Genomic DNA, 57,671 nt, shown 5'->3' with positions numbered 1-57,671 from the left:
AGCTCCTCCGGCGTGCCGATTTGTACGACCTTGCCGGAATGCATGATGGCAATGCGATCGGCCAGCCGCACCGCCTCTTCAAAATCATGTGTGACAAAGACGATAGATTTACGAAGCATACCCTGAATCCGTAGGAATTCGTTCTGCATCTCTGCCCGGATCAAGGGGTCAAGCGCCGAGAAAGGCTCGTCAAGAAACCAGATTTCAGGCTCCGTCATCAGGCTCCGGGCAATACCGACGCGCTGCTGCTGACCGCCCGACAACTCGTGCGGTAGATAGCTCTCACGTCCCGCCAGACCCACAAGCTCGACCAACTCCCTCGCCTTTCGGTGCCGTTCGGCACGCGGCACACCCTGCATGCGCAGTGGAAACGCCACATTGTCAAGCACTGTTAGATGCGGCAACAGCGCGAAATCCTGGAACACCATACTCACAGCATGGCGGCGCATCTCGATCAACCTCTGCGCGCTTGCGCGACCAAGTTCATACCCGGCGACTTCGAGCTCGCCCATCGTCAGCTCGACCAGCCCCGTCATGCATCGCAGCAAACTTGACTTGCCCGAGCCCGACAGCCCCATGATCACGAAAATCTCGTCCCGCCTCACCTCGAGGTTGACATCGCGCACGGCGGCGATGACGTCCATTTCCGCAAGCACCTCGTCGGTGATGGACCCGGCCCCGTCCCGCGCAAGCCCGCTTGCGGCATCGCCGTAAAGCTTCCATACGGCATTGCACCGGATAACGACGTTTTCCGAATTGTCCTTAATCATTGAACTCTGCAAGTCCTTCATGTGACCCCGCACCTCATCCTATACCGGTTCGAGGAAATCCGAACCTGTCTATCCCTTGCCGTGAACTCGCGCGAGCAGGCCGTGCGGATGTTAGACCGATGTTACTGCAGCCAGGCTTGCCAGATGGCCTCGTTTTCGTTCATCCACTGTTCGGTGACAGTTTCGATCGGTACGCCCTCGACGTCGACCTTGCGGTAGCCATCAGTCACTTGACTGTCTTCCAACTCAAACTTCTCGATGATCTCGGCGGCCTCCGGTTCGGCATCGATGAATTTCTTGTTGGCAAAGAGCCACAGCACGCCCGTTTCTACGTTGCAATCATAGGTCGCATCTGGGTTCGCCCCCCACGACGGGTCGTCGTGACACCCTTCTTGGTATTCCGGGAACTCGACGAACTCACCTTCGTCGCTCATGAAGTACCAGTGCGGTGTATAGCCCCACGCGACCACCGGCTCACCCCGGCGCGCGGCGGTCGAGACCGTGGCGACAAGTGCGGCGGCACTGCCCGATGCGATCGGCTCGACGTCGATGTCGAAGGCACGGGCCATTTCCTCGACCGGCATGACCCAGTCGGCCGGTCCTTCCACAAAACGCGCCTTGGGTGCAGTCTCGGCAGTGGCAAGCGCCTCGATACAGGCAGGTTCCGTGAGGGCTTTCCAGTTGGGCAGACCCGGGCAATTTTCCTTCAGTGACATCGGATACCACCAACCCTCTGCTGTGCGGATACCCGTCGATCCGGCGTTGATGGCCTTGCCGTTTTCGGTCGAGCCTTCGCAAAGCTCCATCGTCGACTGCCAGCAGACGGTGAAATGCAGGTCGCCGGTCTGAATGCCCGAGAAGCTCGCCGCATAATCTGCATCGACATACTCGATGTTGTACCCCGCCTTTTCCAATGTCGCGCCCAGAATGGTCGAGATCAGGTCGGTCGAGGTGTCGCTCACGATGGGAATGACCACCGGTTCCGTCCGGTCGGTGGCAAGCGCGGGCCCTGCGGTGGCAAGACATGCCGCTCCAGCCAGTGTCCGGATTGAAGTTTTCGTGAAAGTCATAAGTTTCTCCCTGCTGATTTGGCGTTGTTTGTCCGGTCACTGTGGCTGAGCCGTGCGACGTGAATGTTGCCGCACCACAGGCCGGGCCCGGCCTTCACGCATCACTATGCGCTAGACTGGGGCGAATCAAAGTCGTGCTCTGTAGTGGGAAAAGCTACATGTCGCGACAGTATGTCAGGATGTGAAAATATCCCAAGGCCGGCCTGTGAATACTTGGTCCTCGGGGTCGGAATCGTTACGGGTCGCTGCAAGGATATCCGACGGAATTGACGGATCATCGAGGCTGATCAAACCACATTTCCGGATCTCTGAGCGGACATCAACCCTAGGCCCCAGCGCCTCCCACACCACCCGGTAACATGCTATATCCCGCGACATCGCACTGCTGACCCCAAGGCTCAGTCCCGTCATAAGCGAGGCCTGATCCATCCTCGACGGGTAAAGGATCGAGGTCCACATCATCTGCCCGGACCGCTTTTCGCGCTCATGCACCATGATACGCTCACCGTTATGGAAGGCGATTCCGGTATAGAACAGAAGGTTCCGCGCCCGCCGCTTCGATGCCCCGTAATTCTCGATATTCCATATATAGACAAACCCCCGGTCGGCGAACATCCGCATCAGAGAACACTGCATCATTCCGGGAAACTCCACCTGCCGGAAATAGCATCTATAATAGCCGATATACTCTGCCATATCACGGCGCGCGTTCGGGTTTACCCTGTGCAATTTGGCGATGAAATTGCCGAACGGATCGATCTCGGGTCCACGAGGGCTGCGCAGAGAAATCAACGTGCTGAAATTTCCCTTTTCCATGAAAATCTCGTGCAATTCGACCCCGAAAAAGTCGCAGATATTCCTCAAGTTCCTGTGCGAGGGTCGGCTTTTTCCGTTCAGGTACCTATGAAACTGCTGTCGGTTGATCGACAGCTTCTCACACACTTCGGTGATCGAATGAGCGTAGCTGCAAAGCAGCCGAAGATTCTCTGGAAAGCTGTCTTCCACCATCTCGAGTGCTCCTAGACTGAAACCGGTGCCACTATGGGCGGCATGGCAAGCAGTGTCCATTCCGTGGCTACTTCCGCCACTGAAAGTATGCCACCGGTGCCGCATGCTGGATCATAAACCCGGCGGATGATCCCCGCACCCGAGATTGCCTCCTCATCGTTCGCCAGGAGAAGAACCACGATAAGACGGACAACTTAGCGCGGGGCAAAATGTTAACCGGCGGTCTTATTGGAGGTTTCCCAGAAATGGCGAATTAGTTCTTCGAAAAGACACCCCATCTCGAGATTGGAAACCTTGTCATGATGGATCTCCTCAGGGTCGGACGGAGGGCATGTGAACTGGCCCCCATTTCGACCGGACACCTTGGACTGACCAAGGAGGCTTAAGGATAGCCTTAAGCACGTGCTTATGTCTGAGATGGAAATCATTACTGATGGTGGGCGCCGTCGACGCTGGTCTGCGGCTGAAAAGCTGCGGATCGTTGAAGAGACCCTCTACGACGGGGATAGCGTTTCCGCCGTTGCTCGTCGTAATGGCGTGGCGCCTAATCTGTTGTATCGTTGGCGTAGATTGATGCTTGAGGGAGGGAGTGTCGCTGTGACAGGGGATGACAGCGTGACCAGCAATAAGGCTGTTCGAGAGATGGAAGCCCGCGTTCGGGAGCTTGAGCGCCAGCTGGGACGCAAAACGCTGGAAGTGGAGATCTTGAAGGAAGCGCTCGACAAGTCCCGCTCAAAAAAACCGACCTTGCTTGCGCAGTCGCTCAAACCGGGCGGTTCCCGGTGAAGGCGGTGGCACAGACGTTAGGCGTATCCCGTTCGAACCTACATGAACGGCAGAGGGGAAACACGGAGCCGCGTCGGAGCTATTATAAAGCTCAGGACGCGGCGCTCTTGCCACGTATCGAGCGTTTGGTGGCGGAGCGCCCAACCTATGGCTACCGCCGGATCTGTGCAGTGCTGAACCGGGAACTCAAGGCAGAAAGCCTTGCCCCGGCAAATCATAAACGCGTCTATCGCATTATGAAGGCCAATCACCTGCTGCTGGAGCGATCCGGCTTCGACCGGCCCGAACGCGCCCATGATGGCAAGGTCATCATGATGCGGTCGAACTTGCGCTGGTGCTCTGACGGGCTGGAGTTCACCTGCTGGAATGGCGACATTATCCGCGCGGCGTTTCTGCTCGATGCTCATGATCGTGAGATCATTGCCTGGCGGGCCGTCGCCAATGCCGGGATTAGCGGCTCGGACGTGCGTGACATGCTTCTGGAGGCGGTCGAGAAACGCTTCGGCAGCTATCGTGCGCCAGAGGTGGTCGAGGTCTTATCCGACAATGGAAGCGCTTACACAGCAAAGGAAACCCGCATCTTCGCTCGCCAGCTCGGCCTGAAGTCATGTTTCACCCCAGTCGCCAGCCCGCAATCCAACGGCATGTCCGAAGCCTTCGTAAAGACGCTCAAACGCGACTACGTGCGCGTCAATCCACTACCCAATGCCGAAACCGTTTTGAATTTGATAGGAGAATGGATCGAGGACTATAACGACAACCACCCACACAGCGGCCTAAAATGGCGCTCGCCTCGCGAGTTCATCAAGGCCAAAACCGAAACCGCTTAGGTGTCCGGTGAAACGGGGGCCGGTCCAGCATGCTCATCAGTTCCATCATGCGAGCGGTGTCGATAGCGCGGCAAATGCCCTTCGCTGGGCGGGCAAGGGGAATGTCGTAACCAAGCCATTGGCACCGCGGATTATGCGGCCTGACTGCTTGCTTCTGGGTTTGACGCTTTCCAGTTCCACGGCAGCAGCTCATCCAGCTGGTTGATCTTGTGGTCGTGGATGCGGTCGAGAACGTCCGCGAGATATGCCTGTGGGTCGGCCCGTTTAGCTTTGCCGTCTCGATAATAGTCATAGCGCGGGCCAAGGTTTCCGCACCTGTGTCGGCCCCTGCAAAGAGCCAGATGAGATGACCGTTTTCCGTGACTGCAGTGCATAATTGTGCGGCGAGGAAAGGAGAACTGTTATGGATAATTTTGATGCCTATGTGGGTCTCGATGTACACAAGGATACAATCGCTGTGGCTTTTGCTGAAGGCGAACGATCCGGCGAGGTTTGCTCTTTGGGTTCAATCCCGCACGAGACGACCGCCATCAATCGAATGGTCAAGAAATTGTCGGTCAGGTTTGAAGCGATATCTTTTGCCTATGAAGCAGGTCCGTGCGGCTATGGCTTGCACCGCCATCTTCTCGGACTCGGACATGTCTGCGACGTCGTTGCACCCTCCAGAACCCCTGTTCAGCCGGGAAAGCGGCGCATGAAGAACGGCTACTGCGAGAGCTTCAATGCCCGTTTCCGGGATGAGCTGCTCAACGGCGAGGTCTTCACAACATTACGCGAAGCCCAGATCCTGATCGAACGCTGGCGGCGTCACTACAATACGGTCAGGCCCCACAGCGCCTTAGGATACCGGCCGTCAGCGCCCAAGAGCATTGTCCCGATAGACCAAAGACCGACTATGCACTAACATTCAAACTGGACCACCCGATGGGGGCACACCACAGGAACAGTTGGATGAGGTCGCAAACCAACTCAACAATCGGCCACGGAAAACCTTAGGGTTTCTCATACCAGCGTGTAAGTTAGAGCAGGTGTTGCAGTGACCGCCTGAATCCATCACCACTAATTTTAGGGGGGATTACCTTATCAATCGGAATTTTTTAAGTAATTCTGCAAAGAAAGTTCCATGTCGGCATTGGCCTCAAATTAGCGGCCTTTATCCCCTTAACCGCAGCACTGCTTTGATCAAGGCGCCACTCCATATGAGAAGAGTTAAGATTCCGAGGATTGCAGAGCCAGGTCGATCAAAGAAGGCTAGGAGATCACCTTGCGTGCTAATGAGTGACTGCATCAGATTTTCTTCAACAATTTGCCCCATGACGATTCCGAGAACCACCGGAGCAAGCGGCAGATCAGATGCATTCATGATCGTCGCCAGCACCCCTAAGCAGAGCATTACAAGTAAGCCGGTCACGTCGTTGTCGATCGCAAAAGCGCCTAGGCAGGCGAGGATCAACAGCGTTGGCGCGATGACGCTCGGCGGCACGCGCAGAACCAGCCCCGCCAAGCGGATGCCGAGCCAGCCGAAAGGAAGCAGCAACAGGTTGGCAAGGAAGAACACCAAAAACACGGCATAGACCATCTGGCCGCTTTCGATGAACACCATTGGACCTGGATTCACGCCTTTTAGATACAATACGCCAATCGCGATAGCGGTGATCGTGTCGCCCGGGATGGCGAAGACAAGCGCGGGAATCCAAGCCCCCGCAAGCGCCGCGTTATTGGCCGATCCACCAGCGACAATGGGTTCGATATGGCCCTTGCCCCAAAGCTGGGGCTCTTTCGTCGACCGCCGTGTCACCGCAACGGCGATCCAGGCGGCAATATCTGCGCCAGCGCCCGGCAATGATCCGAGCCCGGTTCCCATCACGGCGCTGCGCAGCGACGTCCACCAATAGCGTCGCCCGGCTTTGGAAATCTTCGACGGGGCAGAACCCGGCGCCGCGTCCGGCAGCGTCCGGGGCCCGCTTTTGCTGGACAGGAGGCGCAGGATCTCGGGAAGCGCGAACATGCCGATCAACGCCGGGATGAAGGAAATGCCTTCGAGCAGCACCCAAGTTCCGAAGGTAAAACGAGGATAGCCCGTAGTGTAATCCATCCCTACGCTTGCGATCAGAAGTCCGATCATCAGTGCGGCTATTCCCTTAAGCAGGTCGTCCCCCGCCACAAGTACCGCGCAACTCAGGCCAAGACATCCCAGCCAGAAGAATTCGAAGCTCGAGAAGCTCAGCGCGAAATCTGCCAGTAGGGGCGAGGCGGCGACTAGGATGATTGTCCCGATGGTGCCGCCGACCAGTCCAAACACGGCAGAGGCACCGATCACGTAACCTGCCTCGCCCTTCAGGACCAGCGCGTGAGCATCCTCCATATAGGCAGCCGAGGCGGGGGTTCCGGGGATGCGCAGTAGCGCGCCGGGAATATCTCCAGCAAAGATGGACATCGCGGCGGCAGACACGATCGACGCGATGGCCGCGATGGGCGACAGCAGGAAGGTGATCGGGATCAGGAGAGCCACGGCCATCGTCGCAGTCAATCCGGGAAGCGCTCCTACGACAAAGCCGAAGAACGACGCGATCACGATGGACAAGAGCGTGTCCGGGCTTGTCACCAGTGCGGCTGCGGACAGGAAATCTTGAAACATCTTCAAAGCATTCCTTCAAGCAGGCCCGAGGGTAGAGGCACCCGAAGCAGCAGTCGAAAAATGGCGTCGAAGGCCACCGTCAGGCCCAATGCCAGCACCAACGCGGCGAGTGGGCGGCGCCAGGCCGCCAACAGCCCACTTAACACGATGACGAAAACGAGGATCTGAAGCCCCACCGGTTCGGCAAGAACCACGATGCTCAGCACCGAGGCGACAATATAGACCGCAGCGATGATGCCGCGCCGCGTGTCGGTTCCTGGGATAAGCGTCACGATCCCGTTCCTGGCGCGGACCCCGCGCAGCACAAGCCCGCTTCCACAAAAAAGCAGGCCGATCCCCGCAAGGCGGGGGAACAGGTCCGGGCCATAGTTCTGGCCCGCGACCATTGGAAAGCTGCCCACATGCCAGATCACCGTCACCCCGAGCACGGAAAGAAGCAGCCCGATGGCCGTGTCCTGGATCTGCATTGGACGCCCCCTGTCCTGCGGTCAGTTGCCGCTGTTCAGATTATCGAAAATGGTTTGCATCTTGCCCAGATCTTCGGCCATGAAGGCCTCGAACTCGACTCCGGGACGCCACACATGCTTGAAGCCGCGCTCTTCAAGAGTGCTGACGAAAGCGTCGCTGTTGGCTGCAGCTTCGACGGCGCGGCTCAGCACGTCAAGCGCTTCGGGGTCAAGATCTTTCGGCCCGGTCACGCCGTGCCAAAGCCCGTAGCTATAATCGATACCGTGTTCGATCAGGGTCGGCACTTCGGGGAACAGATCGATCCGTTCGGATGCCATGGTTGCCAGCGGGCGCAGCTTGCCACCTTCAACCAGGGCGCGGGCTTCAACCAACGAGGCTGTCGAGAAATCGCTGTTGCCCGCCGCCACGTCGAGATGACCTTTGGTGCCGCCTTGGGTCGGGACCCAGATGACATCCTTCGGATCGAAGCCAAGTGTGAACATCAGCCCAAGGAAGCCTGCGTGCCAGCTTGCCCCCGGAGCGGCGCCAGTGCCCTTGACGGTGCCGGGATTCTCGCGGATCGCCGCGACCAGCTCTTCCATGGTTTGGTAAGGACTGTCGACACTGACGGTGACACTGCCAGGCAGTTCGTTGGTCTGGCCGATGGCGGTCATGTCCGCGTAAGTGAGCGGCGAAAGCTCCTGCGGGCTGTAAAGCGAAATATCAGAAGCAATCAGGCCGATCGTATAGCCATCAGGGCGCGCGCGCGCGATGGCGGTCTGGCCCGGAATGCCGCCACCGCCTGCGCGGTTGATTACGGTGACTGGCTGGCCGAGTTCATTTTCAAGCTCGTTGGCCAAAGTGCGCGCGACGATGTCCGTGCCCCCTCCGGCGGGATAGGGCACGATCAGCTGGATCGGACGATCGGGGTATTCGGCTGCAGCGGCGCCAGCAGCAAACGTCAGTCCTGCGATCAGCGCGGCGGCGCCGCGGCGGGTGATAGTGGTCATGTGGGTCTCCTCCCTAGTGTAAATTCGTTTAGGGCAAATCCAGCCCGTACACCTTCGCCGCGGTCCCGGCGAAGAAAGAGCGGCGGGCCTGTTCAGGCAGCTGCGCCGTAGTCTCGAAAGCCTCCGCGATCAGGTCGGGGAAGTTGAAGAACAGCCCGTCGATTGGCATGTTGCTGGCGAACATGGCGCGTTCTGCGCCAAACAATTCGATGCAGGTCAGCACAATTTCGCGCCGGGCATCGCGGGGCAGTGCGCCGCCGTGCATCCCAAGCCCGCCCACCTTGATGCAAACGTTCGGTTCCGCGGCCGCCTGCGCCAAGGCCACGCGCCAAGCATCCAGCGTGGCGCGGTCAAATCCGCCAGGCACTCCGGCGTGGTTAATAACGATCAGAGTATTCGGGAAATCCTTTGCCAGCGCCGCTGCGTCCGGGAGGTGCCAGAAGGGTGTCTGAAGCTCAAAATGCAGTCCGTATTCTGCAAGAGCGGCATAGCCATTGCGGAAATTCGGGCTATTCATCGAACCGTCCAGGCGATGATCCGGTGCCCAATCCGACGCCTTCGCGAAGGCTTTCGGCTTTTGGCGGACCGAGCGGACAAGCGGAAAGGCCGCCTGTTGCGCGATTAGATCGGCGGAATCTGCTTTCTCAAACCAAACCTGTGCCGTCATTGCCGCAGGAAAACCTGTATGCTTGCTTAACTCGGAAATCCACCGAGCCTCTCCCAATGGGTCATCCGGGGTCCACTCGGCTTCCATGTGAACGGCGGCGGTGATGACCCAGGGCGCTGCTGCGGCGCGATAATCGGTCGGCAAAAAATTGGCTTTCGCGGCACTGTAATCCCCGTAGCGATGCGGATGCAACGCACTTGGCGCCAGCCAAGGATGCTTTCCTAGGGTCAAATCCCAAACATGACAGTGGGCATCTACGATTGGAAGCGCGTGGATGTTTGGTGGTGTCGACACGTCCCCTCCTAATCCCGAACGATCGATGTGTTCGCGCACATTGCATGCAATGCAAGGTTAATGTCAAAGATTCTTTTTGAAAAGTGCGCCTCAGTTGCCCATTTTGAATGCATTTACGTAGGATTGTCTGGGGCGGGCAGGGCTTTGCGCGCAACCTTCCAGCCTGCGCGGTGGTGTGCTCGCAATAGTTCGCGGAGGAGGGGGCCTTCGCGCCGCCTTAGAGCATCCAGGATTTGGGCATGCTCACTGACCGCCTGTGCCCAACGGGCATGATCTCGATTGCCGACGAACCTAAAGCGCCGAATGCGGGCCGACTCGCTGGCATAGACACGCGATAGCGCGTCGTTCTGAGCTGCATTAATGATTTTCTGGTGAATCAGCTGGTTCAAATTGAAATAGTCCATTAGGGCGCGGCGCCCGAAAGCCTCAACCATCCGGGCATCTAGTTCAGATATTTCTTCGATCATGGAGGAAGTTGCGCGCTCAACGGCCCGCTGTGCGCCAATGCTTTCAAGGCCGATCAAGATCTCGAGAGCGTCTTCCACATCCCTTGCGGACAGTTGAACCACCGTCGCTCCTGCATTGGGACGGATCGACACCAGCCCCTCGCCCTCTAGGATCTTGAACGCTTCGCGAAGTGGCGTTCGAGAGATTCCGAGTCGTTCGGTCAATGTGCGTTCGTTGATGCGCTCACCTGGCGGGATGTCGCCGCTGACGATCAGGTCGCGTAAGAAGTTCGTCACTAAAATTGACCGCTGCCCGCGCGGCCATGCCGAGACTTCTTCTGCAAGCGCATGCCACCTGTTCTCTCCCATGGGTCCTCTCCATTGCATGCAATCAGAGTAGATTCTGGGGCGGCGATCCGCAAGGCTGTTGACTGAAGTTGTTTTGAATGCAATATAGCCGAAAAGGCAGATTTAATCGAGCTTTTGTCAAGGTAAACATCGGCATTGCGTGCAATGAGGGCCCAAAGCGCCGCTCTTCGATGCAATCTCGACACTTTTGAGGACGGTTGATGAACCACCATACCTATTTCGCCGGGGCTGATCGCGCTGTCGGCACCTGCATCATCGGCACCGGCGGCTTCGGCCGCAGCTTCCTATCGCAGGGCCTCCGGGTGCCTCTCATGGAGGTACGCATCGGCGTCGACGTGGACGCGGAGACTGCCGCGGCCGCGATGCGCGACGTCGGCATTCCCGAAAACAGGATCAAGGTTTGCAGCGATGCCGAAACGGCTCGCGCTGCTTGGGAGGCTGGGTGCTTCATCGCGGCGGCAGATTTTGCTCATGTCGCTGACCTTCCCTTCGATGTCGCCGTCGAGGCGACTGGTCACCCGGTACATGGTGCGCGTCACGCCGAGCTTGCAATAATGGCCGGCAAACATGTCGCTATGGTCTCCAAAGAGGTCGACAGCGTTGTTGGCCCCGGCCTCGCCGCCATGGCGGCGGAGAAGGGACTGATAGTCACGCCGGTGGACGGCGATCAGCCGAGTCTACTCATTGGATTGATCACTTGGGCGCAAGTCATGGGTTTCGAGATCGTCGCTGCCGGCAAGTCAAGCGAATACGATTTTGTGCATGACCCCAGTACCGACACCATCTTATGCAATAACGTCCGCTTCGATGTGCCCAACTTCGCCCCTTTCGCTCAGATGGGGTCTCTCAGCGCCGAAGAGATCGTAGCGGCCCGCGCCGAAGCAGCCCGGGAACTGCCCCAGCGCGCCGTCCCGGACCTGTGTGAAATGACAGTAGTTGCCAATGCCTGTGGCATGGGACCGGATCGCGCAGACCTGCATTGCCCGATCGCTCGCATCGACGAGGTGCCGGATATTCTTTGCCCTGTAGAGGATGGCGGTATTTTGAACAGCAAAGGTATGCTCGACGTCTTCCACTGTTTGCGGGCGCCAGGCGAGATTAGCTTTGCAGGCGGCGTCTTTGTCGTCCTTCGTTGCGACCATAGCGACACCTGGGAAATGCTGCGCAGCAAGGGGCATGTGGTCAGCCGCAGTGGGCGAACTGCGATGATTTTCATTCCGCGCCACCTGCTTGGCCTAGAAGCGGCCACCTCGATCCTCGAGGTCGGGCTGCGCGGCGTGTCGAGCGGCGCAGCTGTCCCCGGCCATCATTTCGATCTCGTCGCCTTTGCCGATACTGCGCTGTCTGTCGGGCACGAGCTGCGAATGGGCGGCCACCACCATTCCATTTCGGGCGTATCGGCCCGAATGGTACCAGCGAGTGCGCTCGATGCTGACAGTCCAGCGCCGTTCTACCTTGCCTCCAACTGCCGCCTCGCGCGCAATGTCGAGGCAGGTGCTATGATCCGTATGTGCGACCTGGAGATACCGCAGGACAGCCCGTTGGCGCGGCTGCGCGCGGCTCAAGATGCCCGCTTTTTCAATGCTTACAAGAACGCCTGAACGACATACCAAGGGAGGAATACCAATGACTTTTAATAGACGTAGCTTTCTCGCGGCCGGTGCCGCAACGCTTGCAAGCCCTGCAATCCTGAGTGCGCAAAGCACCCTCGCTTTGCGCATGGGCCATCCACACCCCGAATCCGACAGTTGGCAGGACACTGCCCTGTGGATGGCCGAGACGCTGAAAGAGAAATCCAGTGGCGAGATCACACTACAGGTTTTCCCTAATGGCCTGCTTGGAAATGATCCGACGATGATCAACTCGGTGCGTGCTGGATCGCTCGACATTATGGTCACGGGCAATCCGTTTTTTACCAGCCTTGCGCCGCAACTTAACGTACTAGACTTACCCTATCTCTTCCGAAACCGTGACCACATCGCTCGTGTCCTCGACGGCGAGATCGGCGACGAGCTACGAGCTGATTTCGAAGGCACCGGACTTTTTGCACTGTCTCTTTGGGAAACTGGCTGGCGCCACCTGACCAACAGCCGCCGTCCGGTCGAGACGCCCGAGGACATTCGCGGCCTCAAGATCCGCACCACGCCGAACCCGGCTCATATCGAGGCGTTCCGCCTGCTTGGTGCGGTGCCCACGCCGATGGCCTTTACAGAGCTGTTTACGGCACTCGAGATGGGCGCAGTCGACGGCCAGGAAAACCCCACCACGCTGATCTTGAATTCGCGGTTCCACGAGGCGCAGAAGTACCTGACACTGACGCAGCATGCCTTTACCGCGTCGCCGCTGGTGACTAACGCCGCCAAGCTTGATGCGATGGGCGAGGACCGCAGCGCCTTGCTGATTGAAACCGCGCAAGAGGGCGCCCGCCGTCAGCGCGCGATGAACGTCGAACGCGAAGGCAGCAGCCTTGCCACGCTCAAGGAAGAGGGCATGGAGGTGGTCGAGACCCCCGACCGCGACCTTTTCCGCGCCATCGTGTCGGAACCGGTGCAGGCAACCTTTGCCGATGAGTTCGGAAGCGATTTGATCGACCGGATCAATGCCGCCGCCGCCTGACCTCACACAACACGAGAGAAGACCATGGATATCGTCGATCTGAGCATGACGGTCGGGCCGCATTTCCGCTGGGCCCCCGAAATTTCCGTCAAAGGGGACAAGCAGGCCGGAGATCAGTTCCGCGTCACGCGGCTGTCGACAACCTGTCATGGCTTCTCGCATGTGGATGCGCAGGCGCATTTCATCGAAGCCGGTCCCACCATAGAGGCAACGCCTCTGAACCGGGTGGTGGGGCCGGCCCGTATCTTTGACATCTCTGCTGTCGCGCCAGACGAAGAGATCGGGGCCGAGACCCTGGAGGCCGCCGATCCGGGTGGTGCGCCGGGCGAGATCCTGCTGCTTGCTACGCAATGGGATCGCAAGCGCGATCACCAGACCCGTGAATTCTGGACCGAGGCGCCGTGGCTGAACCGCGCCGCTGCCGACTACCTTCTGTCGCTGGCACCCAGCGCCGTGGCCGTGGATTTCCCGCAGGATTACCCCATTCGCCTTCTTCTCGACGGTATCCGCGTCCCGGACGAAGAGCATGTGACCCATGACGTGCTGCTACGTGCCGGGGTGACGCTGATCGAATACGTGGTAAACACTGCCGCGCTGAAGGGGCCGCGCACTTTTCTATGCGCCGCGCCGCTCAAGATCTGCAATGCCGACGGCGCGCCCGCGCGCATCTTTGCCATCGAGGGGCTCGCATGACCCGTCCCCCCGCCTTTGTGACGGGCGTGATCCGCGCCGCCGATCAAGCGCTTGTGGCGCTCGAAGCGCTGTTGGTGCTGGTGCTGGCGGCGATGATAGTGCTGGTCTTCAGCAATGTGGTCCTGCGCTACGGGTTCGACAGCGGCATCACCGTGACCGACGAAATTAGCCGCATGATGTTCGTCTGGCTCGCCTTTGTCGGTGCAATCGCGGTGTCGCGGCGACACCAGCAGCTTGGCGTCGATTTCGTGGTCGAGGCATTACCCAAGGGGCCGCAGCGCCTAGTGCGGGTGATTGGAAATCTAGCCATCCTGTTCAGCGCGCTGGTTCTGGTGATCGGCGCATGGGGGCAGATGCAGCTCAATTGGATCAACACCGCGCCGGTGTCTGGCCTGCCGACGGCGATCACCTATGCCGCGCCCTGGTTGGGCGGGATCGGCATTGCGGTGATCGCGCTTTGCAACGCGCTTGGCGCGGCCTTTGGGCTGCCCCCAGCGGCGCATCATGAAGAAAGCGCCGGCGCATGAGTGTCATCTTGATCTTTCTCGGCGTCCTTCTGGTCGCCATCGCCGCAGGCGTGCCCATCGCCTTTGGCCTGATGCTCGCTGGCATCGCAATGCTGTGGCAGATTGGCTTTCTTGACTGGCAATCCATTGCGCTGCAGATGACCAACAGCGCCGACAGCTTTCCGCTGTTGGCGATCCCCTTCTTCCTTCTCGCAGGCGAAATTATGAATGCTGGCGGGCTGTCAAAGCGGTTGGTGAACCTTGGCCTAGCACTCGTAGGGCACCTGCGAGGCGGTCTTGGCTACGTCGCCATTGTCACTGCCGTTCTGCTAGCCAGCCTATCGGGTTCCGCCATCGCAGACACGGCCGTCCTTGCCGGGATGCTAGTGCCGATCATGCGCAAATCGGGTTATCCCATGGGACGGGCTTCGGGGTTGATTGCTTCTGGTGGCATCATTGCTCCCGTCATCCCACCGTCCATCGGTTACATCGTGTTCGGCGTCGCAGGCAATGTGTCGATTACACGACTGTTCCTATCGGGCATCGTACCCGGCCTCGCCATGGCGCTGGCGCTCACCTTGACGTGGTGGCTGATGTGCCGCCGCGAGGACATGGAGAAGCTCCCTCGCCAGTCCGGACCTGAGATCTGGTCCGCATTTTTATCCGCGTTAGTTGCGCTGATGCTGCCAGTGATCATAGTCGGCGGGCTCAAGTTTGGTGTATTCACCCCAACCGAGGCGGGGGTAGTCGCCTGCGTATACGCTATCTTTGCCGGTGCTGTTATCTATCGGGAAATAACCCTGAAGGCGCTCTATGCCTGCATGATCAACGCCGTACGCACCACCGCCGCGGTGATGCTGTTGATCGCTGCTGCCGGGATCACCGCCTATGCGATCACCATCGCGGGCGTGCCACAACAACTTGCTGGTTTGCTCGGGCCATTGGGCGACAACCAAGTCCTGTTAATGCTTGCAATGGTAGTTATCGTAATCGCTGTGGGAACTGCACTAGACTTCATTCCGACGATCTTAGTGCTGACCCCGGTGTTGCTACCCATCGCGAAACAGGCGGGCATTGACCCAGTTTATTTCGGCGTCGTCTTCATGATGTCAGCAGCCATCGGCTTGCTTACCCCGCCGGTGGGCGCTGTGCTCAACGTGGTCTGTGCGGTCGCCAAGCAACGCTATTCCGACGTGGTGCGGGGGGTTGCGCCTTTCATTCTGGTCCAGATCGCGCTGCTGCTACTACTGGTGCTTTTCCCGCAAATCGTAATTATTCCTGGCCAGTGGCTGCACTGAGCAAACCTTACGGAGAGCCCCCATGATCCTCGGAGCTATCGCGGACGACCTCACCGGCGCAACCGACCTTGCGCTGATTCTGTCCCGGAACGGGATGCGTGTAGTGCAAGTTATAGGCGTACCGGCCAGCCTTGATGCTATCGCACAGAAGGCCGATGCTGTCGTCGTCGCCTTGAAATCACGCACTATTCCCGCTGACCAGGCTATTGCGACAAGCCTCGCCGCTGCCCGGGCCCTAAAGGCAGCCGGCGCGCGGCAATTGTTTTTCAAATACTGCTCTACTTTCGATTCGACTGATTCAGGCAATATCGGCCCAGTGGCGGCAGCCTTAATGGAAGAAGTTGGCACGGACACCACCATCGTCTGCCCGTCTTTTCCCGAAAACGGGCGGACGGTCTACAAAGGTCATCTGTTTGTATTCGATCAACTGATCTCGGACAGCCCCATGAAGGACCATCCCCTGACCCCAATGCGCGATTCCGACTTGGTCCAGGTTCTGTCACGGCAGACCGACAAGCCCGTGCATCTAATCCCGCACGAGACGGTCCAGCAGGGCCATGAAGCAATCGTCGGAGCTCTTCGGCCAGGCCTTTCCATCATTGACGCGATCACCGACCACGACCTGCAAACCATCGGGCGGGCGGTGGCGGATTTGCCGCTAATCACGGGCGGCTCGGCTGCCGCCATGGGCCTGCCAAAGGTCTATCGCGAGCGCGGGTTAGTTGGTGCCCTCTCGCCTGGCGCGGGTTTTACCGCGCCGCACGGGCGCGGCGTGATCCTTGCCGGCTCATGCTCTGCCATGACCCGGCGCCAGATTATCGCTGCGAAAAAAGCCGGCGTTTCAACGCTGCACCTTGATGCACTAAAGATCGCCAGTGGCGAGACCACGCGCGAAACGGTAGTGGATTTCGTCGAAGCACAGAGCGCCGCCACGCCACCTTTGGTCTATTCTAGCGCCGATCCTGCCGTAGTGGCTCAGGCTCAGGCGGAACTAGGCCAGATGCGCGCAGGCGAGATTGTAGAGGATCTGTTGGCGGGCGTGGCCACGCGCCTTGCCGCGCAGGGCTTTACACGCATCATCTCGGCTGGGGGCGAGACCTCGGGTGCGGTGGTCGCTGCGCTTGGAATATCGGCGCTGCAGATCGGCCCAGAGATCGACCCAGGCGTGCCTTGGGTTGCCGCGCTGGATTCAGAGCGACCTTTGTGCCTCGCGCTCAAATCGGGCAATTTCGGAAGCGAAGATTTCTTCATCAAAGCTTGGGGCATGTTGGCATGAGCGGAACCATTTCTGAGGCCACCAAGTCGCGCGACCGTATCTGCGCCGTAGGCAAGTCGATATTCGACAGGGGCTTGACCTTTGGCTCGACTGGAAACATCAGCGTCAGACTGTCTGACGGATCGATGCTCATGACGCCGACTAATGCGTCTCTGGGCGCGCTTGATCCTGCTAGGCTGTCGCGATTCGACGCGTCGGGCGCCTTTTTGGATGGCGACAAACCTACCAAGGAATCGTTCTTGCACATGTGCATGTACTGTCAGCGGCCTCATTCGAACGCGGTGGTTCACCTGCATTCGACCCACTCAGTCGCCGTGAGTACGTTGTCCGATGTCGATCCAGCCGATGTCTTGCCTCCGCTTACCGCTTATTACGTCATGCGTGTCGGACGCCTGCCGCTGATCCCATATTTTGCGCCAGGTGACGAAATGCTTGCCCGCGCCGTCGAAGAAGAGGCGGGCGAAAACCACGCGGTGCTGCTGGCCAATCACGGCCCAGTGGTTGCCGGTCGCTCCCTTGAGGAAGCTCAATATGCGACCGAAGAACTGGAGGAAACAGCACGTCTTTTCTTATTGTTGCAAGGGCACCGGACGCGGCCTCTCACATCGGCCCAAGTTGCAGTCCTGCGCAAAAAGTAGTTAGGCCAATTTGCTATCGAAATTTGAGCTTTTGTAAGAAACCTCATCTGTGAGTTCCCAGCGTCTCGCCCCCCCCACTTAGGCGCTTGTTGCAATTTAAGGCACAGGTCGACCAAGATTATTCGTGTTGATTGTCACTGAGAACTGACCCAGTGGGGGTGCGGACGAAAAGTTGGACTATTGTGGAGATAGTCCATGTACAGCTACGACGAACGACTGAGCGCGGTTGGGTGTTCAGTCCCGGCATCAGGTGGATCGGGTTTAGGATGAAATGTAAGCGATGTGCCGCCCCCACCTTCCTTGTGAGCCTCTGATCTGAGATTCAGCCCTGACGGATGGATTATCAGGGAGTTTCTCCATGGAGCGCTCAACGGAGTTTCTCAGTAACATTGATTTGGTTGTGGGCCCGCGTGGTCACCGCCGGTGGCCGGATGCGGTGAAGGCGCAAATTGTGGCCGAGACGCTGGTGGAGGGTGCCTCGGTGGACGCAGTTGCGCGGCGGTATGACATGCGGGCCAATCATTTGTCGGAATGGCGGCGCATGGCCCGGGAGGGCAAGCTGGTTCTGCCTGCTTTGGCTGAAGAACCGAGCTTTGCAGCGCTGATTGTGCGCGAGGATGTCGATGTGGCACCTGAACCTGCGCAGCTGTCGCCGTTGGATCTGATATGTGGTGCTGTCACCGTGCGATTGGATGCAAGAACATCAGCGGCGCGCATTGCCGAGATTGCTCGCGCCTTGAATGCGCCCTCATGATGTTCCCTTCAAACCGGGTGCGGATCGTTGTGGCGACCAAGCCGGTAGACTTCCGCAAAGGTCATGACGGTCTGGCAGCGCTTGTCAAAAACGAGTTACGCAAAGACCCCTTTACGGGGACCGTATTTGTGTTCCGCTCGAAACGGGCAGATCGGCTGAAGCTGTTGTATTGGGACGGCACCGGGCTGGTCATGGCTTACAAGAGGCTGGAGGAGCATATCTTCACCTGGCCTGCCATCAAAGATGGCTTGATGGCGCTGAACCACGCCCAGTTTGAAGCGCTATTCTCAGGATTGGACTGGCGGAAAGTAAGGGCTTTGTCCGCGCGTCCGCCGACTGCGGCAGAATGAATCAGGCCGTCTTTTGCAGAGGTATTGAGGTGCAGGAAATGGTAGTCATTCCCCATGTCAAAACCTGCCGATCTCCCTAATGATATTGAGGCCCTGAAGGCGCTGCTTGCCGCCTCAGAGGACCGCAATCTGCGCAAGCAGGATCGTATCGATCAGTTGGAGAAACTGGTTGCTGACTTCAAGCGTGCGCTGTTTGGCGCACGCTCTGAGAAGGCCGATCCCGAGCAGTTTGAGCTGGCGCTGGAAGACATCGAAACGGCGATGGCGGCGGTCCACGCTGAAGATGACGCGGTGGATCCACCTGCATCGCGCCCGACAAAACCGCGCAATACCAACCGTGGCTCATTCCCCAAACATTTACTGCGTATTGAAGAAGTGATTACGCCCGATAGCATGACCTGCGGCTGCGGTGCTGAACGCCATATGATTGGTGAGGATACGTCTGAACGATTGGACATCATCCCCGCCCAGTTCCGTGTGATCGTTACCCGCCGCCCAAAGTATGCATGTCGGTCCTGCACCAATGGGGTTGTTCAGGCACCCGCACCCGCCCGGCTTATCCCTGGTGGTATGCCGACAGAGGCAACGGTGGCGCATGTTGTTGTCAGCAAATACGCGGATCACTTGCCGTTGTATCGCCAAGCACAGATTTACAGCCGCCAAGGCATCGATCTGGATCGCTCCACCCTTGCAGGATGGGTCGGCAAGGCAGCCTATGAACTCCGTCCTGTCTTCGATGCGTTAATGGCTGATCTGAAAAGCTCAACCAAATTGTTCATGGATGAAACAAGAGCACCAGTGCTTGATCCTGGCAAACGTAAAACCAAAACTGGTTACTTCTGGGCACTGGCCCGCGATGACAGGGCTTGGTGTGGAGCGGCTCCACCGGGCGTTGCCTTTACATATGCGCCCGGGCGTTCCGGCCAATATGCAGATGACATTTTGAAAGGCTTCTCTGGCATCCTCCAAGTGGACGGATATGCCGGGTATAACCGCTTACTCAAACGCGCCGATGACAATGTCGTCTTGGCCTACTGCTGGGCCCACGCACGTCGCAAACTGCACGAAGTTGCACAATCTGGCACTGCCCCCATCGCCGAAGACGGGCTGAAACAGATCGCTGCGCTCTACCTGATCGAAAAGGATATCCGGGGTCTGGCACCCGAGGTGCGATTGGCAGCACGGCAAGACCAATCGGCACCGTTGATCGTCGCGTTTGAGGAGTGGCTCACGACCAACCGCGCGCGGCTGTCTGCTAAAGCCCCTTTGGGTGAAGCGCTCAAATACATCGCAAAATACTGGGACGGGCTGTGCCTGTTTTTGACCGACGGCCGCATCGAAATGGACAGCAACGCAGTGGAGCGCACGATCCGTCCCATAGCTCTGAACCGCAAAAACGCACTCTTCGCTGGCCACGACGACGGGGCCACAAACTGGGGCGTCATCGCTTCCTTGATCGAGACCTGCAAATTGAACAGTGTCGATCCGCATGCCTATCTGACAGATACGGTCACTGCCATCGTCGCAGGCCACAAACAAAGCCAGATCAACGATCTGCTACCATGGAATTACGCTAAATAGGTGGGATCGGCGCACCGCTTACGATGAAATTGTCTGGCTCGGATGTCCAGATCTTGCAGATGTATTCGTAGGGCGTGAGACCGCCGAGGGTCTTGAGCCTGCGCGCGAAGTTGTAGGCTGCCATGAAGTCCGCCAAGTGGGTGCGCAGTTGGTCGTGGTCATCGTAGTGGAAATGCTTGACCGTCGCGTCTTTGATCGTGCGGTTCATGCGCTCCACCTGACCGTTGGTCCACGGATGGTTTGGCTTGGTAAGGCGATGCTCGATACCATTGGCCTCACAGATCATGTCGAAACGCATTGGCCTTAAATATGCGGTGTTGCGATTGCGCGGTTGCTCAGCGAACTGGATGCCGTTGTCGGTCAAAATGGTGTGGACGCGATAAGGCACTGCTTCGAGCATGATCTGCAAGAACTCCCAGGCGGTCTTAATTTTAGGGGGATTACTCTATGGACATGCAGTTAACGCGCGGGGGAGTGGAAGAATTTTATTCGCTATTGATCCAGAGCTACGAAACGTATCCGGCACCCAAGTTTAGGTACCAGCCGCACCGATAGGCAGACAAGCGTGAGGTCAAGCCTTTGGCAGCAGATTTTCAGTTGTCACTTCAGCAGTTCTTGGCGTCGTTGAGTTATCTATATAAAATATGGCATCTGAATTGGATTTTGGGGACCTACTTAAAATTGCGAGGGTGAAATGAATGATACGTCGACACGCAGGAGGAGCCTGTAGGAAGAGGGGTGAAGTAACTAACGCGGAAAAATGTGACTGGCAGGATTTTTCGCAAGTCATTGATTTTGAATCAGTAATTGACGAATCGTGAGGGGTGGTGTCCAGATGTTTCTAGGAAGCCGGGCTGATCCTCTGATTTGTCGTAAACATGAGAAGGGCAGGGTGCAGGCTGAACAGAACCGATCTTTTGTCTAAACGCCGTTCTGGCACATCCCTAAGCATCCTCGGTCTGAGATTGCATCAACACAATGATGTCCTTGTGTCATCGTAACAAACAAAACAAGGAGGCTTTAACGTTCAGGTGTGGTGATATCCGCCAACAAATAAATACCCGTATCGCCAATGCGTTGTGTTTCCAGAGGTCGCCACTCGGATATGGCACGCACTTTCGATTACACACCTAGGCATGCTGACATTCTAATACTGATCCCGTCAGCCCGGCCAAATGACCACCGAGGTCTGTTCCGAGTCCGAAACCCAACATCACGCGTCATCTAACGATGGTCGCGAACGAGAAAGTTATGCCATGATTCATACTTCCACCGAAATTTCTACCGACATTGATGGTGGAGACGCCATTGTTAGTGCCGCGCCTTACACGGCTGACCACCTTTACGTCACACAGTTTAGCCCGGAATCAATTGCCGACTTTAATGAGAGCGTTGAGCTGGCAGATCGTCTTGTGCGTCTGGAAGATCACTTCGAGAAGACGGAGACATACCACCGCTTTCGGGAGCGTGTTTTTGGCGTTCTTGCCATGCGTGAGTCCCGTCTGAGGGTTGGAAAGACCGAGCTCAAGGGGGCGGTGCTTATCGGCCCTGCAGGGGCGGGCAAGTCCCGGATTGCGGAAGAGGTCATCGCGGAACACCAAGGGCTGACGAAACTGTCTGGAAATTGGCGTTTCGGTACGAGGATTTTGAGTGTTGTCGTTCCTGGTCGCTCCACCGTTAAGGAAAGTCTCACCGCCATTTTGCATGCTCTGGGGCACCCGGCGAAGGGGCGGCGGGATGAAACTTATCTGACAAACCTGGTCATGGAGTACCTGAAGGAATGCCGTATTGCGGCTGTTCATCTTGATGAGGTTCAGGACAGCGGGCGCTACAAGACCAAGGACAGCGTGGAGGCTTTCCTCAAGGTTTTTCGCAACATGATGCAGCACAAAGAATGGCCGGTCTGCCTCATTATGACGGCAACGCCAGAGGCCCAGCATTTGGTCAATATGGACGAACCCCTGAAGCGCAGGCTGCGGCCCATGGAGATGCGCCCAATGACATTTGATGCGGACGGGCAGATGCTCCGCAATGCTCTTAAGCGGCTGTTCAAAGATGCGGGTATCTCTGATCCTGGCATTCTCTCTCACGATGAATTCGTCAGAATTCTTATCCACGCGTCCGCCGGTCGGCTCGGTGTTGCCATTGAAATGGCGATTGAGGCAATTGGAGGATGCTTGGGAGAGGGAGGCGACGTCATTGACATGGGGCACTTTGCGGACGCCTACGAGATCCGTATGGACTGCGATGAAGAATTGAATCCTTTCGTTGCCGAGCACTGGTCGACGATTGATACCATGAAAGCATTGCAGCGATACGAAGAGGAACGGCAGGTCAACAGGCGCCGCCCTAAGTAAACTTCCAGATCCGATCTCCTGTCAGAACAATGGCCGCCCTCTGGGCGGCTTTTTCGTTTTCGCTACTATAGAAGGGGGAATTGGTTCTGGTTTGAGACGGTTTTTAGGCGTCGTAGCACGTTTTTTTCGTGTCGTAAGTCGGGGTCCTAAATGTCGCTTTAAGGCTTAAGTCATTGATTTATAGCGATATAAATTTAAGAGAAGACGTAATACCTATGTCGGACGTCAGTTGTCGGACACAGGAAATAATGGCCATTGCTGCTGTTTTTTGACCTTTCGACCCATATCAAATGGCCATTATAAATTTTCTGAACGCTTAAGTATTTGAAATAGATTAATTTCCTGAATGCCGATCCGAAAGGGTCGGCATTTCGCGTTGCAGTCTAGGAGGCTGGGCGCGGCCGTTGACGGAAGGCATTAGATGTTCGCATAAAGTTCTCTAGGATCCGGATCCTCTCGATTAACCCCAGGCAGCCATTCGCTGTCGAATGCTGGTCACCAAGTTGCTGGTGAACCGGCCAAAAGAGGACGTTAAATGCCACGCATCAAATTTGCCGACGTGAGTTTCCCGGACCCGAATGCCCCGTCGGTCTTTGACATTGAACATAGGTTGAAACAGCACCTGATCAATTTCCGAGAGAAGATGGGCAAATGCAAATCGGACAATCAAATCTCTGACCGAGATCGGCGCAATATTCAGCGGAAGATAGCAGCCTACAGAGACGCGGTTTCACGTAGATCAGGCATGGGCCATCTTGCAGACAAAGACCGCCAGAGGCTGGAGATGTTTCGCAATGGCGCCACGCTGGTTCATGTCGAATCCGAACACCGCGCCGATGAGATTGCCTCTGCCATCCATTGCGAGATGCCCTGGATGGCAGAGGCAACGGAGAGAATCTGGCAGGACATGCGCGCCTCTGTGCGCAACGGTGATGCGGCACCACGGTTGAAGCCTCTGCTTTTGGTCGGGCCACCTGGCATCGGGAAAACCTATTGGGCGCGCGCCTTGGCGCAGCATTTGATGGTACCGACGTCAGTGATCGAAGCTACTGGCGAACCCGCTTCATTCTCCGTCACCGGATCCCAACGTGGATGGGGATCCGCCGGGCCGGGAAAGCCCTTGGAATCGATCATGGCCAGTGGTGTTGCGAACCCGGTTGTCGTGGTTGATGAGATCGAGAAAGCCGGCACGGTCGAGTCCCGCAGCGGGCAACGGTTTAATTTATCTGAAGGCCTTTTGCCATTGCTCGAGCGCTCGACGGCCACGCAATGGTCTTGCCCCTATTTCCGCGTATCTTTCGATATGTCTTGGATCACATGGATCATGACCGCAAACAGCGTGGATGGATTGTCCGCACCGTTTCTCAGCCGTTGCCCGCCTTTAACAATCCCTCCGTTATCTATGGAGCATCTGCTTGGATTTGCAGATCGTTTGGGTGCAGAAAGGAACCTCCCGCCCGAAGCCGTTTATGCCGTTAACGAGGTCATTAAGGCCATCAAGGCTCCGCAACTCATAAGCCTACGTTCAGTCGCGAAAATGCTGGATTCTGTCGAGCAGGTGATCAACCGACCGAACTTACATTGACAGAGAGAAACCGGGCGCGAGCCCAGAGAGCTTGTGACTCAATCTAACGAAATAGGTTCTATAGGAGGTATTGATGCCTTTCAACGTTCATCGCGGGATGCGTTCGCGGACCCAACCCCTCACTTCAGCCGAAGCTGAACCATGTCCATGCAAGGTAGTTGAATCATCGCCGCGCCGCGTTGTGAAAGCTCTGAAGGGTATTCCCATCCTCTTGGGGGGATACCAAATTTCCCACTTGGAGCCGGTAGCCCGATTAGCACCTCGCAAGAGGTTGAGGTTGGCATCAGGCGGCTTCAAAAGTTCTTCTGAGTTTGCGGGCAGTGGTTCGGAGGATCATAGACCAAGGAAGCTCAAATACGATGTCCGCAGTCGAGCTGGTGGCGGGCCGCCTGCGCGCCTGAAACTGTATGCTAAGCATTCGGTGCTGCGAAAGATCTCAAAGACCCTAAGAGTCCGTATTAACCCGAGCATGGATACACTTGGACCGTACATTGTCATCGACGATGTGACATCAGCGGAAATTTTGACGATTGCGCAGATATTTGAGAATTGAGGGCCAGGGTTTCCGACAGAGAGGTGCGGGAAGCAGTCGTTCGCTACGGTCTGGGCCAAAGTCCGCTATGCGGACAAAGCAGACATCTTCTGACTTGCTGTGACTAGCAGGACATTTACCTTCGCAAACACAGGTATGGGAGAATGAAACTGTGCAGAAAATAGCGACATCCAATCCGAATTTCATGATCCAACACGCTTCTCCGGATGATGCGGGGCTTGTTGTCGAATACATGAAAAAACTGGGCGCCTATCAAAAGATGTCGGACAAGATCACGGCAACTGAGCCTCAGATCAAACGGCTTCTGAATGAAAAACTGGGCGAAGCGCTGTTTGGATACTACAAGGGCGAAATTGCGGGCTTTGCCTATTTTTGCCAGAAGTCATCTGCATTTACTGGACGGTCAGGAATCTATATCGATGGATTCTTCGTGGATACGAAAGTCCGCCATCAGGGTCTTGGCAAGATCATTATGGGGTATCTTTGCTCTCTTGCCCTCAAGAGAAACTGCGAGATGATGGAATGGGGGGTTCTGGACTGGAACAAACCCACCATCGAATTCTACAGAAGCCTTGGCGCCTATAGCGTAGACGAGATGACGATTTTCAGGTTTACGCCGGACGATCTGAAATCAAATGCTCTGGCATTCGAGGGCAAGCCATAACCATCTGTGATAGACGGTTTGGGCTCACTGCGGACCTCGGAGGCAGCGCAGCATCATGTGATAAGATGTCATGTCAACGTCGGGTTGTCGATGTGGGAGGGCGTGGTGGATCGGAGGATCTATCATGGAAACATCAAACTTACCCGCCATCCGCGCACTACGTCCGGTCTGGAACAAAGGCCGGATCGTCGGCCAGAAGCGGCCTCTCAAACCCAAACATGTCTGGGCGATCAGAGTGCGGCTGGAATTGGCTGGAAACCATCGTGATCTGGCCCTGTTCAATCTTGCCATCGACAGCAAGCTGCGCGGCTGCGATCTGGTCAAGATGAAGGTGGTCGATGTCATGGCTTCAGGCCAAATCAAAGAACGCGCGTCGGTTCTTCAGAGCAAGACCCAGAAACCTGTGCGCTTCGAAATCTCCGAAGGCACCCGTGCATCGCTGGCAAGATGGATGCGGGAGCCGCTGATGGTCGGATCCGAATACCTCTGGCCTGGGCGTTTTCACGAACGGCTTCACATCTCTACCCGCCAGTACGCGCGCATTGTGCGTGACTGGGTGACATCCATTGGTCTGGAGGCAAGCGCCTATGGCACGTACTCGATGCGGCGAACGAAAGTCACGCAGATTTACAAGAAAACAGGCAACCTAAGGGCGGTCCAACTGCTGTTAGGTCACACCAAGATGGACAGCACTGTCAGGTACCTCGGCGTCGAGCTTGAAGATGCGCTGGTGATCGCCGAAGCTATCGAAATTTAAACCGCTGGGCCGTCGTTACAGACGGCCCAAGGCCGACATTCAAACTCGAATTTAATGCCGTACGGTGGCTTCGCCAAACCCGCCATTCATGTATCACGCAGGATGTCCACCCAGAGAGAGTTGGCTGTGCGGGATATCCAATGTGGAAGCACTTTTTCCGGCGCATTTTGATGAATGGCTGAACCAAGATAAAGCCTAAGACGCAAATCTTAGGCAAAATCACTTTTCGGACGCGCTCCCTTGCCGATTGACTGACAAGTCCGGACCGCCAAACGGTCAGCGTGCGCTAACGACTTACCAGCAGGAAAGATCGAAGCTATAGCCGGACCAAACCAGTTCTTAAGCGTCGATATAAAAACAAAACTATTTTTCGTTGACCCTGTGGAGGGCCTATGACGAAGGAAATTCGTATATCAGGTTTGAAGTTTGGTAAGTTGCTGGATTACAACCGATACCAATTCCGCGGGGGGCGAGGGCTTCTCGCAAAAGCCCGCTCCAGGATACCTCGCCCCGTAATCATGGGCCTCGGCATGTCCCGAGTGAAACACCAAGGGAACGGACTTTTCCAAAAGCCAGCTGGCAAGCGGGTCAACCACACCATCCGCCAATCGGACATCCAGAAAACCGAGGTTGGGCGTTGCGGTTTTGGCGACAGTGAGCGCTTCGGCGACTGTCGGGTATGGCCCGTCTACCTCAAAGCCTTCGTCTTCCAATGTCATTTTGATATCCATCCCGACAAGCAGCTCGTCCTCGACCAATAGGATCTTGACCATAAGTTAGGTTCCTTTCTTTCCGGGGCGCTTCAGGCTCCATTCGAACATCTTGTCCGCGGCATGATTTTCCAGTTTAGCGTTCAATTGCTGCGCGGCGATCCGCAACATATTCGAGCCAAAGCCCGACGGGTCGACATCTGCCTTAAGACGATCTTCGCGCATTTCCTGCCAATAGAGCGCCCAACCATCATCCTCGTTGGTTTCGCAGGTGATCCGGAGTTCACCACTGTCTGCGCCCAGAACGCCGTATTTCGCAGCATTAGTCGACCATTCGTGAAAGATCAGCGCCAGTGGCGTGACTTCGGATTGCTCAAGCACGATGTCACAGCCCGTGAGGGTAACATCGAAATGCGGCAAAAACGGTTTCAGAACTGCTTTGACAAGGCTTTCCAGCGTGACGCCCTGCACCTTGTCCGGTCGGTTGGTCAGTGCATGGGCACGGCCCAGCCCGGCGATCTTTTCGCGAAGATCGCGGACGAATTGTTCAGTGCTCACGGCATCGCGCGCCATTGTAGCGACGAGCGCGTTGATCACGGCGAACAGGTTTTTCACGCGGTGGTTCATCTCACCGATCATCAATTCGCGGTTTTCGGCAAGATGGCGGTCAGACGTCATGTCGAAGCTAACGCCCAATACGCGGTTCTGGTTTTCGGCGGCCAGCGGGCGCGCGAGGCACCGCAGCCAGCGGGGACGGTCTTCGCCCGGAACGGGTACGCGGAATTCGGTCGAGACCTCCTCGGCCCCTTCCGCGCATTTCCTAAGGGTCTCACGCAAACCGGTCCGATCCTCATCCAGTACCTGCTCGAAAAACTCCGGCGCCGGGTGCCCGCCAGCCTTGGGCAATTCCAGAAGCGCCGCCTGACATTCGTCGACGACAATCCGGTCGGCCTTTGGGTTGTATTCCCAGATGCCGATCCCGGCGAGTTGAACGGCAAGTTCAAGCTGCTCCCGCTCGCGGTCCAATTCGGCCCGTAGGTCGGTCATTTCGGTCACATCGGTGAAAATCAGCGTGACCCCGTCCTGTTTGTCATCGCGCAAGTAGTAGGGGTAGACCATCAGGATCCATTGGCGCGAACCATCGGCATGCATCATTGACTGCCGCAGCGCCTTTTCTCCGTCGTTCACCCGCGCGGCGGCGGTCAGATGCGCATCGCTCGACAGCAGGCTGGTCAACTGTTGCAGAGGACGGCCCAGATCACCGGGCTGGAGAGGGAAGATTTCAAGCGCCGCATCCGTATGGCTGCGCAGGCACATATTGCTATCCAATACGACCATCGGCAATTGCGTGGATTCAAAGAAGTTCCGCAGATCGTCATTCGCAACGCTGAGTTGGTCGACCTTCTCCTTCAGCTCATCGTTCACGGTGGAGAGTTCTTCGTTCGTCGACTGAAGCTCTTCGTTCATCGACATCATTTCTTCGTTCGAGCTTTTCAGCTCTTCATTCGCGGTTTCCAGTTCCTCGGTCTTATCGCGCAACTGGCGCCGGATATGCTGCAACTCACCTTCGAGCATCTCGATCTGCCCGTCCGCGGGCCCCAGTTCAAGCAGGTCGTCATCCGGCTCGACCTCGAAAGCGGCGAGATCGCGGAACACCATGAGCACAGTGTCATCAGCCAGCGGGTCGGCCACGACGTCGATCTTCTGGCGGCCAAATTCGGCGCGCACTTCGATATTCCGCGCTACCATTCTTTGCCGATCCGCATTGGCTCGGCGCATCAGGGGCAACAGCACTTCCCGCAGCCCCGGGCGCGCGGTCTGGGAGGCCGAGAGATTGGCGCCAGCGGAGAATTCAAAATAGCGCCCAAGCCGCCCATGGCTTTCGATGATCATCCCGTTGCTGTCGAGCACGACACAGGGCCGCGCATAGCGGCTGGCCAGACGCTCCAGCGCCAGACTGCGCCCCGTCGTGGCCCCGCCGCGCTCGCCCGAGAATTTGCCATGCAATTGCCGCGTCCTGCGGTCGGTCGAGAAGGGCAACTGCACGGAATAGCGCGCCTCCCCCTCGTTGCGCGAAAACACCCGCGCCTTGTGGTCGATGGCCGTAAACAGCTCTTCCGAACGGCCAATGGTCTCAGACGGTCCCAAAAAGAGAAACCCGTCAGGCCGCAGCGCGTAGTGAAAGGTCGGCAGCACCTGCGATTGCAGCTCTTCGCCGAAATAGATCAGCAGGTTGCGACAGCAGACCAGCGACAGGCGCGAGAACGGCGGGTCCTTGATCACACTGTGGGGAGAAATGCGCACCATATCCCGGATGGCCGGCGCGATGCGGAAGTGATCGCCATGCTGGATGGTGTAACGCTCCCGGAATTCTTCGGGAATGTCGTTAAGCGCGGACGCGAGGTAGCGCGCCTCTCGCGCAATCTCCAGCATCTGTTCGTCGATATCGGTCGCAAAGATGCTGACCCGGGGGGGCGCGTCCTGCCGCAGCGCCTCATCGTCGAAGAGCATCGCAAGCGTATAGGCTTCTTCGCCACTGGAGCAACCGGGCACCCAGACGCGGATCTCCTGATGCGCCGCGGCGCGTTTGACCAGCGGGGCGATCACATGTTTGCGCAGCGTCTCGAAATGTTCGGGATCGCGGAAAAACCGTGTCACATTGATCAGCAGATCACGCAGCAGTGCCGCGGCCTCTGTGTCGTCGTCGCGCACCTTTTTGCGGTAGTCGACCGGGTCGGAAAGCTGCAACACCTGCATCCGCCGCTGGATGCGGCGGGCCAAGGTGGTGTGTTTGTAGCCGGAAAAATCATGCCCGGTCTGGCTGCGCAGCGTCTGGCAAATGGCGTCGATCTGGTCACTGTCACCAACTACCGCCCCCATCTCGCCGATGGCGCGGCTAAAGTAATCCCTGAGACGGTCAAGCATATCCTCGGGCCGCAAAACGAAATCGACCATTCCGGTAGAGACCGCCGAGAGGGGCATCCCGTCATAGCGCGCCGAGCGCGGCGTTTGCACCAGCGCCAGCCCGCCATGTTCCTTGATCGCGCGCAGCCCCAATGTGCCGTCCGCCCCGGTCCCCGACAGGATCACACAGGCAGACAGACGGCCCGCATCCTCGGACAGCGACATGAAGAAATCGTCGATCGGCCGGCGCAGGCCGCGCGGCTCCTCAAAAGCTTTGAGCGACAGTTTCCCGTCATGGATCGACAGGCCATGACCGGGCGGAATGATATAGACATTGTCCGCCATGACCATCTCGCCCTCTTCAGCCTGACGCACCGACAGCGTGGTTTGGCGGCCCAACAGTTCGGCCAGAAGGCTTTCGTGATGCGGGTCGAGATGTTGCACCACGACATAGGCCATCCCGGTCGGCAGTTTCGCCGGGGCCAGCATGTCGCGCAGCGCCTCAAGCCCGCCCGCGGATGCGCCGATGCCGATGACCGGCGGCCCATCTTCTTGCGACAATGGCTTTTGCGCAGTATCGGCCTTCGCTCCCTTATCCATCGTAGCGGATGTTTGCGATGGTGGTTGCGGATTGCGACAAAAGCTCTGCCGATTGGCGCATCATCAAACCGTAGTTGGCGCTGAGATCCGCCATATCGTCGATATTTTTGCCCAACCGCGCGTCATAATCCTTCAGCTCGGCCATGCCCTTGGACGCTTTGAGATCGAACTGCGAGGCGAAAATCAGGCTGCCAGTTCCTGACCGTTTCTTGAGCCGGGACATGAAAACCAAATTGACGAAGGGCGTGCCATCAGAGCGCAGGTTCGGCACCTCGAACCGACCGGCCTCGGCCTCAGGGTCGTTCAAGAAATTCCGCATCTTCAATCGTGCGTCCCGAACCTCATCGGTCCGAGGTTGCAAGAACCGGCAGTTCCACCCCAATACCGACCTACGGGTATAGCCCGTCAGCGTACAAAAAGCCTCGTTAACCTCGACCAGCGGCTCATCAGGCTCATCCAAAGCACCAAGCGCGAGGGGAATACCTGCTTTTTGTATGTATTCGAGAAGAGAGGCTGGCACTTTAGATGGCAATCTTGAATTCCTTAACGCGGTTTGAAGCACCCCAAGGCGCACCGCAGCCAAAAACCGCACAGATAGCCCAAAGAGGCCCGGCTTTGAGCCAGACTGAGGCCCATACGTAACGCGGGTTCAGAATGGATCAACACAAAATTTTTGAAGACGGTATGGGCCCAAAAAGTGGGGTAACTTACAGGTGGTCCAACTGATGTTGTGTTGCGCTAAGATGGACAAAGGCGTCAGATACCTTCTATCACAAAAGCTTCGAGACCCCTGTGAAAAATCATGGGGTGCGTTGGATGGGAGAAAGTGATTTTTAGCAAGCCCAGATACGGACTTTCCACTGGACGAACTGCCTCTTACTTCAATCGACGTCAATTCCACTCCCATGTTCCGCCTTCGTGCTGGCAGGCACTGTCGCTTTTGTGAAGCAGAACAATCGGCGAAGTGATGAGTGGGTCTGCAAGTTCGATGATCTCGGGTTGCGTAGCTTCGCGAAGGGAGAGAGGAAGAAGCATACCGTCGCCGCCGAGCGCAGTGCTCTGCGCCATCACTGCGTGCATCCGCGTATTTCTGGCCGTTGACAGCATCATGCAACGTTTGAGGAACGTGTATCCTAACCTCTCGCCTTCAAACGTCACCGTCTCAGCAATGACTGAAGCGGACAATAAAACAAGAGCAACTCGCTGATTTCTTGAGATTGCACGACTCAAGCCCGCTCAGGTCGTTCTGATTGACATTGCGGTCGTTCTCGAATTGGATCAGATCGCTGTTCAATTCTAATCTGTTCTGACCTCCAATAGGACACGGGTACTGCTCCTCGATGGATGCCCGCTTCCGGTTCCCTGTTGGGGTGGCTGCGCGAGCGTGGCGAACGTTGCTTTCGCCCTTCATTCCAAAGGCCCTCGCAATCGCGGTGGAAACTTAGCGGTCGCAGCGAACGGCAGGAAAGTCCGCACTGCCGACCTTCAGTCTCCGAAAATGCTGCAAGTGGCACGAATGGCCGCTTAGACGGGCCGCAACGCAGCGTACCGAATGACTGACGAACGGCAGCTAAGGGCCGTTCGCGTTGGCGCTCCCTCATGTAGGAAGGGCGGAAACCAGACACTCGCTGCAAATTGCACAAAGGTCAGCTTTGCCGAAAGCAGGCTCAGCAGCCCTGACACCAGCTACAGCGGCAACCTCTTGCAACTCTCAGACCGGGAAACACCCTAATGTATTTGCCAATGCCGCAAGCGGATAGAGGGGGGGCAGCGGGCATCAGGCGGTGGGCCCGTGATCGGCAAGACATTCCTCATGGTCGCGCAGCACCTCAAGAATGCGACAATCAGCCACCCGATCCGCATTGCAGGCACCGATCATGCGTAGCAATTCAACGCGGAGGGCCTCGAGCCGCACTAGCCGCGCCTCGACGTCGCGAAGTTGCCTTTGGGCGATGGCATCGACCTGCGCACAGGACCGGTCTGGCGTGTCTGAGAGGTCCAACAACTCTCGGATCGCCTCGAGCGAAAAGCCGAGCTGGCGGGAATGGCGGATGAAGGAGAGGCGGTCCAACTCAGCATCGCCGTAACGCCGCTGGCCGCCTTCGGTCCGGCCCGGCTCGGGCATCAGACCGATCTGTTCGTAATACCGGATCGTCTGCACTTTGGTGCCGGTCCGTTTTGCGAGTGTGCCGATCGCGAGCATATCTGACGCCTTTCATTCTACAGTCTCTGTAGGTTTTTTGAAGGGTGTCGCACAAGCCGGCAGTTCGTGAACTGGATGACACTCAACGCTGAGATTTCTGCAAATCGTTGTATCACGTTCCGCCACGCGGCCATTCTCGCAGCCTATTGCAAAGAAGGATGATCGGGAGAAGAAAAGTTAAACAAACCACTTGAAGCTACAGTTGCTGTAGGTCGTATCTCTGTGTCTGACGGTGAATCGGATTGGAAGCAGACATGACGGACGGGAGCATAGCACAACGGGAATGGCGCGTCACGGGGATGGACTGCGGCGCCTGCGCGGCCAAGGTGCGCGGCGCGGTGGAGCGCTTGCCCGGGGTCGCGGATGTCGATGTCGCGCTGATGTCAGAACGGCTGTGCCTGACGCTGGATAAGAATGAGACCTCGCCCGAGCGGATCGAGAAGGCCGTGCGCGGCATCGGTTTTGGCATCTCTCCGAAGGGGGCACAGGCAGAGAGGCCGAAGGGCGGTTTCATCCTGCCGGACGATGCGGTGATCGGTGGGACAGCGGCATCACCTCAAGCGCATGCGCCCGAAGAGATGCCAGACCCCGCTTGGTATCAAACCGCGAAAGGCCGCTTGGTCCTCGGCAGCGGCGCTCTGCTCGCAATGGCATGGGCCTCGCGGCTTGTCCTGCCTGCTGAGGTTTCGCATTGGGCTTTTGTCGTAGCCACGTTGATCGGGCTTATTCCCGTCGCGCGCCGGGCCTTTGCCATGGCGCGGGTGGGCATGCCCTTTACAATCGAAATGCTCATGACCATCGCCGCCAGTGGCGCGCTTGTGATCGGAGAGCCGGAAGAAGCCGCGCTGGTGGTCTTTCTCTTTGCCGTGGGCGAATTGTTGGAAGGTGTCTCTGCCGGGAAGGCCCGCAACAGCATCCGTGCGCTGACCAAGCTGGTGCCGAAAACGGCGCGGCTTGAGGTGGGCAACAAGACGCGGGAGGTGGCGGCAGAGGCGCTCAGCGTCGGCCAGATTGTGCAGGTGCGCCCCGGGGACCGGGTGCCCTGTGACGGCGAGGTGGTCAGCGGCACTTCGGGCGTAGACGAAAGCCCCGTTACCGGCGAAAGCGTGCCGCGCCTTAAGGAGCCGGGTGCGGATGTCTTTGCCGGATCGATCAACACAGAAGCGTTGCTGCGCATCCGAGTCACAAAGGTTGCGGCGGACAACACCATCGCGCGTATTGTGCGGCTGGTGGAAGAGGCCGAGAGCGCCCGCGCGCCGACCGAGCGCTTCATCGATCGGTTCAGCCGCGTCTACATGCCTGCCGTGGTCGGTATGGCCGCTTTAGTGGCCGTGGTGCCGCCGCTTGTCTTTGGTGGCGCCTGGGGCGAATGGATCTATCGGGCGCTGGCTCTGTTGCTGATCGGCTGCCCCTGCGCGCTGGTGATCTCGGTGCCTGCGTCGATCACCTCGGCCCTGTCCACCGGGGCGCGCAACGGGTTGCTGATGAAGGGCGGCGCAGTGATCGAAGCGGCGGCGCGGGTCACCGATGTGGTTTTTGACAAGACTGGAACGCTGACCCACGGCAAGCCCCGCGTAACTGATGTTCAGGTGCTTGTGGGAAATGAAGCCGATCTTCTGGCCCTCGCCGCTGGAGTTGAGAACGGTGCGAGCCACCCGCTCGGCCAAGCGATTTGCGGTGCGGCTGAGGCACGCGACATCGACCCCGCCGCAGCGACACAGTCCCGCGCCTTGCCCGGCAAAGGGGCCGAGGCGGTGATCGCGGGGGCAACCATCTGCGTCGGCTCGCCGCGTTTGGCGGCAGAACGCGGGGCGCTGTCAGAGACTTTGCGCGCCCAGGTCGAGACGCTCGAAGCGCAGGGCAAGACCGTGGTGATTGTCTTGCGCGATAACGAGGCCCAAGGCCTCATTGCTCTTCGCGATGAACCCCGCGCCGATGCGGCAGAAGCAGTGGCGCAATTGAACGCTTTGGGTATTTCATCGGTGATGCTCACCGGGGACAACCGGCGCACCGCTGCGGCCATTGCAGAGGGGCTGGGCATCGACCACCGCGCTGAATTGATGCCGGAGGATAAGGTTGCGGCCATTCAAAACCTCACGGCTGAGGCGAAGGTCATGATGATCGGCGACGGCATCAATGATGCCCCTGCATTGGCCGCAGCGCACGTGGGCGTCGCAATGGGCTCCGGCACCGATGTGGCGCTCGAGACTGCCGATGCCGCGATTTTGCGTGACCGGGTGACAGATGTGCCCGGCCAGATCCGTCTCGCCCGCGCCGCGATGGGCAATATCCGGCAGAACATCGCCATCGCGCTCGGGCTGAAAGCCGTGTTCCTTGTCACCACGGTGCTTGGCATCACCGGCCTCTGGATTGCGATCCTGGCGGATACTGGCGCGACTGTTCTGGTAACGCTCAACGCCCTGCGGCTGCTGTTTTTCCGGTCAACTACCGCCGAGCGGTTGGCCGAGCCCGGTTGCCGCCCTACAACCCATGCAACCAACGAAACGACAGTCTGAACCTTTGGAAGGATTTTACATGACCCTCACACGACGCAGCCTGCTGGCCTGTTCCGCAAGCTTTGCCGCCGCCGCACCATTTGCGGCATGGGCCGAAGGCAAGCCCGCCATCCACGTGATGAAAGACCCCAACTGCGGCTGCTGTTCGGCGTGGATCGAGATTCTGGAGAACGAGGGTTTTGCCGTGACGACCGAGCGCAGCTTGGGAACGCTCTTGATCAAATACAAGCAAGACAACGGCATCCCGCAGGACATGGCCTCTTGTCACACCGGAAAGATTGACGGCTATATGATCGAAGGGCACGTCCCGCCCGCCGACATCCGTAAATTGCTTGCCGAGCGCCCGGATGCCATCGGCCTTGCCGTGCCGGGGATGCCCTATGGTTCGCCGGGGATGGGGCCGGAGAGTGAGCGCGACGCCTATGATGTCTATCTGATTGCTCGCGATGGCAACAGCGAGGTGTTCACAAGCTACGAGGCTGCCTAAATCGCAGCGGACTTGGACCAAACAAGCAAGAAGCGCGCATGGCACATGATCACGCCCATATTGACCCCGAAAGTGGGGACCGCAGAGTATCACTGGCCATCTGGGCGAATGCCCTTCTGACTGTGGCGCAGATCGTGGGCGGTGTCTTTGCGGGGTCGCTCGCCCTTATCGCGGACGCGCTTCACAATTTTTCAGACATGGCCTCCTTGGTGATCGCCTTTGTGGCTCGCAAAATCGCACGGCGTCCGGCAGATGCGCGGATGACCTTTGGCTATGGCCGGATCGAAATCGTTGCCGCGCTGATCAACTACACCACGCTTATTCTTGTTGGGATCTATCTGATCTACGAGGGCGGGATGCGCATGATTGATCCGCCGCAAGTGGCGGGCTGGACGGTGGTCATTCTGGGCGGGGTCGCGCTGGTGGTTGATACGATGACGGCGCTGCTGACCTATTCGATGCAAAGGGGTAGCGTGAACATCAGGGCATTGTTCTTGCATAACCTGTCAGACGCTCTGGCCTCGGTCGCGGTGATTATCGGCGGCACGCTCATCATCCTTTACGACCTGCGTTGGGTTGATCCCGCGATCACCATCGGTATCGCGCTTTATATCCTTTATCTGGCACTCACTGAAATCGGCGGTCCGATCCGTATGCTGATGCTGGGTAGCCCGCCTGACATGGATGCAGGCGCAGTGGTCGACGCGATGACTGATGTCGATGGGGTCCGGGATGTGCATCACGTCCATCTCTGGCAGATGCAGGAGCATGAGGTGGCGCTTGATTGTCATGTAGTGTTGATGGGGCGAGATTGGACGGACCTTGAAGCTGTAAAGCAGGCGGTCAAGAAAAAGCTCGCGGATGACTTCGGCATCACCCACTCGAGCCTTGAGTTTGAAACCTCAGATAATGCCCATCAAGGTGCCGCGTTGTTTGGCCATAAAGACGGTGGAAACAACGCCGGCGAAGAACCTGGTGCATAAACATCTTGAGATGCCGAACAGCGTGGCAGCACGTTTCACTTGGCCAGTTTCTGACCTTTAATGCATTTCGGTAGACGCTACGGTTTCTATAACTTCTCAATAATGGGTGTGGGCAATGTCCGGTTTGGCGTGCCGCACCGTATCATAAGGTATAATCGGTGAAGATCTGCTAAGGGTCGACCGTGCCGGCCAAGCTTTTGGCGCAACCGCGAAGAACTCCGTCCCTCATGCGGTCAGCTGGGGCTCGAAGCCGTCATTCGCTGCAGACATCATCAAGGTCGGCTAAGGGCCGTCTCCGTCCTCGACCAAGCCCCGTGATAGGTCGAGGCTGCACCACACACGTGCCCGGTGACTTCCTGCGCTTGGATTCACTCGAGACCACCTTCGACAACGGTGGTCAAATCCCACTTTTCAATCTATGGTCGCCAATATCTCAGCCAAAGGGTCTCAATGTGCCGAGCTCAGTTATTGAAGAAGATCTGACGATTGAAGGCAACATCAGATCAAGTGAGGGAAGCGTCGATATCAACGGTCGAGTGGTTGGGGATGTCAGCGCTGAGATTATTGCCGTTCAGCTGAGCGGTTCGGTTGACGGGGCAATGTCGGCAACGAAGATCGCGGTTGAAGGCAGCCACACCGGTAGTTTGAAGTGCGACGATCTAAAGCTTGCATCGACCTCACAGGTTCAGGCTGATGTTGTGGCCAAGGTGATGGCAACGGAAAGTGGCGCCAAAGTTAAGGGCAAGATCGACATTACCGGGCGGCAATAGGACAATTCCAGTATCGCTACGCAGTAGCGTCACATTTGGGCTTTTACAGCTCCATCATTCCAAATGCGGCGCGATGCGCAAGTGGCCGCTTCGGTGACGCTGCGATGCAGCTTCCGGTTGAACGACGGCAGTGCGGCGTTTGTGACCGCGGCAGTCAAGGAGCTCGATCAAGACGCAGAGGTCACGGTCGACATCGACGCCCGCCGGGTGACCATTGAAACGTCCGCAAGCGATGAGGCGCTGCGCGAAGCGGTTCGAGAGACGGGCTATACCCCGGCCTAAGAATATAGATGATTGCGGCGCGCGGGATGCCCGCGCGCCTTTGATACCTGAAAGGTGAGCGGTGCTTCAGCCTTCGGCGCGGCAACCCAGGAAACCGCGGTAAGCGACTGTCAGACCGCGATCGAGATGGAACTTCATCTCCGCCTCCGAACGGCGGAAGTTACTTTCGGTATCGCTCCAGTCCGCGCCCGCGATCGGGGCCACCGACACCTCGATGCCCTCCGCCGTATAGCGTGCGCCGTCGGCAAGGGCTGCTTCGTCGACCGGTGCTTCAGTTGTCAGTTTCACCAACGTCCCAGACATTTTAATGCCGCCCGTTTCTTGGGCCATGATGAGGGTCGGTTCCCCCTCGTTGGTGCGGCGGAACTCACAGACCGCGGGCCCTCCCAGAAGGCCCTCAACATCTTCGGGCTTGAGCCCCGCGGGATCGATGCCGGCCAGCTCGGCGGAAGCCATCGCTTCTTCGACCGTCCCGACTTTCGCTGGTTCATCAGGGTTGCCCAATTCCGGGTCCGTTGCATCCCCGTTCTCTTCGATGTCAGCGATCAGGCTGCGCATCTCGGCGATCTCTTTGCGCTGCGCCGCGATGATGCCCTCGGCCATCTTCTTCACCCGCGGGTCCGACAGTTCGGCGCGTTCCGAGGTCATGATGGCAATGGAATGGTGCGGGATCATCGCGCGCATGTAGCTCGTGTCGCCCACGGTAACTTGGCTGCGCACCAGCCACAGCGTCCCGGCGAAGACGGCGATGGACCCCACGTAGATCGCGATATTGATGGCCTTGTTGTCATACATCGAAAGCATGAAGCTCAGCATGATTACGGCCATGACCGCCCCCATCAGGAGCGCCATATAGGTTCGGGTTTCGCTGAAGAATACATGCTCAAAGGCATAGGTATTCAGATACATCAGGCCGAACATTACTATCGTGGAGGTCGCGATCATTGCAGCGAAACGCCAGTAGGACATGGGATGGTTTCCTATAACAAGGTTGGCGCGAGAGGCTCCTTCGCGCTGTGGTATTCAGAGATTTTAATTCGTAGCACCGTCGGTGTCCAAAATATGCCATTCGGTCGTTGAACCAGCATGTGACCCGGGCAGCGCCGATACTCTCCTATGGTATGATAACTGGTCACTGTTGGCATAGTTCCTTTGCGTGGAGGCGCGAGACGCGGGAGCGAGGCAGAACAAGGAAGCTATTGTGAGACATTTGGCGCGTTTGGAAGGGCAGCTCCGGGGCGGAACGCGCATGGTGGACGAAGACCGCTATTGCTTTGATGTCTTGGTGCAAACCGCTGCGGGCCGACGAGCGCTTGGTGGTAGAGGATCACGCCAACCACTGTATGGAAGAAGCGTTCCTATCTGGCGACGGCGAAGAATAGCGTTAAGCGTTTCGCGAGCGGGACGCTCGGCTGGAAATGGCCCGCCCTTGATCCATGCCGGGTGGTAGGCACGGATAGCTGGAAGATTGGCAGCGCACATGGCGTTTTACGCCGTTCCGCCACACATGCCAGCGCTGCGCCGAACTTGTCTCGACGCTACATCGTGCCGCGCCGCGTTGCCGCAGGGCTGCTTGACGCCCGAAGCCGTGCTTGACTTAGCATGAGCAAGGGCTTTGTTGTCGAACATGACTGACCTTTCCGCTCAATCACTGGATGACCTCACCCTCGACGAGGCCGCCCGACCGAAAGCGCCGCCAGTGCCGGAGGCAACGGATGGACACCGCCGTCAAGGGCGGCAACTGGCTGCGATCCACCGTCACTACCTGATGGAAATCGCTCAGATCGGTGCGGTCCTGTCCCGGATAGAAGCTGGGGAGTGCCCTCCCGATAACCTCAAGCGGATCGTTCTATCGCTTGATATGGCCGAAAACTTTCGCGCATTCGGATCTCTCTGCGGGCGCGAATGCCAAATTCTCAAGTTTCACCACGACATCGAAAGTGCCGACATGTTCCCGCGGATCGAGGCAGCGGGCGGCGGCAAGTTCCGCGAGGTCGTGGCCAAGCTGAAGGCAGAACACGAGGTCGTCCACGAGCTGATCATCCGCCTCGGTGGGGCTGCGGATGCTCTGGCGAAAGATCCGCAGGACGAAAATTTCGTTCAGGCCGCCATAACATTCAGAAAATTGGAAGAGGTCATACGCTCTCACTTTGGCTACGAGGAAACTGAATTGGCGGAAGCCATTGGATACTACCTCGGCTCCATCTGAAGGCTTCAGATAGATTTCCCCACATTTTCATCTAAAAATTCCGTTTGTCGCCCGAAACGGACAAACAATCACCAAACTGGACAGCCTCTTAGTCCCACATAGGCGACGTCTGCCTGCCCAGAATGCTGCGGTCTGCGTCAATGGCAGCTTCGGGAAAGCTGCGATGCGGCGTCCGCTCTCATGGTCACGGTCGGTTTTGGGCCGCTCACATCACCCAGGCAGGGAGGGCGGAAAGTGTGCATTCGCTGCAATTTCAATAAATGACCGCTTTGGGGCGCAGCTGGATGACAACTTCGGATTATATTCTCGTACCGCTTGTATAAGTCGATAGGCGAACTTCTTAACTTCCCTCAGACTGGCGCCACTATAAGCGATTTCAGAGCGATCTTAGTCCGTTGAGTGCAAAAATGGCCCGCCGATTTGGCGGGCCATATCATTACGAAGGAAGCGAACTTATAGTTTCTGGGTTAGCTCCGGGACGGCGTCGAAGAGGTCGGCTACGAGCCCGAAGTCGGCAACCTGAAAGATCGGCGATTCTTCGTCTTTGTTGATCGCCACGATGATCTTGGAGTCCTTCATCCCGGCAAGGTGCTGGATCGCACCGGAGATGCCAACCGCAACATAAAGGTCAGGGGCGACAACTTTACCAGTCTGGCCCACCTGCCAATCGTTCGGCGCATAACCCGAATCGACCGCCGCGCGCGAAGCGCCAACAGCCGCGCCAAGTTTGTCGGCCAGCTTCTCGATCAGGGCGAAGTCTTCTTCGGAGCCGACGCCACGACCACCGGAAACCACCACGCCTGCGCTTGTTAGCTCGGGGCGGTCGGATTCGGCGACCTTGTCTTCGACCCATGTGGACAGGCCAGGGTTGTCGGCAGCCGAGATGGTCTCGACCGAAGCAGAGCCGCCTTCACTGGCGGCATCGAAGGTCGATGTTCGGAAGGTGATGACTCTTTTGGCGTCGTTCGACTTCACGGTCTGCACCGCGTTGCCCGCATAGATCGGGCGCTCGAATGTGTCGGCGTCGACAACGCCGGAAGCATCCGAAATCACCATGACATCAAGCAAGGCCGCGACGCGGGGCATGATGTTCTTGGCATCCGTGGTGGCGGGCGCGACGATGTGGTCGTAGTCGCCGGCCAGCGACACGATCAGCGCTGCGGTGGCTTCGGCCAGACGGTGGCCCAGCATCTCGTCCTCGGCGACCAGCACCTTGGAGACGCCATCGATCTTGGCCGCCGCTTCACTTGCCGCTGCGGCAGAGCTGCCCGCCGCCAGAATGGTCACGTCGCCCAGAGCCTTGGCCGCGGTCACGGCCTTGGCGGTTGCGTCCATGGACAATTCGCCATCGAAAATTTCGGCAATCAGAAGAACAGCCATTACACAGCCCCCGCTTCTTTGAGTTTCGCCACAAGCTCGTCAACCGAACCGACCTTGATGCCAGCGGCACGCTCGGCGGGCTCAACGGTTTTGACGATTTCCAACCGGTTGGAGACATCGACGCCGTAGTCTTCGGCAGTTTTCTCATCCAGCGGCATTTTCTTGGCCTTCATGATGTTCGGCAGCGAGGCATAGCGCGGCTCATTGAGACGGAGGTCCACGGTGACGACTGTCGGCATGGTGACCTCGATGGTCTGCAAACCGCCGTCGACTTCGCGGGTGACTTTTGCCTTGTCGCCTTCGATGGCAATTCCAGAGGCGAATGTCGCCTGAGACCAGCCGATCAGCGCCGATAGCATTTGGCCGGTGGCGTTCATGTCATTGTCGATCGCCTGTTTGCCGCAAAGCACAAGGCCCGGCTGCTCTTCGTCAACAATGGCTTTGAGGATCTTGGCCACGGCCAGCGGCTCGATATCTTTGTGTACATCGTCCGACGCCACAACAAGAATCGCGCGGTCTGCACCCATGGCGAGCGCGGTGCGCAGGGTTTCCTGCGCTTGTTTCACACCGATGGAGACTGCGACGATCTCTTCAGCCTGACCGGCTTCTTTCAGACGAATCGCTTGTTCAACGGCGATTTCGTCGAAGGGGTTCATCGACATTTTCACATTGGCAAGATCAACACCCGATCCGTCCGCTTTGACACGAACTTTCACGTTATAGTCGATCACGCGTTTGACAGGCACCAATACCTTCATGAGCGGGTTCCTCTGTTTACAGTTTTCAGGAGAGTTCTTGAGAGCGCTTGGCGGCGGCTCGAATGGCGTCGTGAGACAGTCTCGCAAACGCACCGTTAGACAATAGCGCCGCCAATCCTGCCGCCGTCGTTCCATTGGGACTTGTGACGGTTTCCCTCAAATGTGACGGGTCGGGTTCGCGGGCAAGCAATTGCCCCGCCGAGGTGACAGTTCCAATCGCGAGGGCGCGGGCAACTTCCGCGGAAAGTCCTTCAGCTTCGGCAGCTGCAATCATGGCTTCGCAGAAGGCGAAATAATAGGCCGGACCACTTCCGGACACCGCAGTTACAAGGTGCATGTCCTCTTCCTTGTCCAGCCAAGTCATCTGACCCACGGATGCGAAAAGCTTTTCAACCAACGTTTTTTGCGATTGCGTTGTTTTGGGTGACGCGAAACCTGCTGAAACAGAGTTGCCAACTAAGGCTCCAATATTGGGCATAACACGGACGATGGCTGCGCCCGTACTGGCAGCCGCGTTGATAGATTGGGTGGAGACACCGGCAGCGACGGATACAAGCACCGTTTCGGAAACGATGTATTTGCGAAGGTCTGCGATGGCTTGGTTTATCAGCTGCGGTTTGGTGGCCAGCACAACCACCTTGGGGCGCAGATCGGGAGGAAGGTCCCTGGCCTCGGCGACGTGGGTGAACCGGCTACCGGGCACAGGCTCGTCTTCAATATCGGTAAGCATAGGGCCCGCATGGGGGTCCAGTGCAATAAAATGAAAGCCGCCGCCCATCGCGTTGATCCAACCACGCAGCATAGCCCCGCCCATGCGCCCAGCACCGATAAGAAGGATGGTTTCCATTACAAAACCCCCTTGTTCGCAGCGCGAAGAGTGGTCATCAGCTGGGCGTTATCATATCGCGCCAGTGAAAAGTCCGAGGCATAGTCAGGAAGTTCGGTCTCGGCGATGGTTGCAGCACACAGTTCGCCTGCTGCGCAGGCCGCCATGGTGCCGAATCCGGACATCGCGCAGTTCATGAAAGATCTTTCTGGGCCCATGCGACCGATAAGAGGCCAGTTTTCCTCGGTCATCGTGTACCAGCCGCCATAGTGGTGCATGTTGCGGGGCAACTGCCCGTAATAGGATTTGAGGGCGGGGTTGAGCCGCGTGGCGCCCCGCAGCACGATGTCAGGGAAGTTTGAGTCCAGTTGCTGTTCCCATGTCGCCTTGGCGGGGGTTTCATTGTAGGCCCAGCCGAGCTTCACCCATTTGCCTGCATCGCCACCATCGGGGCGGCAATGAATGGCGCCTGGCATATCGCCAGCCAGCCATGCAAAATCAGGGTCCTCAAGCAGCATGTCGCGTTCTTCGTCGGACCAGTCGATCTTCTGACCGTCCAGATCAATCGAAAAAGGCATCGTGCGGGGAATGGCACCTCTCCGGTCTTCGAAGGCGATTTTCTGTTGGAATGTGTTATAGACTGGTAGGTCGACGCCCAACATCTTGGCAATCTTGTCGGCGAAAGGTCCTGCAGCGTTGACAACCTGATCGGCCACCAAGGTTTCTGAACCGGAAGAATTTGCAACTTTAACCTGGTACCCACCTTGCTGGGTAATATTGCGAACCTCGCCGACCACACGTTTCACACCGACTGACTTGAGGTAGTCCAGCATATACATACCCAGCTGCTGTCCGCTGATATCGCCCCCACGCCGAATCTGGATGATTGTTTGAATTTCTGGATCGTAGCCAGGGAAGCGATCGCGGATCAGAGCTTGGTTTTGGATGATATCCACGCCGTCGGGCATTCCTTCCCAGTCGGGACTATCGAAGGGCACGTAAGTGTCTGAGCGACGGTGTGAATGATAGCGCAGCATATTTTTGGCGCTATCACCAAGTCCGTCATGCAGTTGCCCCACCAACTCATCAATATTTTTTTCGCGGGTAGCCAGCGCATAACCGCGCCGGTTCATGTTGATGCGATTGCCGCTGTCGCGGGCAATCTCTTCCATCAGGTCCGTGCTTCGATTGGTAAAGGCCACCATTGCAGGATGGGGCCACCAGTTGCGGTAGTTTTCTCCTGATTGAGCCGAAGTGAACGCCATTGGCTGATCGCGGTCAATCAGGGTGATCCGAGTCTGCCCATGATTCTTGGCGAGGTAATAGGCGGTGGCGATTCCGATGATTCCGGTACCGATGACAATCGTGGATAGAGAGCTCATTGCGGTGACTTCCTGTGATTTTCAGGCAAGTTTAGAAGGGTCGAACAAACCTGATATGGCATTTCGGATTTAATATTGACAAAATGGTATACGATTTGCAAGGATCAAATCCGAAGATGCCGCTTTTCCGTGGAGCCCACATGCCCTCAAGTGCCGCAGATCCCATCTATGACGACGTTAGAGCTCAGATCTTGTCGGGCGCGATCAAGCCGGGCTCTCCCCTGCGCCAAGACGAAATTGCCAAGCGGTTTGGCGTCAGCAAGATACCGGTGCGCGAAGCGCTGCGGCGACTTGAGGTTGAGAACCTCGTCACTTTCGAAAGGAACAAAGGCGCGACCGTGCGTCAGCATTCCGAGAAAGAAATACTGCAGCTACTGGATATCCGTGTTGCCCTGGAATGCCGCGCGCTCGAACTGGCCATCCCCAGCATGATCACCTCCGATTTTCGAGACATGCGCCAACTTCTGGCCGACTATGCGCAACGTACCGAAGTGGCTCAATGGAGCGCGATGAACGCCCGGTTCCACCACATGCTTTACGAGCCCTGCGGGAACACCCTCCTGCTTGCCATGATCGATGACCTGCAAGAGCGACTGGGCCAGTACCTCCGCCTACTCGTTTCTACCGCAAGCGGATTGGAGCGGCCCATGCGTGAGCATGACAAAATCCTTGAGGCTTGTGAAAAGCAAGATGTGGAAGGAGCCGTGGGTATGCTCCGCCAGCATATCGAAGCGACCCAAAAAGAGGTCGCAGCCTTTCTCAGAAGAGGCATTTGAACCAACCTACTCCCGAAATCAACAAGCTGCAAAGGAAGTTCCAACATGGGTATATTCACGAAATTCGTAGTGGCAGCCGGTATGGCCGCGGCTACGGCGACCGGCGCGATCGCTCAGGATCGCCAGTATGTCAATATCGGCACGGCCGGGATCGGCGGCGGCTATTACCCGACCGGCGGATTTATCTGTAACGTGCTTAATAAAAGCCGCAAAGCGAACGGTCACAATATCCGGTGTACCGTGGAATCAACGGGCGGATCGGTCGCCAACATGCGCTCGATCCAGATTGGCGACCTTGAGGTCGGCATTGCGATGTCTGCTTGGCAATTCCACTCCTGGCACGGAAGTGATCAGTTTACCGAAGACGGCAAGAACGAAGATTTGCGCTTTCTGTTCTCGTTGCATGCCGATGCGGCTCATATCGTCACCCGCGCAGGTTCTGGTATCGAGGATTTCCGGAGCCTTGAAGGCAAAATCGTCAACACTGGCAACGCCGGCTCAGGCTCCGAAGCCCAGGTCTATGAGATGCTGGATCGCTACGGCGTGTCTGCCGATACCTTCTTCAAACAGGAGACAAAACTGACTTCGAAAGAGCAGGCGCAGGCATTGTGCGACGGCAAGATCGATGCCTTCTTCTACCCCACTGCGGTCGGCGCGGCCTCAATTCTTGAAGCGACGAACACTTGCGATGCGAAGGTGATTTCTTGGAACGATGACGTTGTTGCGGCGAAGATGGAAGAACAGCCATTTGTTATTCCAGTGGTAATTCCTGCCGGAACTTACAAGGGGCAGGACGCCGAAGTTGTCAGCTGGGGTACTCCAGCCACGATCAACGCTCATGCGGACACCCCGGAAGAAGTGGTCTATTATTTGGTTAAGGCAGTATTCGACGATTTCGAGTCCTTCAAAGCACAATCGCCGATGTTCAACGCGGTAAAAATTGAAACCGCAGCCACAGCTGGCCGGACTGCGCCCTATCACCCGGGTGCCGAACGGTATTTCCGCGAAGTCGGCCTGATCGAGTAAATTCCCCGACATAGCTCCGGCCCGCTCAGGTGCCGGAGCTCTTTTTTCCCCAAGAGGAAAACTATGGAAAACACAGTTGTAAAGCCCACCGAACATGCTCGTCTGATCGAAGAGAACGATTTGGGCGGTCGCAATCTGACCGGCAAAGCGCACCTCACAATCACTGGTGTGGCTCTTCTGTGGTCACTCTATCAATTGTGGATCGCCTCTCCGTTTCCCTTCTGGTTCGACTTTCTTATTCTCAACGACACGGTGCAAAGGTCCATTCACCTGGCTTTCGCCTTGGCGCTGGTCTTTCTGACTTTCCCTGCTGCCGCGCGGTCCCGCCGAGATCAGATTCCGATTACAGACATAGTCTTGAGCCTGGTCGCTGTCGGGACCTGCTTTTATACAGTCGTGAACTACGAAAGTGTGGTGTTGCGGTCCGGTGGGTCTCGTACACAACTGGAATTTTTTGTGGCGTTCGCTGGTCTGGGTCTTTTGCTCGAGGCCACCCGGCGCGCACTTGGGCTGCCGATGGTCATTATCGGCGTGGTGTTCATCGCTTACGCCTTCCTTGGACCCTACATGCCCGAGATCATTTCGCATCGCGGTCTGTCACTGAACCGGTTCACCGAACATATGTGGTTGTCCACCGAGGGGATTTTTGGCTTGCCACTGGGTGTCTCCAGCGGATTTATTTTTCTCTATGTTCTGTTCGGTAGCCTTTTGGACAAGGCGGGTGCCGGTAACTATTTCATCCAACTTTCCTTCGGGCTGTTGGGACACCTCCGGGGCGGCCCGGCCAAGGCGGCTGTGATCTCTTCGGCATTGACCGGCATGATCTCGGGCTCGGCCATTGCCAACGTTGTTACAACAGGCACGTTTACGATCCCGCTTATGAAACGGGTGGGGTTCTCGCCCGAGAAAGCCGGGGCCATCGAAGTATCATCGTCAATCAATGGGCAGATCATGCCGCCCATCATGGGGGCTGCGGCCTTCCTGATGGCAGAGTTCGTGGGCATCAGTTATTTCGAAGTCATCACCCACGCTTTCATTCCCGCGTTCATCTCCTATTTCGGCCTTTACTGCATCGTGCATATTGAGGCGTTGAAGGGTCGCATGTCGGTGCTGGAACGCGCTGTTACCTATAGCGGCACCCAAAGGCTGATGCGGTCTATCTTGACGATTATTCTGCTGTCCAGCCTGGCCTTCGGCCTGTACCTGTTGTTTGAAGCGATTGGCGCGGCCTTTGGTGACAATGCCTTGATCGTAACGGTGCTGATCTTGGCGGCGCTCTATCTGGGCCTGATCTTCGCGTCGCGCCGCTATCCTGAGATCGAAGTGGACGACCCCGATGCGCCGCTGCTCACGGTGCCTGCCCCCTTACCGATTTTCTTAGCTGGTCTGTTCTATATCTTGCCTATCGGTGTGCTGGTCTGGTGCCTGATGATCGAACGCTTTTCGCCTGCACTGTCCGTTTCCTGGGCGATCTTGTCGATCTTTGTCCTCCTATTGACCCAGAAGCCGTTGATTGCGCTGGCGCACAAGAGGCCTGTCGATGCAGCGCTTTGGCGGGAGGGGGCGCAAGATCTGATCAGTGGATTGATCGCGGGAGCGCGCAACATGACCGGGGTTGCTGTGGCCATGGCCGCTGCCGGCATCATCGTGGGCGTCGTTTCCGCCACTGGGCTTGGATTGTTGATGACCGAGATTATTCAGACCCTGTCCGGTGGCAGCTTTTTCCTAATGATGCTGTTGACGGCAGGCATGTGCGTCGTGCTGGGCATGGGCCTTCCGACGACGGCGAACTACATCGTTGTCGCGGCTATCATGGCCCATCCTTTCGTGACACTGGCCGCTGAACAGGGGATCGAGGTTCCGCCCATCGCGGTACACCTGTTTGTGTTCTATTTTGGTCTGTTGTCGGGCACTACGCCGCCGGTGGCAATTGATGCCTTTGCTGGGGCCGCCGTGGCGCGGTCAGATCCGCTGCGCACCAGTCTGATCGCCTTTGTCTACGGTCTACGAACCGCGATCCTGCCCTTCATCTTCGTGCTGAATCCGGCCCTGTTGCTGATCGGCATCCAAAGCGCTTGGCAGTTTGCGATGGTCATCGGCTCATCTCTGATCGCCATGGTGATCTTTGCTGCCGGGACGCAGGGGTATTTCTTTACGCGGTCAAGATTGTGGGAATCTGTCACTCTTGTGGTCATCGCCATCCTGCTTTTGCGACCAGCAACATTGTTGGATGCGGTGCAGCCGCCCTTCGAAAGCGAACCCGCACAGGTATTGCTGCAACTGGCTGATGGCCTGAAGGGCGAAGCGGATGTGCGTATGATCGCGGAAGGAGAAAACCTGTCTGGCACGATCGTATCCAAAACCATAATGCTTACGTTGACCGGGGACGGCGGACAGTCCGCCGAAGACGTGCTCTATGAATCGGCCGGTCTTGGTGTCGAACCCGAGGGTGATACACTATTGGTTACTGATCTCAGTTTCGACGGTTCAGCGCAAAAAGCAGGGCTGGACTATGACTGGGAGATCCTGACGCTGGAGCGTTCTGTCGACCGGATCAACCCAAACTGGCTGTTCTTGCCCCTGCTGACCATCGTCGCAATGATTATTGCTCTACAGCGCACGCGGGCATCGCGGAGGATCGAGAATGTATAACAATATCCTGTTTCCGTGGTCGGAAGATAGCAGATGAGTCAGAAGCTACCCTCATCCCTCAATCACTCACATCACTCAACACCGCGTGTAAACACATGACCTCTTCTCCATACAAAGCTCTGTTTGAACCCTTTAAGCTTGGGCACTTAACGCTCAAGAACAGGATCATCAGCACCTGCCATGCCCCGGCCTATGCCGAAGACGGGATTCCCGGTGAACGGTATCAACGCTATCACGAGGAGAAAGCGCGGGGCGGCTTGGCAATGACCATGTTCGGAGGTGCGTCTTCGGTCTCCAAGGACTCTCCCCCCAGTTTCGGGCAGCTAAACGTCTCGGACGACCGGATCATTCCGCACTTCCGGGCCTTTGCCAATCGCATCCATGCCCATGATGTGCCGCTCATCTGCCAACTCAGTCATGCAGGGCGCCGAACCCGGCCGGACGGCAATCACTGGCTACCCACTGTTGCACCTTCGGCCCTACGGGAACCAGCGCATGGCGCGACGCCGAAAATTATTGAGCCGACGGATATCCGGCGTATCGTGGCAGACTATGCCGCTGCAGCAAAACGCTGTTCCGAGGGCGGACTTGATGGGATCGAACTCTTGGCGTCGGGTCACCTGATTGGCCAATTTTGGAGTCCCTTGTCCAATACCCGATCCGACAACTACGGTGGAACTCTGGAAAACCGTCTCCGGTTTGGGATGGAGGTGTTGGAAGCGATCCGCGACGTAGTGCGCAAGAATTTCATCGTCAGCCTGCGCTTCACCGCGAATGAGTTCATCGACGGCGGGATAACCGAAGAAGACGGCATCGCCATTGGGGTGGCTCATGCTCAAAGCGGGCTGGTCGATTGCCTCAACGTTTCGGGCGCGGCTAATTGGACTAAGGCTGGTGTGGCAGAAACCGTTCCATCAATGGCATTTCCAGCAGGGCGGTTCGTAGAACTGGCAGGCAAGGTGCGTTGGTCTACCGGATTGCCAGTGTTGCATGCCGCGGGTGTGGCTGATCTCGCAACAGCAAATTTCGCTGTCAGCGAAGGTCATGTCGACTTGATCGGCATGACCCGCGCGCAGATTGCCGATCCACATATGGTACGCAAGCATCTGGAGGGCAAAGACGAGGAAATCCGACCATGTGTCGGTGCCGGCTATTGCATTGACCGCATTTATCGTGGGGGTGATGCGCTTTGCCTACACAACGCAGTAACGGGGCGTGAAGGCACGTTCTCACATGAAACCAGGACCGCCGATACCACGCGCAAGGTCGTGATCGTCGGTGCTGGCCCGGCCGGACTGGAGGCGGCCAGGGTCTGCGCCGAGCGCGGTCACAAAGTCGCACTTCTGGAAGCTCAGTCCAATCCCGGCGGGCAGATTGTCTATGCCGCTCGCATTCCCTGGCGACAAAACATGATTGGCATTACCCGCTGGCTCTACGACCGCTGCGTGTCCCTTGGGGTTGAATTCCGGTTTAACACCTATGCCGAAGCGGATGACGTTCTAAGTCTTTCGCCCAACGTGGTCATTCTGGCGACTGGCGGTTTGCCCGAAAGCGGGCAGATAATCGGCGGAGATATGCTCGGCAATTCGACTTGGGATATCCTGTCCGGAGAGGTTTCACTTGGCAAAAAAGTTCTGGTGTATGACGAAACCGGTGGTCAAAGCGGCCCCACGGTTGCCGAATACATCGCAGGAACGGGAAGCCAGGTCGACTTGATGACGCCGGACCGCATGATTGCTGAAGGTGTGGGAGTTACCAACCATGCGATCCACCTGCGAAACCTGTACGGCGCCGGAGTTAACATTCTACCCGATTGGCGGCTTCTCAAGCTTGAACGCAATGAAAGCCGTATCAACGCAACAATCCGCAATGAGTACAGCGCCCAAGAAGAACTGCGAGAATACGAGCAGGTCGTGATCGAAACAGGCACTGTACCAATGGATGATCTATATGATGATCTTGCATCGCAGGCCGTGAATGGTGGTCATGCGAATATCGATCAGCTGATCAGCGCTGGCCAGCAATCCTGTTTGGCCACCGACGCCGTCCAGCAGGGTGGCTTTGCCTTCTTCCGTATCGGAGACTGTGTTTCGGCACGCGGCGTCCACGCGGCTATGCTCGACGCCAATCGTATCTGCAAGATGCTGTAGGAGATCCCAAAATCCCAACGGCATCTGCCTGAACCAACGCGTATCGCTACAGGGGCGCCATCCGATTGAGGGTGATCCATTGCGGGGCCGAGATAATCACCGAGGTCGACCTGAATGACGACAAGGCCAAGATGGCGAAGAAATGCAGCATGACCCACTTCGTGAAGCTGTCGAAGCCCCCCGGAGGTCAGTCTGAGACCGAGGCGATTATCGAGCTGACCAAGACCGAGAAGAGCGCTTTCGGGGACGTATATAATTCCTTCAATGTTATTGGCAACGCGCAGGTGATGCACGATACGTTGGACTGATCGCATCGAGACTGGGGCGCTCGGTGATGATCAGCGTGGCATCTGCAGGTGCCAAGAACTCACCGGCCGCTCCAGCTGGTACTTAGCTGCATCTGGAAAAGGCACCGCCTTCGATGGCCACAAGGGCCGCACGGACATGCCGACATTCGTCGGCTGAACATGGACGGGTAAGATCGAGACCGAACCGAAGATCACCCACAAGCTGAAGCTCAATGACATTAACAAATGCTTCGAGCTGATGCTCAAAGGCGAATCCATCCGCGCCGCGTTAGAGTGTTGATAGCTGTTTCAAATGAGCCCATTTTGCTGAACGATGTTAAGCCGAAAGCCGCACTCCAACCCCTTATGTCAGCACGTAGTTTTCTAAAGTTCGCATTGGTGGAGCTTCTTGGCGCAAGCCTTCACAGGCTGAAATCTCGATGACACGACACATCGCGTCGAGAGGCAAGCCGTTCTGGACGTTGCGAAATGGAAGTTCCAATTCATTGGTAACGGTTTGAAGGCCAAAGAACACATAGGCGACCACCGCCGCGAAGACCGGGGCGAACCAGCTTGTCGCCTCGATAAGTGCAAAGGGCAGTAGCCAGCAATAGAGATATGTCGTGCGCCGCACCATGAGCGAGTAGACGAACGGCAGCGGCGTCGTGGCGATGCGTTCGCACCCGGCTTGCGATCGCGCCAGTGAGGAGAGCGTGTCGGAAATGGTCATCTGCCCAAAACCATTGATTGCCCCGCTTTCGGCAAGCGCCCTGATCCGATCAGCCATCGTTCTGAGAGCCGCATCTGCCGGGTTGGCCTGCGCGGTGAGGGCTTTCGATTGCGTTTCGCCGATCCAGCCTGATATCTCGGCGCTTACGTTTACATCTCGCAGGTAGCCCCGGTGCAGATGGCTGAACGCCACGCCGAGAGATACAATCTCTGCCCGGTCCTCGCTCTCTTTGACGAAGATGCTCAGATGACGGCCCAAGTTCCGAAGGTCAGCGATCATCGCGCCCCAGAGTTTGCGGGCCTCCCACCACCGGTCATAAGCCGCATTGTTGCGAAAGCCGAGAAACAGCGACAGCGCGACGCCGAAGATACCCATGGCGGCGATGGAAATGCGTGGCAATGCGATAACGTGCTGATCCACCAGCAGCACAATCGCTGTCAGCAAAGCGACCCCGACAATTCTGCCGGTGATCTTTGGCACGATCGATCCCTGCATGACAAAGAACAGCGTCAGCGCGCTTGGCGGGTCTCTCACGATCATCGGGCCTTCCTTTCAAATGCTAAGGCAATGACTTTGCGGATCATCGCAACCCTTTCCCAAGGTGACCAAGCAGCAGCCGGACCTTTGGCGAAAGATGTCGGTTCTGCGGATAGATCGCCCAGATGCCATCGTCCGGCGCGCGATACGTATCCAAAACAGAGATCAACCGCTCGGCCCGAAGTTCCGCCTCGACATAATAATCCGGCAGCTGGATGATCCCCAGGTTCTTCAATGCCGCATCGACCAGCGACGCGCCACTGTTGCAACGTAGATTGCCTTTCACCCGTACATGGCGGGTGGTCCCTTTTTCTTGAAACCGCCAATAGCCCAAAGTGCCTTGCAGGCAGTTGTGGGTGTCAAGTTCGGATAGGGTGTGCGGGGTTCCGTGAGCGGAAAGGTATTCGGGCGCTGCGCAGGTGTAATGCCTGCGAGAAGCCAACCGCTTTGCCATCATGGAGCTGTCTTCCAACTCTCCCAGCCGGATTGCGAGATCGTAGCTTTCCGCTACAAGATCGAGCAGCTGATTGGTCAATCTGAGGTTGATCTCAAGCTCAGGATAGCATTGCAGGAAATCGTTCACCAATGGTGCGATGCGGTTCTCGCCAAACGTCACCGGCGCTGTAAGGTTCAGCCGTCCTTTTGGGCTCTGATGCAGATCGGTAATCGCGCGCTCCGCTTCGGCCAGCCCATCAAGCACCTGCCGGCAATGGTTGTAATAGACCTGACCCGTTTCGGTGATCGTGACCTTGCGCGTGGTGCGGTAGAACAGCTTGGTGTCCAATCGCGCCTCAAGTGCGCCGACTTGGCGGCTGACCTGAGCCGTAGAAATACCCAAGCTGTTGGCAGCAGCTGTAAAGCTTTGGGCTTCAGCGACGGCCACAAATTCTGATACCCCCTCCCAACTCAGCATGATGTTCCTTTCAATCTTAATGGCGGAAGAACTATTGCCAGTAGGTAACGGTGTTTTGCAGATTCCTCGGATTATCGCCAGTGGGAAACAGTGTAAATGACTGACCCTACAACGTCACCCGCCAAAATAGTCCTAACCGCGAAATGAGACCCATGACCGATATCATCAAATGCAAAGCGGCCGTCGCCTGGGCCGTTAACGAACCTCTCTCGATCGAGGAAATCGACGTAATGCCGCCTAAGGCTGGCGAAGTGCGCATCAAAATTATCGCCTCGGGCGTTTGCCATACCGATGCTTTCACTTTGTCGGGCGAAGACCCCGAAGGCCTGTTCCCGGTCATTCTCGGCCATGAAGGGGGTGGGATTGTCGAATCCATCGGCGAGGGCGTCACCAGCGTGGCGGTGGGTGACCATGTGATCCCGCTCTACACGCCAGAATGTGGCGAGTGCAAATTCTGCAAATCCGGCAAGACCAACCTCTGCCAGAAGATCCGGGAAACCCAGGGGCGCGGTCTGATGCCCGACGGCACCAGCCGGTTCTACAAGGATGGTCAGCCCATCCTGCACTACATGGGCTGCTCGACCTTCTCGGAATATACAGTGCTGCCCGAGATATCGCTTGCCAAGGTGAACCCCGACGCGCCGCTTGAAGAGGTTTGCCTGCTGGGCTGCGGCGTGACCACCGGCATGGGGGCTGTGATGAACACCGCGAAGGTCGAAGAGGGGTCGACCGTTGCGATCTTCGGCATGGGCGGCATTGGCCTGTCCGCCGTGATCGGCGCGACTATGGCCAAGGCCAGCCGGATCATCGTGATCGATATCAACGAAAGCAAATTCGATCTGGCACGCAAGCTGGGTGCCACCGATTTCATCAACCCCAAAGATCACGACAAACCCATTCAGGACGTGATTGTCGAGATGACAGACGGCGGCGTGGATTATTCGTTCGAGTGTATCGGCAACGTCAATGTTATGCGCTCGGCGTTGGAATGCTGCCACAAGGGCTGGGGCGAATCCGTGGTTATCGGTGTCGCCGGGGCAGGGCAGGAAATCTCGACCCGTCCGTTCCAGTTAGTCACGGGCCGCGTCTGGCGGGGGTCGGCCTTTGGCGGGGTCAAGGGACGCTCCGAGCTACCTGACTATGTAGAGCGTTACATGAACGGCGAATTCAAGCTGAATGACTTCATTACCCACACCATGCGGCTGGAAGAGATCAACGAGGCTTTCAAGCTAATGCATGAAGGCAAGAGCATCCGTTCAGTCATCCACTTCGGTAATTAATCTTCTTCCGGTCGCGCATTCGGTCTGCGCGGCCGGAGCGGCCCATCAGGAAGCGTTCCATGTCCCTTGTTATTGAAAGCATGAACAAAAACTTCGGCGGTTGGACAAAGCATTACAGCCATCTTTCCGAAACGCTGAACTGCGACATGCGTTTCGCGATTTACCTGCCACCGCAGACAGCAAAGGGCCAGAAGGTTCCAGTGGTCTATTTCCTATCGGGCCTCACCTGCACCGACGAAAACTTTATGCAGAAGGCCGGGGCGCAGCGTGTGGCCGCTGAGCTGGGCATGGCCATCGTCGCTCCCGATACTAGCCCCCGCGGCGCTGATGTGGCTGACGCTGATACTTATGACCTCGGCAAAGGTGCGGGTTTCTACGTTAATGCGACCCAGGCGCCGTGGAACCGGCACTATCAGATGTATGATTACGTTCTGAACGAGCTGCCACGACTAATTGAGGCTACGTTCCCAGTGACGGATCAGCGTTCGATCTTTGGTCACTCCATGGGTGGCCACGGCGCGCTCGTTCTCGCGCTGCGCAATCCGCATCGGTATAAATCTGTTTCGGCCTTCAGCCCGATCAGCAACCCTATCAATTGCACTTGGGGGCAGAAGGCATTTGCTGCTTATCTGGGTGAGGATCGCAAGACATGGACTGAATACGATGCGAGCCTACTGATGCGCAAAACCGAAGACGCTGTCCCTGCTCTGGTGGATCAGGGTGACGCAGATGACTTTCTCGAAGAACAGCTGAAGCCCTATGCGCTCGAGACGGCAGCAAAGGAGAGCAACTACCCACTGACATTTCACCAGCGCGAGGGCTATGATCATAGCTATTACTTCATCTCCAGCTTTGTCGATGAGCACTTGCGGTTCCACGCCATCCATCTGTGCAGTATGCGGTAATAAATGATGTGTGAAGATAGTAGCTGTGGCGAACATCATAACTTTTGGTTAAGAGGAGCTTTGCGTCAAGAACCCTCCTACAGCGCGTTGGACCCAAACTTTGCAGAACAATTCCGAACAATGGCATTTTCGGAGTTGTCCTGGAGGCGCAAGTAGTTCGTTGGGAGACAGATTTCCACTTCTCTGAAACTTGCGGTTGCAGCAAAGAGTTTTTCAACAGAACCAGCGGAGACCAGACCTTCTCTAACCCTGACTCGAATGTCCGGTGTGGGCCGTAGCTGTCGGTTGGGCGTTCTCTATGAACTGCGGGCGCAGCCTACTTAATCTGTGCCCTTTTGCTTACATTGACGGAAGTTTTTCTTTTTGAAGCTTAAGCGCAAACTTCTACTAGTCTGGATCCGACCGATGCGAAAAGGCTTGGATTATGGGATGCCTGCTTTGACTGCGGTTTAGTATTGATCTGGCAGGCGCTCACGGAAGGGGCTAGGACGAATGCGGAGGTCCATTTATGCGCAACCCTGACAGCCTCAAGACCACGACAAACGAAGACACGCCCCAAGGTCTCGCGTTTGCCATCACGGCCTATGTGCTCTGGGGGTTCTTGCCCCTCTATATGAAAGCACTGTCGCACATCCCGGCTGCCGAAGTCGTTGCGCATCGGGTGGTCTGGTCTGTGCCCATTGCCGCGCTTGTACTGGTAGTGATGCGGCGGACGCAGGATTTGAAAGCTGCGCTACATTCTCCCCGAACGCTCCTCATGGGCGCGGTGACAGCGACTCTGATTTCGGTCAACTGGGGCACTTATGTCTGGGCGATTGCCTCGGGCCATGCACTTGATGCGGCACTGGGATATTACATCAATCCGTTGTTTAGCATTCTGTTGGGCGCGCTCCTTTTGGGCGAACGCATGACAAAACGGCAGTTAGTTGCAGTTGGCCTTGCCTTCGGAGCAGTTCTGGTTCTGGCGTTGGATACTGGATCAGTCCCTTGGGTTGCTTTGGGCCTGACGCTGAGCTGGGGGTTTTATGCCTTGGCAAAGAAGGGTCTCGCGATCGGGCCCAATCAGGGCTTCTTACTTGAAGTGCTCATCCTGCTCGTCCCGGCCTTGGGCTACATTGCCTATCTAACAGCAACCGGTCAGGGAAACTTCCTCACGGCGCCGCCCCTTGATACCTGGCTCTTACTAGGCTGTGGCGCGATCACGGCAGTGCCATTGTTGATTTATGCAAATGGCGCCAAACTCCTTCGGCTCTCGACCATCGGAATTTTGCAATACATCGCGCCGACCATGATTTTCATCGTGGCGGTCTTTGTCTTTGATGAGGAGTTCGGACGCGCGCGGATGATCGCCTTTCCGATGATATGGGCGGCCCTGGTCCTTTATTCGTCCTCGATGCTCCAACAAATGCGTCAGAGCCGCTGTGATAAGGGTCCCGTACGGCAGGGTTAAGCGCTGGGTAGATGCTTAAGACCGGAAGGCTGCTCAGAGTCTGTACCCCGTTCTTTTCAACCTATGCTGCGCGTAGACATAAACATTCCAAAAGAGAGTTTGGTTTGCTTTCTCCACAGCGAGCCCTTGTGCGAATTTATTGACCACAACGTTATTCAGAAGCGCTTGTATTGCGAAAAACAGCGCAAAACCCCTCTGGATGCCCACATTAGACTGTAAATACTGATCTTTGAAAACTTGCGAATAACAGAGTGGGCGAATTATTCGAAAACCTTTTAAAAACATGTGGTTGACTCGTATCTCGACCCGGTGTCACATGGGGCGAAAATCACCTTCCCATGGTTCAGGGCGACCGGCATGACACTGACAATTCCATTCAACAGCAGCCGGATCGCCATCCTTTCGGATTTGCATGCCAATACGTTCGACCACAGAGGGATTGATCCGATCACCTCGCTGGGGCTTCATGGCATCGTGAACGACACGCTTGATGCGCTTATCATAGCCGGGGACCTTACGGATGGGCCAGCACCGAGATGGATCCGGGGGCTCGCTCAAATAACACCGCATGTCGCTCCGGAGCGCATCTATGTGATGCCCGGAAACCATGATTATTACGGCGGCACACTTGCGGACGACCATCTGCTTGCTGAACACGCGCGGTCCGTCGGCGCACATTACGTGCAGAAAGAGGAATTACACCATGGCGACACCCGCATCCTATGTTGCACGATGTGGACGGACTTCGATCTCTTGGGGGATCCTGAAACGGCGATGAGGATCGCCGGAAGCGTCATGCGGGACTATTCTCGTATCTGGATTGATCTCTCCGTAGGTTCTGCTGAAGGGAGCGGAGGCACGCGGCAACCTTTAGCAAGGGAAATAGAGCCCGCGGACACGCTTGCCGTTCACCGCGACCATCGCAAATGGCTTGAGGACAAGTTGATGTCCCCCCACCCTTGCGGGGAGGCCGGCCGCACGGTTGTCGCAAC

51 protein-coding genes and 3 pseudogenes (2 of these 54 running past the window's edge) are annotated in these 57,671 nt (G+C 57.2%); 32 read left to right on the top strand and 22 right to left on the bottom strand.

The genetic code is table 11. The features are described 5' to 3' along the window. The 3 genes from DSM110093_RS13475 to DSM110093_RS13465 form a co-directional block, all read right to left on the bottom strand. A protein-coding gene (locus DSM110093_RS13475; protein ID WP_243265566.1) for an ATP-binding cassette domain-containing protein crosses the window boundary here: on the bottom strand, positions 1-791 show its 5' portion. It extends 268 nt beyond the left edge of the window; 791 of the gene's 1,059 nt are visible here — the first part of the coding sequence; the start codon lies at positions 789-791; its stop codon lies beyond the left edge, outside the window. A 101-nt stretch (positions 792-892) separates the two neighbouring features. Next, complete coding sequence (locus tag DSM110093_RS13470) at positions 893-1,840, bottom strand: glycine betaine ABC transporter substrate-binding protein (protein ID WP_243265565.1); 948 nt, start codon at positions 1,838-1,840, stop codon at positions 893-895. Between the two features lie 174 nt (positions 1,841-2,014). Beyond that, positions 2,015-2,908, bottom strand: a complete 894-nt coding sequence (locus DSM110093_RS13465) for a helix-turn-helix transcriptional regulator (protein WP_243265564.1) — start codon at positions 2,906-2,908, stop codon at positions 2,015-2,017. Between the two features lie 348 nt (positions 2,909-3,256). On the opposite strand from DSM110093_RS13465, the gene DSM110093_RS13460 reads away from it, so the two are divergent. Next, positions 3,257-4,464 (top strand): IS3 family transposase gene (locus DSM110093_RS13460; RefSeq protein ID WP_243265563.1). Its coding sequence is split into 2 segments (ribosomal slippage): positions 3,257-3,581 and positions 3,581-4,464, totalling 1,209 coding nucleotides; the frame shifts between segments, so codons are not numbered across the junction. A 131-nt stretch (positions 4,465-4,595) separates the two neighbouring features. Here DSM110093_RS13460 and DSM110093_RS13455 read toward each other — a convergent pair. After that, positions 4,596-4,804 (bottom strand): annotated as a pseudogene (locus DSM110093_RS13455) (transposase domain-containing protein); the annotation flags it as partial. 357 nt (positions 4,805-5,161) lie between these two features. On the opposite strand from DSM110093_RS13455, the pseudogene DSM110093_RS13450 reads away from it, so the two are divergent. Beyond that, positions 5,162-5,368, top strand: a pseudogene (locus tag DSM110093_RS13450) (transposase); the annotation flags it as partial. A gap of 249 nt (positions 5,369-5,617) precedes the next feature. Here DSM110093_RS13450 and DSM110093_RS13445 read toward each other — a convergent pair. The 5 genes from DSM110093_RS13445 to DSM110093_RS13425 all read right to left on the bottom strand — a co-directional run bounded on the left by DSM110093_RS13445 (position 5,618) and on the right by DSM110093_RS13425 (position 10,335). Beyond that, the gene (locus DSM110093_RS13445; RefSeq protein ID WP_243265562.1) at positions 5,618-7,102 is read right to left on the bottom strand and encodes a tripartite tricarboxylate transporter permease; all 1,485 of its coding nucleotides are present in this window, start codon (positions 7,100-7,102) and stop codon (positions 5,618-5,620) included. A gap of 2 nt (positions 7,103-7,104) precedes the next feature. Beyond that, positions 7,105-7,569: a tripartite tricarboxylate transporter TctB family protein gene (locus DSM110093_RS13440; protein ID WP_243265561.1), complete on the bottom strand. Its 465-nt coding sequence runs from the start codon at positions 7,567-7,569 to the stop codon at positions 7,105-7,107. A 21-nt stretch (positions 7,570-7,590) separates the two neighbouring features. Beyond that, the gene (locus DSM110093_RS13435) at positions 7,591-8,559 is read right to left on the bottom strand and encodes a tripartite tricarboxylate transporter substrate binding protein (RefSeq protein ID WP_243265560.1); all 969 of its coding nucleotides are present in this window, start codon (positions 8,557-8,559) and stop codon (positions 7,591-7,593) included. Positions 8,560-8,587: 28 nt separating this feature from the next. Next, positions 8,588-9,520 carry an amidohydrolase family protein gene (locus DSM110093_RS13430; protein WP_243265559.1) on the bottom strand — a complete coding sequence of 311 codons (933 nt, stop codon included), beginning with the start codon at positions 9,518-9,520 and terminating at the stop codon, positions 8,588-8,590. A 113-nt stretch (positions 9,521-9,633) separates the two neighbouring features. Further along, positions 9,634-10,335, bottom strand: a complete 702-nt coding sequence (locus DSM110093_RS13425; protein WP_243265558.1) for a GntR family transcriptional regulator — start codon at positions 10,333-10,335, stop codon at positions 9,634-9,636. A 200-nt stretch (positions 10,336-10,535) separates the two neighbouring features. Here DSM110093_RS13425 and DSM110093_RS13420 point away from each other — a divergent pair, with 200 nt between their 5' ends. The 10 genes from DSM110093_RS13420 to DSM110093_RS13375 all read left to right on the top strand — a co-directional run bounded on the left by DSM110093_RS13420 (position 10,536) and on the right by DSM110093_RS13375 (position 20,047). Continuing rightward, positions 10,536-11,936 carry a flagellar biosynthesis protein FlgA gene (locus tag DSM110093_RS13420; protein ID WP_243265557.1) on the top strand — a complete coding sequence of 467 codons (1,401 nt, stop codon included), beginning with the start codon at positions 10,536-10,538 and terminating at the stop codon, positions 11,934-11,936. Between the two features lie 25 nt (positions 11,937-11,961). Next, positions 11,962-12,951: a TRAP transporter substrate-binding protein gene (locus DSM110093_RS13415; protein WP_243265556.1), complete on the top strand. Its 990-nt coding sequence runs from the start codon at positions 11,962-11,964 to the stop codon at positions 12,949-12,951. Between the two features lie 24 nt (positions 12,952-12,975). After that, the gene (locus tag DSM110093_RS13410; protein ID WP_243265555.1) at positions 12,976-13,644 is read left to right on the top strand and encodes a cyclase family protein; all 669 of its coding nucleotides are present in this window, start codon (positions 12,976-12,978) and stop codon (positions 13,642-13,644) included. Then, positions 13,641-14,171, top strand: a complete 531-nt coding sequence (locus tag DSM110093_RS13405; protein WP_243265554.1) for a TRAP transporter small permease — start codon at positions 13,641-13,643, stop codon at positions 14,169-14,171. Before DSM110093_RS13410 ends, DSM110093_RS13405 begins: the two co-directional genes overlap by 4 nt. Further along, a complete protein-coding gene (locus DSM110093_RS13400) occupies positions 14,168-15,448 on the top strand; it encodes a TRAP transporter large permease subunit (protein ID WP_243265553.1) in 1,281 nt (426 codons plus the stop codon). The genes DSM110093_RS13405 and DSM110093_RS13400 overlap by 4 nt, the downstream gene beginning before the upstream one ends. Positions 15,449-15,470: 22 nt before the next feature. Then, positions 15,471-16,724 carry a 3-oxo-tetronate kinase gene (gene otnK, locus DSM110093_RS13395; protein ID WP_243265552.1) on the top strand — a complete coding sequence of 418 codons (1,254 nt, stop codon included), beginning with the start codon at positions 15,471-15,473 and terminating at the stop codon, positions 16,722-16,724. Then, positions 16,721-17,362, top strand: a complete 642-nt coding sequence (gene otnC / locus DSM110093_RS13390; protein WP_243265551.1) for a 3-oxo-tetronate 4-phosphate decarboxylase — start codon at positions 16,721-16,723, stop codon at positions 17,360-17,362. Before otnK ends, otnC begins: the two co-directional genes overlap by 4 nt. Before the next feature lie 358 nt (positions 17,363-17,720). Next, positions 17,721-18,116, top strand: a complete 396-nt coding sequence (locus DSM110093_RS13385) for a transposase (protein WP_243264857.1) — start codon at positions 17,721-17,723, stop codon at positions 18,114-18,116. Continuing rightward, positions 18,113-18,466 carry an IS66 family insertion sequence element accessory protein TnpB gene (gene tnpB, locus DSM110093_RS13380; RefSeq protein WP_243264858.1) on the top strand — a complete coding sequence of 118 codons (354 nt, stop codon included), beginning with the start codon at positions 18,113-18,115 and terminating at the stop codon, positions 18,464-18,466. Before DSM110093_RS13385 ends, tnpB begins: the two co-directional genes overlap by 4 nt. Before the next feature lie 54 nt (positions 18,467-18,520). Then, positions 18,521-20,047 (top strand): IS66 family transposase, encoded by a 1,527-nt coding sequence (locus DSM110093_RS13375; protein ID WP_243264859.1) that lies wholly within the window; start codon positions 18,521-18,523, stop codon positions 20,045-20,047. Here the strand turns inward: DSM110093_RS13375 and DSM110093_RS13370 are convergent. Continuing rightward, a pseudogene (locus tag DSM110093_RS13370) lies at positions 20,040-20,468 on the bottom strand (integrase core domain-containing protein); the annotation flags it as partial. The gene DSM110093_RS13375 and the pseudogene DSM110093_RS13370 sit on opposite strands and share 8 nt — an antisense overlap. 835 nt (positions 20,469-21,303) lie before the next feature. Between DSM110093_RS13370 and DSM110093_RS13365 the strand changes: the two are divergent. The 4 genes from DSM110093_RS13365 (at position 21,304) to DSM110093_RS13350 (ending at position 25,963) form a co-directional block, all read left to right on the top strand. Further along, positions 21,304-22,404 carry an ATP-binding protein gene (locus tag DSM110093_RS13365; protein ID WP_243265550.1) on the top strand — a complete coding sequence of 367 codons (1,101 nt, stop codon included), beginning with the start codon at positions 21,304-21,306 and terminating at the stop codon, positions 22,402-22,404. A 610-nt stretch (positions 22,405-23,014) separates the two neighbouring features. After that, positions 23,015-23,989: an AAA family ATPase gene (locus DSM110093_RS13360; protein ID WP_243265549.1), complete on the top strand. Its 975-nt coding sequence runs from the start codon at positions 23,015-23,017 to the stop codon at positions 23,987-23,989. 704 nt (positions 23,990-24,693) lie between these two features. After that, complete coding sequence (locus tag DSM110093_RS13355; RefSeq protein ID WP_243265548.1) at positions 24,694-25,206, top strand: GNAT family N-acetyltransferase; 513 nt, start codon at positions 24,694-24,696, stop codon at positions 25,204-25,206. 124 nt (positions 25,207-25,330) lie between these two features. Then, positions 25,331-25,963, top strand: coding sequence for a tyrosine-type recombinase/integrase (locus tag DSM110093_RS13350; RefSeq protein WP_243265547.1), 633 nt, complete (start codon positions 25,331-25,333; stop codon positions 25,961-25,963). Positions 25,964-26,376: 413 nt separating this feature from the next. On the opposite strand, the gene DSM110093_RS13345 is transcribed toward DSM110093_RS13350, so the two are convergent. From DSM110093_RS13345 to DSM110093_RS13325, 5 genes are all read right to left on the bottom strand, one after another. After that, complete coding sequence (locus tag DSM110093_RS13345) at positions 26,377-26,736, bottom strand: response regulator (RefSeq protein ID WP_243265546.1); 360 nt, start codon at positions 26,734-26,736, stop codon at positions 26,377-26,379. 3 nt (positions 26,737-26,739) lie between these two features. Next, positions 26,740-30,177 (bottom strand): CheR family methyltransferase, encoded by a 3,438-nt coding sequence (locus DSM110093_RS13340; RefSeq protein ID WP_243265545.1) that lies wholly within the window; start codon positions 30,175-30,177, stop codon positions 26,740-26,742. Then, complete coding sequence (locus tag DSM110093_RS13335) at positions 30,170-30,709, bottom strand: PAS domain-containing protein (RefSeq protein WP_243265544.1); 540 nt, start codon at positions 30,707-30,709, stop codon at positions 30,170-30,172. Before DSM110093_RS13335 ends, DSM110093_RS13340 begins: the two co-directional genes overlap by 8 nt. Before the next feature lie 359 nt (positions 30,710-31,068). Continuing rightward, on the bottom strand, positions 31,069-31,407 hold the full coding sequence (locus DSM110093_RS13330) for a hypothetical protein (protein ID WP_243265543.1): 339 nt from the start codon (positions 31,405-31,407) through the stop codon (positions 31,069-31,071). Positions 31,408-31,954: 547 nt separating this feature from the next. Next, on the bottom strand, positions 31,955-32,380 hold the full coding sequence (locus tag DSM110093_RS13325; protein WP_243265542.1) for a helix-turn-helix domain-containing protein: 426 nt from the start codon (positions 32,378-32,380) through the stop codon (positions 31,955-31,957). Positions 32,381-32,634: 254 nt separating this feature from the next. Between DSM110093_RS13325 and DSM110093_RS13320 the strand changes: the two genes are divergently transcribed. The 5 genes from DSM110093_RS13320 to DSM110093_RS13300 all read left to right on the top strand — a co-directional run bounded on the left by DSM110093_RS13320 (position 32,635) and on the right by DSM110093_RS13300 (position 37,418). Then, positions 32,635-34,896: a heavy metal translocating P-type ATPase gene (locus DSM110093_RS13320; protein WP_243265541.1), complete on the top strand. Its 2,262-nt coding sequence runs from the start codon at positions 32,635-32,637 to the stop codon at positions 34,894-34,896. A 19-nt stretch (positions 34,897-34,915) separates the two neighbouring features. Continuing rightward, positions 34,916-35,383 carry a DUF411 domain-containing protein gene (locus tag DSM110093_RS13315; protein WP_243265540.1) on the top strand — a complete coding sequence of 156 codons (468 nt, stop codon included), beginning with the start codon at positions 34,916-34,918 and terminating at the stop codon, positions 35,381-35,383. Between the two features lie 38 nt (positions 35,384-35,421). Continuing rightward, positions 35,422-36,366, top strand: coding sequence for a cation diffusion facilitator family transporter (locus DSM110093_RS13310; protein ID WP_243265539.1), 945 nt, complete (start codon positions 35,422-35,424; stop codon positions 36,364-36,366). 341 nt (positions 36,367-36,707) lie between these two features. Beyond that, positions 36,708-37,136, top strand: coding sequence for a polymer-forming cytoskeletal protein (locus DSM110093_RS13305; RefSeq protein ID WP_241962934.1), 429 nt, complete (start codon positions 36,708-36,710; stop codon positions 37,134-37,136). A gap of 141 nt (positions 37,137-37,277) precedes the next feature. Then, positions 37,278-37,418: a cation transporter gene (locus DSM110093_RS13300; RefSeq protein ID WP_243265538.1), complete on the top strand. Its 141-nt coding sequence runs from the start codon at positions 37,278-37,280 to the stop codon at positions 37,416-37,418. Between the two features lie 66 nt (positions 37,419-37,484). Here the strand turns inward: DSM110093_RS13300 and DSM110093_RS13295 are convergent, their stop codons facing one another. After that, on the bottom strand, positions 37,485-38,387 hold the full coding sequence (locus tag DSM110093_RS13295) for a DUF305 domain-containing protein (RefSeq protein WP_108640269.1): 903 nt from the start codon (positions 38,385-38,387) through the stop codon (positions 37,485-37,487). A gap of 280 nt (positions 38,388-38,667) precedes the next feature. Between DSM110093_RS13295 and DSM110093_RS20925 the strand changes: the two genes are divergently transcribed. Continuing rightward, positions 38,668-38,868: a metal-sensing transcriptional repressor gene (locus DSM110093_RS20925; protein WP_347568642.1), complete on the top strand. Its 201-nt coding sequence runs from the start codon at positions 38,668-38,670 to the stop codon at positions 38,866-38,868. A 177-nt stretch (positions 38,869-39,045) separates the two neighbouring features. Continuing rightward, positions 39,046-39,627, top strand: a complete 582-nt coding sequence (locus DSM110093_RS13285) for a hemerythrin domain-containing protein (protein ID WP_108693757.1) — start codon at positions 39,046-39,048, stop codon at positions 39,625-39,627. A 453-nt stretch (positions 39,628-40,080) separates the two neighbouring features. Here DSM110093_RS13285 and DSM110093_RS13280 read toward each other — a convergent pair whose 3' ends face one another. The 4 genes from DSM110093_RS13280 to DSM110093_RS13265 are packed head-to-tail and all read right to left on the bottom strand — an operon-like array spanning position 40,081 to position 43,973. Continuing rightward, complete coding sequence (locus DSM110093_RS13280; RefSeq protein WP_243265537.1) at positions 40,081-41,007, bottom strand: FAD-binding protein; 927 nt, start codon at positions 41,005-41,007, stop codon at positions 40,081-40,083. Next, the gene (locus DSM110093_RS13275; protein ID WP_243265536.1) at positions 41,007-41,765 is read right to left on the bottom strand and encodes an electron transfer flavoprotein subunit beta/FixA family protein; all 759 of its coding nucleotides are present in this window, start codon (positions 41,763-41,765) and stop codon (positions 41,007-41,009) included. The genes DSM110093_RS13280 and DSM110093_RS13275 overlap by 1 nt, the downstream gene beginning before the upstream one ends. 25 nt (positions 41,766-41,790) lie before the next feature. Beyond that, positions 41,791-42,612, bottom strand: a complete 822-nt coding sequence (gene proC / locus DSM110093_RS13270) for a pyrroline-5-carboxylate reductase (RefSeq protein WP_243265535.1) — start codon at positions 42,610-42,612, stop codon at positions 41,791-41,793. After that, positions 42,612-43,973: an FAD-binding oxidoreductase gene (locus tag DSM110093_RS13265; protein ID WP_243265534.1), complete on the bottom strand. Its 1,362-nt coding sequence runs from the start codon at positions 43,971-43,973 to the stop codon at positions 42,612-42,614. Before DSM110093_RS13265 ends, proC begins: the two co-directional genes overlap by 1 nt. 140 nt (positions 43,974-44,113) lie before the next feature. Here DSM110093_RS13265 and DSM110093_RS13260 point away from each other — a divergent pair, with 140 nt between their 5' ends. The 5 genes from DSM110093_RS13260 to DSM110093_RS13240 all read left to right on the top strand — a co-directional run bounded on the left by DSM110093_RS13260 (position 44,114) and on the right by DSM110093_RS13240 (position 50,885). Then, complete coding sequence (locus tag DSM110093_RS13260; protein ID WP_243265533.1) at positions 44,114-44,749, top strand: GntR family transcriptional regulator; 636 nt, start codon at positions 44,114-44,116, stop codon at positions 44,747-44,749. A 45-nt stretch (positions 44,750-44,794) separates the two neighbouring features. Further along, entirely contained in the window at positions 44,795-45,775 is a 981-nt protein-coding gene (locus DSM110093_RS13255) for a TAXI family TRAP transporter solute-binding subunit (RefSeq protein WP_243265532.1), read from the top strand. Between the two features lie 63 nt (positions 45,776-45,838). Continuing rightward, positions 45,839-48,427 carry a TRAP transporter permease gene (locus DSM110093_RS13250; RefSeq protein WP_243265531.1) on the top strand — a complete coding sequence of 863 codons (2,589 nt, stop codon included), beginning with the start codon at positions 45,839-45,841 and terminating at the stop codon, positions 48,425-48,427. A gap of 95 nt (positions 48,428-48,522) precedes the next feature. Then, the gene (locus DSM110093_RS13245; RefSeq protein WP_243265530.1) at positions 48,523-50,577 is read left to right on the top strand and encodes an NADH:flavin oxidoreductase; all 2,055 of its coding nucleotides are present in this window, start codon (positions 48,523-48,525) and stop codon (positions 50,575-50,577) included. Between the two features lie 65 nt (positions 50,578-50,642). Then, positions 50,643-50,885 (top strand): hypothetical protein, encoded by a 243-nt coding sequence (locus DSM110093_RS13240; protein WP_243265529.1) that lies wholly within the window; start codon positions 50,643-50,645, stop codon positions 50,883-50,885. Positions 50,886-51,228: 343 nt separating this feature from the next. Here the strand turns inward: DSM110093_RS13240 and DSM110093_RS13235 are convergent, their stop codons facing one another. Further along, positions 51,229-52,134 (bottom strand): bestrophin family ion channel, encoded by a 906-nt coding sequence (locus tag DSM110093_RS13235; RefSeq protein WP_243265528.1) that lies wholly within the window; start codon positions 52,132-52,134, stop codon positions 51,229-51,231. 40 nt (positions 52,135-52,174) lie between these two features. Beyond that, positions 52,175-53,044 (bottom strand): LysR substrate-binding domain-containing protein, encoded by an 870-nt coding sequence (locus tag DSM110093_RS13230; protein WP_243265527.1) that lies wholly within the window; start codon positions 53,042-53,044, stop codon positions 52,175-52,177. A gap of 161 nt (positions 53,045-53,205) precedes the next feature. Between DSM110093_RS13230 and DSM110093_RS13225 the strand changes: the two genes are divergently transcribed. From DSM110093_RS13225 to DSM110093_RS13210, 4 genes are all read left to right on the top strand, one after another. After that, the gene (locus tag DSM110093_RS13225) at positions 53,206-54,324 is read left to right on the top strand and encodes an S-(hydroxymethyl)glutathione dehydrogenase/class III alcohol dehydrogenase (protein ID WP_347568641.1); all 1,119 of its coding nucleotides are present in this window, start codon (positions 53,206-53,208) and stop codon (positions 54,322-54,324) included. Positions 54,325-54,383: 59 nt separating this feature from the next. Further along, positions 54,384-55,229, top strand: coding sequence for an S-formylglutathione hydrolase (fghA, locus tag DSM110093_RS13220; protein WP_243265526.1), 846 nt, complete (start codon positions 54,384-54,386; stop codon positions 55,227-55,229). A gap of 508 nt (positions 55,230-55,737) precedes the next feature. Further along, on the top strand, positions 55,738-56,679 hold the full coding sequence (gene rarD, locus DSM110093_RS13215; RefSeq protein ID WP_243265525.1) for an EamA family transporter RarD: 942 nt from the start codon (positions 55,738-55,740) through the stop codon (positions 56,677-56,679). Positions 56,680-57,036: 357 nt separating this feature from the next. Next, positions 57,037-57,671, top strand: the 5' portion of a protein-coding gene (locus DSM110093_RS13210) for a metallophosphoesterase (RefSeq protein WP_243265524.1). Its footprint extends 265 nt past the window's final position; 635 of the gene's 900 nt are visible here — the first part of the coding sequence; it begins with the start codon at positions 57,037-57,039; its stop codon lies beyond the right edge, outside the window.

It is taken from the genome of Sulfitobacter sp. DSM 110093 (genome assembly GCF_022788715.1).
In the GTDB taxonomy this organism is placed as follows: Bacteria; Pseudomonadota; Alphaproteobacteria; order Rhodobacterales; family Rhodobacteraceae; genus Sulfitobacter.
The sequence above is the reverse complement of the archived record's forward strand: the minus strand, read 5'-3'. Positions and strand labels throughout refer to the sequence as shown.

Excerpts from the sequence above, each read along its gene's own strand:
- DSM110093_RS13425 (WP_243265558.1), bottom strand. The coding sequence starts at position 10,335 with ATGGGAGAGAACAGGTGGCATGCGCTTGCAGAAGAAGTCTCGGCATGG.
- DSM110093_RS13385 (WP_243264857.1), top strand. The coding sequence starts at position 17,721 with ATGGAGCGCTCAACGGAGTTTCTCAGTAACATTGATTTGGTTGTGGGC.
- DSM110093_RS13420 (WP_243265557.1), top strand. The coding sequence starts at position 10,536 with ATGAACCACCATACCTATTTCGCCGGGGCTGATCGCGCTGTCGGCACC.
- DSM110093_RS13345 (WP_243265546.1), bottom strand. The coding sequence starts at position 26,736 with ATGGTCAAGATCCTATTGGTCGAGGACGAGCTGCTTGTCGGGATGGAT.
- DSM110093_RS13465 (WP_243265564.1), bottom strand. The coding sequence starts at position 2,908 with ATGGACACTGCTTGCCATGCCGCCCATAGTGGCACCGGTTTCAGTCTA.
- rarD (WP_243265525.1), top strand. The coding sequence starts at position 55,738 with ATGCGCAACCCTGACAGCCTCAAGACCACGACAAACGAAGACACGCCC.
- DSM110093_RS13280 (WP_243265537.1), bottom strand. The coding sequence starts at position 41,007 with ATGGCTGTTCTTCTGATTGCCGAAATTTTCGATGGCGAATTGTCCATG.
- DSM110093_RS13320 (WP_243265541.1), top strand. The coding sequence starts at position 32,635 with ATGACGGACGGGAGCATAGCACAACGGGAATGGCGCGTCACGGGGATG.
- DSM110093_RS13410 (WP_243265555.1), top strand. The coding sequence starts at position 12,976 with ATGGATATCGTCGATCTGAGCATGACGGTCGGGCCGCATTTCCGCTGG.
- DSM110093_RS13315 (WP_243265540.1), top strand. The coding sequence starts at position 34,916 with ATGACCCTCACACGACGCAGCCTGCTGGCCTGTTCCGCAAGCTTTGCC.
- DSM110093_RS13285 (WP_108693757.1), top strand. The coding sequence starts at position 39,046 with ATGACTGACCTTTCCGCTCAATCACTGGATGACCTCACCCTCGACGAG.
- DSM110093_RS20925 (WP_347568642.1), top strand. The coding sequence starts at position 38,668 with ATGGTGGACGAAGACCGCTATTGCTTTGATGTCTTGGTGCAAACCGCT.
- DSM110093_RS13400 (WP_243265553.1), top strand. The coding sequence starts at position 14,168 with ATGAGTGTCATCTTGATCTTTCTCGGCGTCCTTCTGGTCGCCATCGCC.
- DSM110093_RS13245 (WP_243265530.1), top strand. The coding sequence starts at position 48,523 with ATGACCTCTTCTCCATACAAAGCTCTGTTTGAACCCTTTAAGCTTGGG.
- DSM110093_RS13415 (WP_243265556.1), top strand. The coding sequence starts at position 11,962 with ATGACTTTTAATAGACGTAGCTTTCTCGCGGCCGGTGCCGCAACGCTT.
- DSM110093_RS13325 (WP_243265542.1), bottom strand. The coding sequence starts at position 32,380 with ATGCTCGCGATCGGCACACTCGCAAAACGGACCGGCACCAAAGTGCAG.
- DSM110093_RS13295 (WP_108640269.1), bottom strand. The coding sequence starts at position 38,387 with ATGTCCTACTGGCGTTTCGCTGCAATGATCGCGACCTCCACGATAGTA.
- tnpB (WP_243264858.1), top strand. The coding sequence starts at position 18,113 with ATGATGTTCCCTTCAAACCGGGTGCGGATCGTTGTGGCGACCAAGCCG.
- DSM110093_RS13250 (WP_243265531.1), top strand. The coding sequence starts at position 45,839 with ATGGAAAACACAGTTGTAAAGCCCACCGAACATGCTCGTCTGATCGAA.
- DSM110093_RS13230 (WP_243265527.1), bottom strand. The coding sequence starts at position 53,044 with ATGCTGAGTTGGGAGGGGGTATCAGAATTTGTGGCCGTCGCTGAAGCC.
- DSM110093_RS13440 (WP_243265561.1), bottom strand. The coding sequence starts at position 7,569 with ATGCAGATCCAGGACACGGCCATCGGGCTGCTTCTTTCCGTGCTCGGG.
- otnC (WP_243265551.1), top strand. The coding sequence starts at position 16,721 with ATGAGCGGAACCATTTCTGAGGCCACCAAGTCGCGCGACCGTATCTGC.
- DSM110093_RS13405 (WP_243265554.1), top strand. The coding sequence starts at position 13,641 with ATGACCCGTCCCCCCGCCTTTGTGACGGGCGTGATCCGCGCCGCCGAT.
- DSM110093_RS13310 (WP_243265539.1), top strand. The coding sequence starts at position 35,422 with ATGGCACATGATCACGCCCATATTGACCCCGAAAGTGGGGACCGCAGA.
- DSM110093_RS13265 (WP_243265534.1), bottom strand. The coding sequence starts at position 43,973 with ATGAGCTCTCTATCCACGATTGTCATCGGTACCGGAATCATCGGAATC.
- DSM110093_RS13470 (WP_243265565.1), bottom strand. The coding sequence starts at position 1,840 with ATGACTTTCACGAAAACTTCAATCCGGACACTGGCTGGAGCGGCATGT.
- DSM110093_RS13375 (WP_243264859.1), top strand. The coding sequence starts at position 18,521 with ATGTCAAAACCTGCCGATCTCCCTAATGATATTGAGGCCCTGAAGGCG.
- DSM110093_RS13435 (WP_243265560.1), bottom strand. The coding sequence starts at position 8,559 with ATGACCACTATCACCCGCCGCGGCGCCGCCGCGCTGATCGCAGGACTG.
- DSM110093_RS13340 (WP_243265545.1), bottom strand. The coding sequence starts at position 30,177 with ATGGATAAGGGAGCGAAGGCCGATACTGCGCAAAAGCCATTGTCGCAA.
- DSM110093_RS13235 (WP_243265528.1), bottom strand. The coding sequence starts at position 52,134 with ATGATCGTGAGAGACCCGCCAAGCGCGCTGACGCTGTTCTTTGTCATG.
- DSM110093_RS13260 (WP_243265533.1), top strand. The coding sequence starts at position 44,114 with ATGCCCTCAAGTGCCGCAGATCCCATCTATGACGACGTTAGAGCTCAG.
- DSM110093_RS13445 (WP_243265562.1), bottom strand. The coding sequence starts at position 7,102 with ATGTTTCAAGATTTCCTGTCCGCAGCCGCACTGGTGACAAGCCCGGAC.
- DSM110093_RS13350 (WP_243265547.1), top strand. The coding sequence starts at position 25,331 with ATGGAAACATCAAACTTACCCGCCATCCGCGCACTACGTCCGGTCTGG.
- DSM110093_RS13255 (WP_243265532.1), top strand. The coding sequence starts at position 44,795 with ATGGGTATATTCACGAAATTCGTAGTGGCAGCCGGTATGGCCGCGGCT.
- otnK (WP_243265552.1), top strand. The coding sequence starts at position 15,471 with ATGATCCTCGGAGCTATCGCGGACGACCTCACCGGCGCAACCGACCTT.
- DSM110093_RS13365 (WP_243265550.1), top strand. The coding sequence starts at position 21,304 with ATGATTCATACTTCCACCGAAATTTCTACCGACATTGATGGTGGAGAC.
- DSM110093_RS13275 (WP_243265536.1), bottom strand. The coding sequence starts at position 41,765 with ATGAAGGTATTGGTGCCTGTCAAACGCGTGATCGACTATAACGTGAAA.
- proC (WP_243265535.1), bottom strand. The coding sequence starts at position 42,612 with ATGGAAACCATCCTTCTTATCGGTGCTGGGCGCATGGGCGGGGCTATG.
- fghA (WP_243265526.1), top strand. The coding sequence starts at position 54,384 with ATGTCCCTTGTTATTGAAAGCATGAACAAAAACTTCGGCGGTTGGACA.